This window comes from Oribacterium sp. KHPX15, from assembly GCF_900107835.1.
GTDB lineage: Bacteria > Bacillota > Clostridia > Lachnospirales > Lachnospiraceae > Oribacterium.
This window is the reverse complement of sequence record NZ_FNRG01000028.1, coordinates 1-51,081: the sequence shown is the minus strand read 5'-3', so window position 1 is coordinate 51,081 and position 51,081 is coordinate 1. Positions and strand designations below refer to the sequence as shown.

Here is a 51,081-nt window from a genome sequence, read left to right as displayed (position 1 = left end):
GTTTCTCATTTTCTTTTCCTTTCAAGTGCAGCTGGCTGACCTTTCGGTCCCTGTAGCTTTGCGTCGCCGGATTTCTCCGGGTTTGCTATTTAAGTGATTTGGATAAAAAATTGGCACCGGGTTTTGTACCCTGTGCCAGTTAACCTAGAACCTTCTTGAATTAATTCTGATTCGAGAACTAACCTTCGGAGCTTGTGCTCCATGAAGATTGCAACTGGCTGGCCTTTCGGCCCCTGTAGTTTTGCGTCGCCGGATTTCTCCGGGTTTGCCCAACTAAGATCTAGGTTGGATCTTAGTTTAAAGAGAAGCGAACCTTTTTTTGGGTTCCTTTCTTTTCTCATCTCCTCTTTACAATACTAATTATACTATAAATTATTTAAATTGCAATAGCTTTAGTTAAAAATAATAAATTAATTTTGAATTTTAATTTGTTTATTACGTTCCTGTTTTTAAGTTTTTCCTTTCTAAACGTTTTCTTATATCCTAATCCCATAATTAAGACAATTTCAGTATATTTTTGCCCAAAATATCGTCATCAATTAAATGTTGCCGACAGCTTCAGGGTAATCAATCCTCATAAGGAACCTCTATCTCATCTTCCTTAAATCCCTTCCAATACCAAAGCATTCCCTTACCATGTTGTTTGGAAGGTACCAGGGTACTGTATATGCTGCTATCCCACAAACTTCGTATTCCGTATACCTTTTTGCCAGATGAATTCCCCGGAAGACATGGAAATTGTTTGTCACTATACCTATCCTTAGTGTATCATCGCTTGTAGATTGATCCATTATCTCTTTTGAAAACAATATGTTTTCAACTGTATCCCTGGCTTCTGTTTCTGCGATGATGCGCTCAGGAGCAATGCCTTTTGAAATGAGATATTCCTTTCCCCCGTCTCCTTCACTGACAGTCTCATTCTTCCCTATTCCACCGGATACAATGCAGATAGTATCCGGATTCTTTATGAGATAGTCATATGCAGCATCAAGTCTGAATCTGTAGATCGTACTAGGACTTCCACCTTTCATCTGCGCACCAAGGACAATTATGTAGTCAAGATTCTCTTCACCTTTATCATTGAAGTGACTTGCCATGGCAATAAAGCAGATGGTAAAGAATATTGCCGTTAATCCGATTATAATGTAACCTGCACATCTTATCCCAAATGGGATCTTCATCCACCTACCATTGCCTGAAAGATAGAATAATAGTCCGAAAATAATTGCACTGAATATCCATATCAAAAATGAGAATGTGCCACTTCCTACCATGTAGATACTGACAGAATAGATAAGGCTTAGAAGCGTGAATGCCAGAAACAAATATCTTATATAGTTCATTTCAATTTTTTCCTGTATTCCCCGAGAGTATTTCCCTTTATTGAGCCTGTCCTTCAGCAGCCATCTCTTTATTGATCGTGTCTTCACTTGCGGCCATAGCCTTAAGTGTCATGTCTAGGAGCTTGTCTAGCTCCCAGCCAAGCTGTTCGGCGCCACGTTCGATCACTTCTCTGGAACAGCCGGCAGCAAAGCCCTTGCTCTTATACTTCTTTTTCAGGGACTTTAATTCCATGTCCTTTGTGCTCTTTGATGGTCTCATAATTGCCGCAGCCCAGATAAATCCTGTAAGTTCATCTGCAGCAAACAGAACCTTTTCCATCTCATGTATAGGTTCCACATCTATTGTCACACCACAAGGTACAGTAATCCCATATCCATGTGAGCAGACAGAATGGATGATACCCTCATCTACCCCGCCTTCCCTTAGTAAGGATACCGCTTTAAGGCAGTGTTCCTCCGGGTAAAGTTCAAAATCAATGTCGTGGAGAAGTCCTACGATTCCCCATCGATCTTCTTCATCCTCATATCCAAGCTCCTTCGCATACCACTTCATGACTGCTTCCACAGTCAGTGAATGCTGGATATGGAACGGATCCTTATTGTATTTTTTCAATAGATCAAAAGCTTCTTCTCTCGTTATCATTTTCTATCCCCTTCCTTACAGTTCCAAATGCTGTCTTATTTTTACGTTTTCCTGTTTAAGCTCCGAATCAAGATAATCGAAACTCTTCGGAACTACCTTTATCAGATTCATGGCATCATGCATTTTCCTGATAGCTTCAACCGGAATCTTCTTATACTCAAGAATCTTCAAGTACTCATCTGAAAAAGGCTCTATCATCCAAGCTTTACCCTGTACCTGAAGCCCCTTCAGCTTTCCGAATCCATCATAAGCGTCGAAAATAGCAATGCTGACATTCTTATTATCTTTTAATGCTTTAAACTTAAGCCCGCCTTCCGACAAAAAGTAAAATGCTTCGTCTAAGAAATTATATTCGATCGGAGTACATCTTACGAAACCGTCCGAAGCCGTAGCCAGTGCACAGGTCTTTCTCTCACATATAAAGGATTCTATTCTTTCCTTCAGTTTCTCCCGTTCAAGTTTAGCTGAATCAGCATCCTTTTTTATCCAGTAATTTGCCTGTTTATCATAGTCAAGTTCCCACATTATATTCATCCTTTTTATAAAGAAAGAAGCTATAGAATATTCCCATTCTTTATATTCTTCTGCAAAATTTTATCAGTCACTTCCTCATAAAGCTTCTCTGAACCAAGCTTTGTCTTTTTCTGCCTTCCGTAAACCTTATCAGCTGTAGCCTTATGTTCTCTCCAGTCACCACCATCATTACTTTCATTTAGTAATAGCGGCTGTAGATTATCCATGGCATGAGCAAATCTTGATTCGGGAGTTTCATAAATAAAACCTTTCGTTGCCATGGACGGAAACCCACTTGCTTTAGCAGGTGGCCTTTAGGGAGACAGTACCCTTGCTTACTTTATTCATTTATATATCCCAGTTCGATATACAACTGATAATATTCATCATATAATCCACAGCAAGCATCCATTCCCATATTGGTGGAAAATGCTTTTTGCATAACTATCTCCCAACTACCATATTTCTCAAACATTTCATCAGGAGTAGGACCGTCCTCATGTCCATAAGTATCCATATTACTCTTTTTGAGCTTTTCAAGTCCCTCCGGATCATCTTTGTATGATTCAAGCCTGAGGCGGTTCTTTTCAGCTGAGACAGCTCTTGCCATTTCTTCAGTCGTTGCTCCTTCTTCCTTCATTTTGTATAGGATATCTGTCATTGAATCCAACGACTTATGATATTCTATGCGTTTTTCCCTTGCGTCAGCAACAAACTCAGGATCAGTCCAATCATACTCTGCATATTCTCCGAGACGTTTTGATTCCGGACTTGGTGAAAAACCGTATACTGCATCCGGATTATCAATAATGTCTTCCATTGCCTTTGCATTGTCTCTTGGGTCATGTTCATATTTGAAAGAAGTATTATCTGTTTCGTTCTTCTGTGACGATATAATGTTATCTATTAACGGCTCCGGAATCTCTAGTCCAGTACCGCAGCCACACAACAGGCTAATACTTATTAACGATATCCCAATAAACTTTATTATTCTCTTCATATTTACCGCCTAAAAAATCAACTAAGCAGAACTTTACAACAGTTACCAGTTACACTAATTCCTGAATTCATCCTTATCTTCCAGCTTACATAAAGAGATGCTTTCTACTAATTGAGAGTAAGATCATATCCTTCACTTATAAGGTAACATAAATGACGAGAGGCTGACCGCATATCCTTAACTACACATTCTGAAAAGTTCCTGTCATCCTCAGGTACATATCCTCGTTTTGCATTCATTGATCATCCCCCTGCCAAGGATTTTCTCATAGTTAACCGGATCTGTAGCTCCCTCAGTGTTGATGAGTAAAATAGCTGAGTTTTCGTCTATTTTCCAGAGCTTCCTTAGTTCCGAATCCTCAAGAATCTCCAGAAGTAATCCATATGTCACTGCACCGGATTCACCTGAAACGATGGCGGGATCTCCATTCTCCGGTAAGGCATAGGCCCGCATCCCTCTTTCAGTAATACAATCTTCACAAGCACAGTAGAATGAAACAGCGTCTCTGAGAACAGGCCATGTGATACTGCATGGTGTTCCACAATTAAGGCCGGCCATAATGGTCTCAGGATCACCATCAATTGAATGTGGTTTGTCATCAGCTATTTCCGCTGATAAATAAACACATGCGACGGTACTTGGTTCAGCGACAGTAATAATCGGTGGATCATCTTTATAGACGTCCATGAGATAGGCTGTGATTCCTCCTGCCATCGCGCCTACTCCTGCCTGCAGAAACACATGAGTCGGTTTCCTCCCTCCCATCTGTCCGATGATTTCCTGAGCCATTGTAAGGTATCCTTCAATGATGCAGCGGGGAGTCTCCTCGTATCCTTCCCAAGATGTATCCTGAACCAGAATCCATCCATTTTCTTTAGCAAGCTTCTTTGCAAGGGCAACTGTCTTATCATAATTTAGCTCCGTTATCAAAACGGAGCTCGCCCCTGCATTTTCAATCGCATGTTTTCTTGACTCAGCAGAGCCCTTCGGCATCAGCACATGTGACTTACATCCAAATAGGCTTGCGGCCCATGCAACACCTTTTCCATGATTTCCATCTGTTGCAGTTACGAATACAATATTCTCACATTGTTTTCGGATTATAGAATTATGGAAATCCTCGTAAACTGATGTCTCATGATCCATTCCAAAATAGTCGCACAGTATTCTGAAAATGGCATAGCTTCCACCAAGTCCCTTAAATGCATTAAGTCCGAATCTTGTAGACTCATCTTTTACTAGGATTGCCCCGACACCGTACTTCTCTGCAGTGGATGACAGGGACTTTAGTGGCGTTTCATTGTAACACGGAAGACTCCTATGAAAGCGGATGGCATTTTCAGCTTCATTCCTTGTAAAAAGAGAATCCTTGTACCCGTTGACTGTATATTTATTTTTTAAAATCCGAATATTGTTGTTCATCCTTACTGCATTATCTTGAATCTAAGTGTCTATCCTTATTAATTCTGAGATTGTTTTGTTTCTGTAGACCAGATCTTCTCTAACAGAAAATCCAACTTTCTCCCAGAATGCATTTCCATCTTTGTTTCTGTCAAAGACAACCAGTGCAACTTTGTTTATCCCATTTGCTTTAAGTGCATCCATAGCTGCCTCTACAAGCATCTTAGCGATTCCTTGATTTCTATACTCAGGTTTTACCGCTGTATGATAAATGAATCCGCGCCTTCCGTCGTGTCCTGAAATTATTACACCAATAATCTCATCAGACTTTTCGGCAACAAAGCAAGTATCAGGATTTCTATCGAGGTATTTAGCAATTCCGTCCTTGGAGTCATCAAGGTTATTTAGCCCCATTCCTGAACAAGAAAGCCATAACTGATAAACCTTTTCGTAGTCTTCTATTGTCATTAATCGTATTATCATATCTATTTACCAAACCACTGATTAGCTAATGGTATGTGCATCATAGGCGTATTCAAGCCCGTCTATATCGAAAGGTCGTATAAGTCTGTCTGCGCTGATAACATGCCATTCGATGGAGTCACCAATCTTAAAGGGAGTACCGCAGCATTCCATCTGCCATAGTTCATAGAAAACTTTTGTGTTTATGTTTATTTCTGATATTTAATCTGAAAATTACAGTGTGTGATAGTATGGGCAGATGTTCTCTTATCCATTTTTCATCAAGTTCCATTTAGTTGCCTCACTAAGGTCCCGGCCCACAGTAATCTGCAAACCGTAAACAGTTGTGTGTCTACTCCCATGTATCCGCCATAAACTGTTATTAGCGTTACTTTCCTTTTTTTCCTTTTTTATTATCTATCTTTTTTACGCTATCCTTCATAGCTTCGTTGGCTTCTTCATCCCAGACCGTCCTCTCCGGTCTTAAAGTACCGTACATTGTGTTTTCAAATGAATAGATCATTTTTGCAGTTCTTATCAGTCTTTCATTTTCAATGTCATCATTAAACGAGCCCAACCGTTTATAAATATAATGAGTGATTTCGTAATTGTACTGCTCCCTACCTTCACGACTGGTGTATATTATCTCTGCAAAGTACCGGTTCGTGTCTTTGTCATGGTAAGCAGTCCAGTTATTGCCCTGCTTTTTATTCACGGACTACTCCTTCCTAAAAGAATATGTCCTGATATGATTCTTAGCATCAGCACCTGACTCAAAATACCTTAGAAGTATCTCGGCGCATGCCCGGGAATCACTATCGGCCTGATGGTGATTAAGGCTTATCCCATAGTGATCACACAGGACATTAAGCTTATGACTGATGCCTGGGATCAGCCTTCTTCCCATCTGAACGGTACACATATATCTGACGTATGGTTTCCAGTCTATACCGTATCCCTCAAGGCAGTGCTTTAGGACTCCAAGATCAAACACCGCATTATGAGCCACAAGCATTCCGCTGTTCATAATGGGTTTAATCTTATCCCAAACCATAGGAAAGTTAGGCGCATCCTTGACTGACTGTTCACTAATTCCAGTCAGTTGTACATTAAAATAGTCAAATGACTGCTCGGGGTTCACCAGAGTATAGTATTCTTCAGTAATCCTTCCATCCTCAATAACAGAAATACCTATGGCGCTCATCCTGTTATTCATATGATTCGGTGTTTCAACATCAAAAACCACATATCGTGACATATTCATCAACCTCTAAAACACATTCTGTTCCACTACATCAATTTCATAGTAACCCGGAAAATCCCTTCGAAATGTGATCGGGCCTTCAAGTTCCTTCCAAACATCGTACCAGGCATCAGGAACCGCATCAATTGTCTCAACTTCGTTTCTTAGCTTTAGGTGAAGGCAATTCGTCATACATCACTTCCACCAATTCCCTGAGAAACTCCTTATTATCAACTTCCTCTACAAGTATCATTTCTTTGGCACCTTCATACGGGATTTCCTTAGATGTATCTGGCATCATTTTGACAGAAGATTCTGTCAGTTTCACAAGAAATCGATTATCATATATGCCACCGAACACTTTACCACGATAATAAAGGATGTATTCACCCATCATTGCCCGATAAGAGATTTCATCCAATCCCGAAAGCTGTTCTAATATGAATTCCAAATAATCTTTACTAGATGCCATAAACTTTCCTCTAAATTAATAAAGCTTCAAAATATTTATCACAGGTTCCTCATATGGATGTGCTTTTCTTATAGCTTCCACAGTCCTGTCTACATTTGAATCTTCAACATTAACTTCAACTTTAAATTCAGGCTCTTCGCTCCATTCACCTTGTTGTCCAATCGTAGGATTTGCCCCTTCATCGGAATACCAGACACCTGTGACAAGATAAAGTCACAGGCTGTGTAAATCTCCGCGGACCACAGCTACCTGGATTTAGATAAGTTATTCCGTCTTTCTGCCGGTTCTCATACTTGTGGGAATGACCATATACCACAAAATCAATGCCGGACAGATCTTCTCTTATATGCTTTATGTTGTGGACCATATAGAAGCGATATCCTTCTAGCTCTATCTCCTGCTCAACAGGAATATCTTTTGCCCAGGTCTATCCATCATTCTCCCTCCACAGATTATATGATTCAATCATGCCTCTATTCCAAATTCCTTCATAAGACTGTCAAACCTTGCCTGTTCTTTTTCCTTAATAGGTTTTGATAAGTCATTCACGCAGTGATGGATCACATCAGCATCCTTGAGGACTTCGTCCATGGGACCGTCTACATTCAGCTTGTCATCATGGTGATAGATTGCTGAGCAGATAATTTCAGTTTCCTCAGGAGTTGTAAGTTCAAGCTTTGTAAGAACATTTCTTGCATAATCTGCGCCAAGATGCGCATGATCATCATAAGATTCGGTCTTATAAGCGTGCATGTCGTGAAGCATTGCAGCCATTGCCGCAAGTTCAGGATCAAGACTCCTTTTCTTCGCTATCATTTGAGCTGCCAGTGACACTCCATAAAGATGGGCAATAGCACCGGTTCTTTTATCTTCATCTTCCATCTTGTTAAGCTTCTTATCAATGTATTTTCTTAGTTCTTTTAATCTACTCATGGCATTTCCTTTCCCGTTTATGCTTTCTCCTCCGGAACCATCTTTATAAACTATACTAAAATGCCTTAGCATACCCTATTTCCGTATAAATCATCCCATATTTTCCTTGCTCTGTCTTCACGTGTAAAACTGCCTTTTACTCCGGATTTTTTTAACTCATTCTGCATCTTTAAAAGAGCATACTTCATGTTTTCATTAAAGTTTATTGCAATAAACAGGCGCATCGAGTTTCTCCCCATTGTTGAGAATCAAAGTCATCATACCATTTCGTCTACAAGCTTTGCCGCATAAAAGAAATCCATATCTGTCCTGCCGCTGTCCAAAAATGCTGCCAGAACCTTACAAAATCCCTCTTCATCATATTTACGCCCAAAATCATTAATAGTTTTACCTTCGGTAAATGCTTCTTTTAATTGATAGGTTGTAAAAGCGTAATGCAGAACGTAGATGATATCATCACCCATGCAAATATAAAGGCATGGTTCATATGGATGATAAGATAATCTGTATTAGGTGCGAAAATGATGACAAAAGCCCCGTCAACCAGGCAAGTCCCGGAGCGATAAATGACCTTGTATTGATCCTGTAGTCACTCATATGATTCCCTCCAATATTGAGGCCTGATCAAGATTTATCTCACTCCCACTTCTTCCATACATCCGGCTGATATCCTATAGTAGAAAGCTTTCCGTTTCTCACAATAGGAGTCTTTATCACCTGTTGGTTCTCAAGTATCTTTTCCAGCTTGTCTTCTTCTGCGATGTACTTTATCAAGTCATCATATTTTTGTGACTCCATTAATCTTCTTTAAAAGCCTCATTCCACTCAGACTCCCTGAATCCAACCAAAACCTTATCATCTATGATAAGTAACGGTCTTTTCACAAGCATTCCGTCAGATGCAAGAAGTTTAAACATATCTTCCTCACTCATCTCTGGAAGTTTCTTTGACAACTCCTTCTCGCGATATAGTTGGCCGCTGGTATTGAATAACTTTCTTAACGGAAGACCGCTCTTCTTATGGTATTCCCTCAGCATTTTCTCATCCGGATGATCATCCTTTATGTCGGTCAATGTATAAGCAATTTTATTTTCGTCCATCCACTTCAGGGCCTTTTTACATGTTGAACATTTTTTATAACAATATATCTTAACCATCACAGATCCTTTCTTATAAAGTGATTATTTTACCGGAACACAATGCTTGTCGTTAATCTCACACACCTTTTGTACTCTTCTGCGATATTTTTCTTCCATAAGAGGTTCAGTGGTAAGCCTCCTTTGTCCGTTTTAATATAAAACACTATATGCTCCTTTTCGGTTTTCCTACTGTCGTTCAATAGTCAGTTCTATCGATCCTTCTTCGAGAGAATTATAGACATCATAGTGGATATGATCACCCGGAACACCTTCAGCTAATGCTGTAAGCTGCTTCGCAAGCGATAGCATTCCTTCCCTGTTTGCAGATATTACGATTCCACCGTTTTCAACAGCGGTTTTGATTCCAAAACCATCAACCCATTCAATCTTCATGATTTTTTCCTGATAGACTCTATTCTATACCTTTCTTAAACCTGATAACCTGATTATCAACATCTACTGTTGCATTAACCCCGAACGGAATTATGCACCTTGGTGTTGCGTGGCCAACATTAATGTTTGCAACTATAGGAAGAGCTGGATCATATATAACTTCACGGATTATCTTTTTATATTCTGAAAAATACTTTTCATCCATGGGCTTCCCGCATATGATTCCGGAAACCACATTAAAGATGCCGGTTTTCTTAAGTGTGACCAGCATCTTCCTGTAATGCTCCGGTGTAACCTGTTCCTCACAGGTTTCTAAAAGCAATATCTTTCCTTCCCAGTCACTAAGCTCCGGAAAGAGCTTATACCGTTCACAAAGCACCGGAGAATCCTCATATCTTGTGTTATCGAATATATCAAAAATCGTTTCCAAACATCCGCCAAAGATTTCCCCGCTGAATTGCCCTGATCCCTGCAGCAATTCAAATCCGTTGTTTTTATGCGCTTTTCTTGGCGTGCCTACAGCACCAGAAGACCAGTCAGTTCTTTCCTCATACCAGACATCACTTGGAGTGATTTCTTTGATGGTCCCGGTCTTTATCAGCTCTTCAAAATACTTTGCCGTATATGGAAGCATCTGTTTTTCCATTTCACAGATATCCGACAAAAATGATTGTCCATAAAAGGTATTGAGACCGACCTTATGAAGCATTAAATGATTGATAGTCGTATCTGAAAAACCAAGGAATATCTTTTCCTTAACCGCGTTTTTTAATTCATCATTTCCAAAAAGATAAGGCAGCAATCTATAAGTGTCATCTCCGCCTATGGCACAGAGAATCATATCTATGGAATCATCAGATAAAGCTGCAAGTAAATCTTCTGCTCTTTCCTTTGGGTGATTCTTCACGTAATCTATTCCTTTATCAGCATGAGGCATTATCTTTACTTTAAGTCCATAGTCCCGGAGCCTTTTTATGCCTATTTCAACCTCATGTCTTGCAGAGTCTTCTCCCATGATACCGTATGATAGACTGACAATAGCAACTTTTTTAACCATATACGCACCTCAAACTATTACTCACTCCCACTTCTTCCATACATCCGGCTGATATCCAAGCGTAGAAAGCTTACCGTTTCTCACAATAGGAGTCTTTATCACCTGTTGATTCTCAAGTATCTTTTCCACCTTGTCTTCTTCTGCGATTTTGTGTAATGCATTTCCAACTACCCGGCACATCTTCGGATTCTACATATTTTCAGTCAGACCAAATGCCAATGCCTCTTCCATATATTTTTTAAGTTCCTCAAAGCTACCCCTATGGTACTGGCTGATGTCTTTATTTTCCTTATTTATCATGCAGTCAGTCAGCAAAAACACTTTCATGCCAAGCTCTGCAGCTACCATATCTTCACCAACATCGTTTCCGACCATAAGGCAGTCCTCACCATTCAAGCCAGCCTTCTCCAGCACTTCACGGTAATAATCAAGGTTTGGTTTACAGAAGTTTGAGTTCTCATAGGTTGTAAAGAATTCAAACTCATCAGGCTCCAGTCCTGCCCAACGGATACGGGTTTCTGTTACAACAGAAGGAAACAGCGGATTAGTTGCAAGAGCAATTCGGAATCCTTGATTCTTTATCCATCGTACAGTCTCTGCAGCCTCCGGGTTATAACCGCAGAATCGCTTTGCATCCTTAAATTCATTTGCGTAGAATTCATCAAATAACGGGCGATCCTCTACAGCCTTATCCTCCCCATATATAGAGGCAAAATCTTTCCAGAACGCGTCCTCATTCTTGCAGGATCCGTCGTTCTTCACCATCGCCATTACGCCGTGCCAAATAGTTTTCACCAGAGACTGAAGGTCATAACCACGGGGAGCAGCCTTGGATGCAAGGAGCTTGAAATACCCACCTGTAAACTCTTCCATGTCCATTGGCAGCAATGTACCATCCAGATCAAACAATACCATTTTAATACTTCCCATTTAAACACCTCCGACAATACTTTCATCTATAAGTAATTCATCCCTTAAACTGCAATTATCATGATACATTTCTTTTTCATTACAACATCGCCTTCGCTTTAATTATTCTACCAATAAAATGCATTAAATCCCAGAAGCTGCTTTATTTGTATACGAATAAAACTCTTCTCCTGAATCTAAACATAAAGCAGCAAGTCTTCCGCCAGGGACAAACGCCCCACAATCAATTGCAATATTACCTTTATTCCTGTATATAAATCCGGGTTTGGAATTCCCCTTGATTATCTGAGTAGGTGTATGTCCGGTAACGATATACTTGTTCTGATAATACTGAATATCATAGTTTGTCCTATCCCAAACAAGCTCATTCAGGGAATACTCTTCTAAATCTTTATCAGGTCTGTAATTCCCAAATCCTGCATGAACAAGAAGATAATCTTTCCCGGCAACAGAAACCTCTTCATAAATCAAAAAATCTTTTATGTACTCAATAATATCTATCTGATCTTCTCTGCAGAGCTCCCTGAATTCCTTTATAGTTGTGCTGCATCCGTTCCGCATCCATAAAACCAGGTTGTTGAGTTTTTTTCCATCTAAATCGGCCATGGTTTTTTCTGTGATCTCATTCATGAGAAATTCAAGACATCTCAGCGCCATATACTCATGGTTCCCCAACAGGCAGATTACATTTGGCATCTCCATGAGCTTTCGCATGGTCTTTATAGGATGTGGTCCGCGATCAATGATATCACCGAGGATATAAAGTGTATCTTTATCACTAAACGAAATCTTATACAGCAGATCCATTAACATATCATATTGTCCGTGAATATCCGATATTACGTACGTTGCCATTTACCACGCTCCCCTGGTCTACCAAATTCCGGCCTTTGCTAATGAGTGCTCCCGGTAATACCATAGCTAATAAAGCAAGATGACGGATCCATGCTCTATATATCCCTACAGTTCCAATGAGTCCCAGGATAAATACTAAAAATCCATTTCCAATAAGCGTTTCCCCGATACCCATATTGATTACGTACTGAATTCTAAGCTCCTCTGTCGGATCCTGATATGGAATGCCGGCCTTTATGATAAGGTAGTACAAACCGATCATGAAAATAATAATTCCTGATATGATAACCCCATTCAGTATGCTTTTTATAATATTGAACACTTTGTTCATTAACTTAGGTTTCTCCAAACAGTTTTCATCAATTATTCTATGATTCATCATACCATATCTTCTACACTATAATTAAACAACCACACAAAAAAGACCTAGAGCAATAATTGCTCCAGGCCGTCGCTGAATATTCATGGTAAATATATGTTACCTATAGCTTTCATCTAACGTGAAAAAAAGGTCATAATACTTCCCCCACTTTTATTATGATTAATAATTTTTCTAATGTGATAACCTGTTACGGGATGTGAAGATGATGGTACTTATTGCGCTATATCTATAGCGGAAACGCCACCGCTTCCCTGTATAGTTTCTTTAGGATATCAATAAATTCCATCAGCCCTTCCCTCGAATCATTCTTATGCGTACACAGAACGCAAGAAAAGCTTTCCTTGCAGTCGAACGGTGTCCAGGCAAACTGACCGCTGTGATCATTAAGGAATCCCGGAGCCAGGCAGATTCCTCTTCCAGCTGCCACATTCGTAAGCGTAGTGTCGTGATCCGCGCTATTAAAATAGTCAACCCTCCCTGATGCGAACAGCCTATGCTGTACCGCTTTAAGAGCAGGCGGAGATCCACCACCGACCATCAGTGTCCTTCCATACAGATCTTCTTCGGTCAGCAGATTCTTCACAGCAAGCTCATCATCTCTCTGAGAGATCAGATATATCTTGCTCTCAAAAAGATCGTGTACGGTTATCCCCGGTATCTGTTTTGTCGTCTCCTTCAATGTAAAAAGGATATCCGCTTCCTCCTTCAAAAAACTCTCCACACCATTTTCATATTGGAACTTCGGCGTGATCTGTATATCCGGCTCCTTATCCGCAAAGATCTTTATCGCTTCAGGAAGGAAATATACAGCCTGTCTCACCATCATGGTGATTGTGATATTGTCCTTATACTTTGCGCTGAAATTCTGTCCCTGTTCAATGGCACGTTTCATTTCTTCCCGCATATTCGCAAGATATGTGACAAACTGTGAACCCGCAGGAGTAAGTGCCGCGCCTTTTCCGCTTCTTTCAAATATAGCAAAGCCCACCTCATCCTCCAGCAGCTTTATCTGATATGTCAATGTAGGCTGGCTTACAAACATATTATCTGCGGCACGACTGAAATTCAGCGTATGTGCAAGCTCGATACAATAGTCAATCTGCTTCGTGTTCATAGATTTACCACCTTGTTATTTAATAATTAAATCAATTATATAGTATTTCGATTGGATTTTTCCAGTGCTATATGTGACAATATGCTCAGAAAGAACAAAGGTACAAGACCCAAAATGAAATGGAGGACATATAAATGGCAAAGACATTGATCGCATTCTTTTCAAGAGCAGATGAGAACTACTTCGGCGGAGCAATGAGATATGTGAAGGTCGGCAACACGGAGATTGTTGTTGATGGCATGAAGGAAATGATCGAGGCGGATACCTTTAAAATTGAAATGAAGAATCCTTACTCTCCCGTCTACATGACCTGCATCGAAGAGGCGAAGAAAGATCTCCGGGCAGATGCAAGACCCGAACTTACAAACTACTTGAACAGCATTGATGATTATAACACTATCATCCTCGCATATCCGAATTACTGGGGCACGATGCCGATGGCGGTTTACACTTTCCTTGACAGATATGATTTCACCGGCAAGACGATCCTTCCTCTCTGCACCAACGAAGGAAGTGGCATGGGATCTTCGGAAGGCAATATCAGGAAACTTGCTCCCGGGGCAAATGTCAAAAGAGGTTTGTCCATCATCGGAAGCAATGCTGCAAACTCTACCGGTGCGGTAAAGAACTGGCTTTTAGAAAACGGATTGATCTAAGTAGGTAATCGAGATGGAATACGCAAAAGGATATGTATATGAACTGATGGATAATGGCGGCCCCACAAATATCATGGAACCCTATTTCGTAGAAGCAGTCGATGAGATGATGCGTGCAAGAACGCTTTCCTGAATCATTCAGCCATCCTGTCCGCATCCGGCGGTGTTCCAGCAAAGGTAATCAAATATCTTGACCCATCAGAGCAGAAGGAATAACCATGAACGACATTGAAATCATTGAAGACATCTACAAGCAGTACTGGAAATGCATGATCAACAAAGATGCAGCGGGTCTCCGAAGCCTGATGTCAGAAGATTACTATCTCATGCATATTACCGGCACACTTCAGTCCGTAGACGAATTCATCCGATGTCTGCTTGACGGCACTTTCAATTACTACTCCGCAGATCACGATGATATTCATGTTACCATAAACGGAGAAACCGCAACTATGATTGGAAAAAGTAAAGTTATGGCCGCCGTATACGGCAGTGGAAAGAACAGGTGGAGACTTCGAGGAGACTTCACCCTGAGAAAAGAACAAGGAAACTGGAAGCTTACAAGCTCCAAAGCATCAACCTATTGAAGGAGGAACAGATCATGAAATATGTAATACTTAACAACGGAGTAAAATGCCCTGTTGTCGGAATCGGAACCTTTATGCTATCCCCCACTGATGCAGAAAACAGCGTAAAAGAAGCTCTTAAAATGGGATACTCTCTTGTGGATACTGCAAATGCCTATGTTAATGAACGTGCGTGTGGCAGAGGGATCAAGGATAGCGGAATGAAACGTGAGGATGTATTTCTCTCCACAAAGCTCTGGCCAAGTGAATATGAGAACGACAATGCTGTTGGCGAAACACTTGAAAGACTTGGCGTATAGTATGTGGATCTTCTCTACATCCATCAGCCTGCAGGAAACTGGCTTGCCGGATACAGACAGCTTGAAAAGGCATACAAGGAAGGCAAAATAAAATCAATCGGTATCTCCAATTTTGAAGGGAAATATATCGAAGAACTTAAGACCAAATGGGAGATCGTTCCCCAGTTTATTCAAGTGGAGGCACATCCCTACTTCACGCAGACGGAACTGCGTCAGACCCTGGATAAATATAACATTAAGCTCATGAGCTGGTATCCCCTGGGACACGGCGATAAGGCTCTGATCAATGAACCAATATTTGCAGAACTCGGAAATAAATATGGCAAGTCCAGTGCCCAGATCATCCTTCGCTGGCACACCCAGATGGGATTTGTTGTAATACCCGGCAGCAAGAATGTCGATCACATCCGGGACAATCTGGATATCCTCGATTTTGAACTGACAGCTAATGAGATGGCAGAGATTACAAAGCTGGACAAGAACACAAGGTATTATAACCGCACGGATTCTCAGCTTGCACAGTTTGCTGTATGGAAACCGGATTTTGAGAAGAAGTAATGAATTGAGCTGGTCGATTATATTATCTCAATATTACGATCAGATAAAAATATGTTTCTAGATAATGGAAAGTAAAAGTCTTTAGGTGTAGTAATGATCCCTGAAAAAAGTTCAGGTTTATCTACGAAACCCTCATCACAAAAGCTTCACGACAGATATTACCGGTCATGAAGCTTTTGTATTTGTCCAATTCCTTAGCTAGGACTCATATTTGTTCTCTTTATCACGAGCCAGCCAATCCCTAAGCACTAAAGCATTATTATGTTCTTCATCTTTTGCGGAATAGAGCAAGGTTATGTTCGTAGATCTAAAATGCTCGTTCACAAATCCAAGAAACCTTTCAGCATCCTCTGAAACATCAAGCTCCTCCATGTATTTCCTACGGAATTCAGGATATTTCTCCGGATCATGGTTAAACCATTTCCGAAGCTCCGCCGATGGAGCAATTCCCTTTTCCCATGCATTAATTGCCGCTGATTCTTTCTTTATCCCTCTTGGCCAGAGCCGGTCAACAAGTATCCTTATACCATCATTCACCTCTGGTGCTTTGTAAATTCTTTTAGTTTTGATACTGCCCATACATTGTCGCCTCAATTTATTTAGAAATTTAGCCTTATCTCCATCTCATGCCATTTTTCACCGCCCCAATTGGATGCAGACTCTCCAAGGTCATCAAGTCCAAATTGTTTCAGATTATCTCTTACAAGAACAGCTACTACTTCATTATCTGCTTCATTCATTTCTCTGTATTTAAACATTTTGAAATCCTTTACTACATGTAAACTGAACTTAAAAATCTATTGTCCCCTCATCTTGAAAACAAAATTTGTCATTCAGTATATTTGCTGAAATCAGAAAATAATTGATTGATAAAGCTTCTCAAAATAGTCTGATCAATTTCGTTTTCAAATTTTATTTCCTGTGTATATCCAAAAGCGTTTTTATTGTTCAAGCATCCTGTGACTTTGATATGACCGTTCGGTTCAGCGATAAATACAATATAATTGTGAACACTATATTGTTCTTCCAGTCTTGACTCTCCTGACAGTGTTTCATAGAGATTCTTCAGCTGAACAGCAAATTCAGCTATATCCTGAACACCGACGTCCATAAATGTTTCAGCTGAATAGCCATAACTTGAAACCTTCACGCCTAGCGTTACATTTACAGGATATGCAAAGTCCCGTAAATGAATCTCCGGAGAAAATTCTAATATAAATGTGTCTGTCTCAATTCTATACATTTTTTCTCTCAAACTCTGATTTATCATTCTAACAGCTGATTAATCATCTGCTCATAATCATCTGAAATTAACGTTACCTCTTCACTGGCACAGTGAAATTGTTACGCCAACATATAAATTTTAACATGTATGAAAGGAGATTGCTGATAAGTTCCTGAAGCTTTCGGAGTATCTTGAGAGAACCTAAGAGGGTTCTGTTATCCAGGCATACAAGGAGGATTCCATCGAGGCTCTTGGAGTAGGCGCTTACATGGGCTTTATTTCAGGTGAGAATGCTGCTAAATATGCTGCACAGTAATTAAAAGTTTATAATAAACAGGACTTTCGCTTTGAATGAATCACCCAGGCGAAAGCCCCGTTTTTTTGTTTGTATTCTATAACAACTTATGGCAGGTGTAGTTCCTGTCAGTTCCCACCTGTTATTTCTTCAAGCTGCCTAGTCCCCTCTTTACTGAGGTAAGGCCTGAATAATCTTAAACTCAAAGAAATAAATGCGTTTTCATCCATATTTAACAATATTATTCTTGCAGTATTTCAAGCATATCAAGCAGGCTTTTAAATGTATCCTGACCATCAAGACAAGTATCCATAAGCCAGCCTTTCTCATTACGCCATTCAGAAAGACCTCTGTAATAATAGTTCTTCTTTGCATCCTCAATAATGAAAGGAATGACATTGTAACGAAGACACTCTTTTAATGCGACGAGCCTTCCGACACGGCCATTTCCGTCCTGAAATGGATGGATATACTCGAATTCAGCATGGAATGCTATGATATCTTCAATGGTAACATTATCCTTGGCGTTATATCCATCTATCAGGGCTTTCATATGCTTATGCACCTCAGACGGTTTTGAAGTTTCTCTTCCTCCAACAATATTAGCACGCTTTTTATAATCTCCTACTGCAAACCACCCAAGAGTCGAATCCTTGGTATCATGCTTGAGAATATAATGAAGATGCTTGATCATATCTTCTGTAAGCTGATCCTCAGCAACGTCTATTACATAATCAATCGCTCTGAAATGATGAACTGTTTCCAGAATATCATCTACCGGAATCCCGTCGCCTACATCAATTGTATTTGTTTCAAAGATCAATCTTGTCTGATCTTCTGAAAGTTTACTTCCTTCGATATGATTGGAGTTATAAGTCATTCTTACCTGAAGCTCATGATAAAGACCTCCCGGCATCCTAATAGCCTTCTCATCACGTAGTACCTGAAGAATCCTGTTATCGGAAATCTCCCTCATGATCACATCGGGTGATTCACATAGATAATCGGCAATCTTCTGTATGCTCCGTTTGGAAAGCTTCTCTCCTTTTTTTATCTTTGCAATCGTTCGAGTGGACAGTCCAAGTTCCGTGGATAGTACTGTCTTTCCTATGCCCTTTTCCTTTAATGCTTTTTCAAGACCCTCATACGAGATCATAGTGAGCTCACCTCCATATATTCTTTACTTATTTTATCGTGTTGCGCTAATAAAGTAAAGATATGTAGCCTTGTCAAAGTTCTTTGTGGGAATACTTTTGACACCCACATCATTATATAATATGGAACGGAATTTATGCCGATAAATAATTATACTATTGAACAATAACAGCATATTTGATGATACAGGTTTATAGGGAACGGTGCAAAGTTAATAAGGAGCCAATTAGATCTGCATCTGTATGTCAGAGATAAATGGCGAAAAACATGCATTTATAGAGGAGAAAAGAAATGGGTTTTAGTCAGGCTCGAAAAAAACAGCTAATTACATTTTTGATGTCCACATGTATCCTCATGGTTTCAATGTTCACCCTCAGTGCTGCTGCGGAAGAGTCCGCCGGTTTCAGCAGTCTCTCTGACTTTAAAGGCAAACAGATCTCAATGCTTACAGGAACATCCTTCGATGTTTATATGGAAAAAAATGAGATACTAAAAGGGGATGTGGATATCCTTATGCAAAACAGTACTGTGGACTCGATTTCCTCAGTAATCTCAGGAAAGAGCGACGCCGTCATCATGGATCTGCCCATAGCTGAAATAGCGGTGGCAGAGCACGAAGAACTTGCCATCTTTCCGGAGTGCATTCAGGATGATGCTTATGGATTTGCATTCCCAAAAGGAAGTCCACTGGTTTCGCCTTTTAATAAAGCACTGAAAAAGCTCATGGACGATGGTCTCGAAAAAAAGATGGCTGAGAAGTGGATGGGTAATGATGAAGCACTTAAGGTTATCAACCCTCCGGATTGGGAAGGTTCAAAGGGGACTCTCAGATACTGGGCAAATACCGGTGCTCCACCCATGTGCTACCTGGGTTCCGACGGCACACCTGTAGGTTATGCAGTTGATATCGTAATGCAGGTTGCACGGGAGATGGACTATAAGGTTGAAATAACAGAATGCGCATTCAGCGGACTTATCCCATCGGTTCTGAGCGGAAAGGCAGACCTTGCGGGAGCAAGTATGTCCATAACAGAAGAGCGCCGTGAAAAGGTGGATTTCTCGGATCCTTTTTACAGGGGTGGATCCTTTTTGGTTGTAAGAAAAGACAGACTTGCTTTATCCGATAAAGCCGGAACAGCGGAAACTAATGAAGAAACCGGCAATCTCATTGCTTCAATAAGAAACAGTTTTTACAAAACCTTCATTCAGGAAAACAGAGGAAATGTATTCCTAAAAGGGTTTCTGAATACCATGATCATTACCATAGCGTCAATGTTTTTGGGCTGTGTGTTTGGATTTTCATTATTCTTCCTCTGCCGAAAAACCGGGAAAACAGTGTTCAGTATAGTACAGACAGTGACCGGTGTCATAGTCGGAATTCCTGCTGTAGTACTTCTGATGGTGCTGTTCTATGTCATTTTCGGTAAACATGATATCTCGGGAATCATTGTTTCCATCATGGCATTCACCCTTACCTTTGGGACTTCGGTGTTCAGTATGCTTCAGGTAGGAACCGGAGCGATAGACATTGGCCAGACTGAAGGCTCTTATGCTTTGGGATTTTCAGATAATGAGACCCTCTTCAGAGTCATTCTACCCCAGGCGCTTATGCATATTCTTCCTATCTTTAAAGGTGAAGCGGTATCCCTTCTGAAGTCAACCGCCATTGTCGGTTACATCGCTGTTCAGGATCTGACAAGGGCCGGTGATATGATAAGAAGCCGTACTTTTGACGCCTTCTTTTCACTCATATCTGTTGCAGTCATATATTACGTGGTCGGCAGACTTATGGGAATGCTTATCGGTAAGTTACAGAAAAGCCTGGACCCGAAAAGGAGAAATATCGACAGAATTCTTATGGGAGTGAAAAGAGTTTGACCCCGATAAAGACCTGTGAAGATACCGTTTATACTTTACAGGCCTTTTTTCAATCTTCTTTTAAGCTGTCAGATATTTGTTTTTCATTATCCTTATTTCTTCATCAGACAGGGCCAGCCCATCAAGTATATATCTGCTTATGTCCCCATGATTCATAATACCACATCATTTCAAACAAACGACCATATCCGACAGAGCATAAGGCAATATCTCTGTCGGATCAGATGTCGGACTGATCCATGCTTCTATCTTATCTTTGGGAAGCATTACCGGCATACGGTCATGTATCCGTGATAACTCTGCGGTTGGTTCCTTTGTAAGGATTACAAATACCGGATATCCATCTTCGATTCGATACAGCCCGCAAAGCCAGGTTACGGTACAACCTTTTGGCTGGATGGCATATTGATCTCCGGTTTTTTCTTTTCCGTCAGGACTTTTGAAATGCTGCCACTCAACGTAATAGGAAGCCGGAATGATGCATCGGTGTGATTTCCAGGCCTCTCTGAAGGTAGGCTTTATACCTGCAGTTTCAACCCTTGCATTAAACAGTGTTCTTTTATTGTCTCTCGCCAAAAATCCCCATTGCATGGGGAATACTGTTTTCATCCCTTTTGCATTCGGGGCGATGACCGGAACGATATCGGTAGGTCGCACCACCCCGTCGGTAATGATCGGACGGGCATGAGTATCTATGAACTTACTCGCGAGAACAGATCTTGATACCGCATAGGTTATTTCTTTTAATTCCGGTAGTTCCTTTTCCAGTGCATATCTTGTACACATATTTTTCCTCTATATTTTTTATCTTTTATTTCTACGGTGTTTCCTCTAAAGGCGAAGTTTCGTCAGTGAATAACTCCGAAACTTTAGTTTCTGTCTTGAATAACTCCTCATTAAAGCCTTTCAAAGCGTCAAAAGGGCTGAAAATTTTAGCTCTTCTTGAAAGATCCATGGCCGGATGCCTGATTGAAAAGCTGTCATATTTGTCATGTACAGGCTTGCCTTTCTCCAAAACACTTTTGTATTTAAATGAAGGAGGGAAATTTGAATCGCCGGTAATACTCATATCTGGTCTCCCTTCCGCCGTCGTGTTGTGGCACAAATGGTGATGAAAAATATTTTTTAAACTTGTTCATCAAGTCTGAAAACAGACCAAAGTTCACTTATGCTCTGTGGCCTCCGATCTGTTCGTTCCTCATCTTTGTGGTTGCACCTTCCAAAAAATTAATTCCTTTCAACATGGCATTAGCTCCATATCTGTTTCGCACCTCCAGAAGCGCTGCGTGAAGTTGTCTATCTCTATTCAGAGCATCGTAGTCTGTAAAGAGATCCATTTGATAAACTCCGTTATCAGATTTCACATCACAGGCGCATATTCCAAGCTTCCTTAAAAGTACCCTGTGGTCACTTTTTTTATCTACATCCTTCATAATCCCTTCGATAACGATATTTGCGGTATTGGTGGCTGATTTAAATCTTACGGTACCGGTTGAATGGGCGGGATGAAGTCTCCCGTACCAGTCTATGGCAAGTCTTCCGTCATAGCCCGGGAAATATTCAAGACTCTTATAATCATAACTGATCCACCACGTAAATCTTGAAGATACAAGTTTTTTCTTATACATATCACAGCATAAGATATCTATCATTTCCTTGAAAACTATACAGGCTTCATCATATTTGTAGGGTCTCGGAAGAACCTGACCATTGGAAAGAGAATGATTGTCACTTTTATAGTGTTTAATATCATACATGGTCACCGGTTCCACGCCCCAGGCATGGTCTATGAGTATCTCAGCATCTATTCCGAAAACCTTATAAAACCACTCTTCATCACACTGTGAACGCTCGGCAATGTCTCCCATGGTGTACATGTGATTTTTTTCGAGCCTTGCTGCTTTACCACGACCGATCTGCCAGAAATCCGTCAATGGCTTGTGTTCCCAGAGGAGATACCTATAGCTTTCCTCCGTAAGTCCTGCGATACGGACTCCGTCCTTATCTGCAGGGGCTTTCTTTGCCACGATATCCATAGCTATTTTGGCAAGATATAAATTTGTACCTATTCCCACTGTGGCTGTGATTCCGGTATTCTTAAGAACATCCCTTATCATAGTCATAGCCATAACATGTGCCGGGTGTTGTCCGGACTTTGTGGCATTCATTTCGTAGAAGTGAAGATATGGCGTACAATCGATGAAGCATTCATCGATACTGTAAATGTGAATATCCTCAGAAGATGCATACTTTAGGAATATCCCATAGATTTTTGCTGAGGTTTTTTCGTACTCGGCCATACGTGGTGTTGCAGTAATATAAAGTACCTTTGTATGATAAGTCTGCTCATATTTTCTGATGGCCCGCTTTGCCTCAAAAAGCCTCGGTCTGCTCGGAACACCTATAGCTTTCAGGGCAGGAGATACTGCAAGACAAATAGTCTGATCCGATCTTGTGGCATCCGCCACCAACAGCTTTGCTTTCAGAGGATCCAGTCCTCTGGCGACACATTCCACTGATGCATAAAAGCTTTTCATATCTATAGCGATATAAATTCTGGAGGCTAAAGAAACGCCTTCAAAATTCTTTTCGCCGTTTACAGTTGATTTTTCGTTCGGGATACTCATCACTCCGCAAGCTTTCCGAAAATCCTGAAGGTACTGAATTCATCTATCTTTATGGGTTTATACTTTGCATTTAGAGATACAAGGAATGTCCCAAGCTTATTGGACACGTACTTTTTTATGTAGGTCATATCATCGAAAAAGAAAAGACCTATATCACCGGATTCGAGATTTTCCCTCTGCTCGATCCAGACAAGCTCTCCGTCATGAAACCTGGGTTCCATACTGTCACCGGCGATATAAACGCCAAAATCAGCTTTATCAGGAACCGGTTCCCTTATCTCCATCACTTCAAAATTTTCTTCATCAAGGAAGTTTCCGGTACCGGCAGATGCACGTGTAAGCGCAACCTTCATATACCGGACAGGCATAGGGATAACTCCCTCCGGCAGTTTTTTATAATCACCGGACTTTTCCAAAAGATTGATATAATCAAGAACCTTCTGTATGCCTTCCTCATTAAGCTCTATAAAGGGATCCAAAGGATTCTCCCCGATGAATTCCGTATAGATATCGTATATTTCCAGAATCTTACACAATGCCAAAAGTGCCTCTGCATTGGGTGTACTGTTTCCTTTTTCCCATGCACTGATACCGGCATTCTTAATGGCGATATCATATTCGCCAAGAAGTTTAGCCAGCTCCTTCTGGGACAGTTTCTTTCTTCTTCGGTTACGTGCTATTACCTCACCTATATTTCTCATGTATAACCTCTTTCAGCGTGCGAAGCCCCGGGATACTCATCAATGTATATGCATTGTACCATACGTATGTTCTTAATTCAACGCTTTATTGATTTTTAACAACAAAAAAGAGTATTTTCTATGCTGCATAGATTTTACCTGATTGTTGATCAACCGGTATTTTTTGCCAAAAAAAAGGGTCAGACCCAAAATGTCTGACCCTGACGGCTAAAGTAATCTTATCTTATATTCACTATACTTGCTCCAAACGGGCAAAGGCTCAGCCTTGCTATCTTAAAGAACTGAAGACCAAATGGGATTCCAATGATGGTGACGCACAGAAAACAGCCAATCAGAAAATTTCCCAAAGCAAGTTCAATGCCTGATAAAAAGAACCAAAGAACATTTAGAAGAAACGAACCTGCTCCTCCACCATTTACTATTTCTTTACCAAAAGGACAAAGTGATAATGTTGAAAGCTTGAAGCATTGCATCCCCACCGGTATTCCTATGATAGTAATACACCAAAGAAGTCCTGCCAACCACCAGCCGATGGCGCTCAAAAGGCCTCCACATATAAGCCATATAAGATTTCCAAGAAAAGTCATGATGATATCCTCCCGTACAACATTGAGTTTTTAAACCTGATACCATGAATCTCTGATTCTCTGTGCACTGAGATGACTGTAGCAACGGATCTTTAATTCATTCCCATTATTACATATCCCTCATCATTTCTCTATTACCATTTTTTGCGTCATGACGCAATTTAGGGTTATCTCCTTCCCTGAACCTTGCCACGTTTCCTGAAATCTACATTGATTTCTTCATGCCAGTCACTTTCATCGAGACATTCACCTGCCTTTGCAGCACTGGGGGCCATCATTACCGAGCATACAGCCTTGGAAATACCGGAAAAGACATTAGCGGTACCAAGTTCATCACATACGTAGTTAACTGCCCGCTCCTTACGGATACCAAACTTTTGCGCTTCCGCATAGGCGTCTATATTGGCACCGATGAAAATGAATTCCCAACCATACTTCTCCTGCTGATGTTTCACCATTTTTTCAACTTCCTCCCTTGAGTACCGGGAGCTTGCATTCTCCATTCCGTCAGTGGTGATAACAACGATAGTATTATCAGGTCTGTCTTCAGGTCTTATATATTTGTGAACATTACCGATATGGTGGATCGCACCGCCTACTGCATCAAGAAGAGCCGTGCATCCTCTGACATAATACTGCTTGTCTGTCATCTTCTCTATCTTTTCAATCGGAACTCTGTCATGTATCACTTCACTCAGGTCATCGAAAAGAACTGTGGAGACCAATGCCTTCTCCCCTGTCTTCTTCTGCTTTTCCATCATGGCATTGAACCCGCCGATTGTATCTGCCTCAAGACCTCCCATAGATCCGCTTCTGTCCAAAATGTAAACTATCTCTGTATAACCTTTACTCATTCTGCTACCTCCTGCATATCTCTGTATATTATTTCTGCCCCTCTGCAGCGAGGCATTTCTTATCTGTTGTCTTAATGATACATTTTTGCAAATAAAAAAAGGTAAACTCGCGGTTTACCTTTAAAAAAAACGGCTGGATCAATTTCAGCTTCTGTGCATCCGATCTGTTGAGCAGCGTGCTCTACAGTATCTATTGTCTCCGGGTGTTCCGTAAGTCTGTCGCCAAATCCCTTTATTTCAAGAAATTCCTTTACTTTTGAATTTATCATCGGTATTTCCTCCAATATTTTTCTATCAATATTGTAACAGACAAAAACAGAAAAGCCGTAATCCTTTATAAAAAAAGCAAAAACTAAAAGAAAAGGAATCATTGATTTCTCAATGATTCCTTAACTAAGTAACGAGCGCGAGACGGGGATCGAACCCGCGATCTTCGCCTTGGCAAGGCGACGTAGTACCACTCTACTACTCGCGCATTATTAATGTCCGTTCAACTTTCATTTCTGTGAAGAACGAAACACTATACAAAAGATGATCAGTTTCAGTGTGAATGTTATCGCTGTCTTTATCATCTTGGATGCCCAGAACCGGAATCGAACCAGTGACACGAGGATTTTCAGTCCTCTGCTCTACCAACTGAGCTATCTGGGCAGCTAAGCGGGTGATGGGAATCGAACCCACATGTTCAGCTTGGAAGGCTGACATTCTACCATTGAACTACACCCGCAATTGCTTTTCGCAATCACCTTATCGGTGACGCGAGTGTTATGATACAAAACTTAAGCGGCATTGTCAACAAAAAGTTGCTTTTTATTTTTAGAATATTTTAAAATTATTTTTCATTTGTTTTAACCGGTCAAACCGTCTTATATTCATCGGATTTCAAGTATCCGGACTACTTTATTTTCCGGTTTTCTCCCGTGCTGTAATCGATTTCTATTCCGGGCTGAACATTGTAGCAGTACACACAAAAGCATATGCCCTTCCCGCCGTCTTCTACGGATAATGCCTCCATCAGCACTCCGTCAGCAAGCAGATTGTCTCCCGTGAACATGGGTGTAACTCTATAGAGAACATGATTATCGGTCTCGTCAATATATTCCACAACCATCTCTTCAAAGGGACGCATACCATCATAGTTCATGTATCTTGTGCCGGTAATGAGATTTCTCTCATTGTCATTCTCCGCAGTCAGTGAATAAGCAATCAAATGACTTCTGTTATAAAGATATGGCGGATCCGAATCCACTATCCCCGGATATTTCCTCTGTACCCATCCTGTAGGCTTTATATGGGATATATCGCCGCGCTTCTTTCTGGGCATCAGCTCACGGCAGGCATTGGCATAGGCCACACCGCAACGCCCCAGGGAATCAAAATCACTGTAGATTTCAAAAGCCTCTGTGGTCATATCATCCGCTGTAAAAAAGGGAACATTATCATTTATGACCGCATAGGTTTCTCCGGAATATTCCGGTATCGCATAGACAGATTCAGTCTTAACTGTTTCCGGTTTAACTGTCTCGGGCTTAACATTTCCCGGATGGGATTGCAAAAATGTGGTATATATAACCGCAATGGCTATCACCAGCCAGGTGATAAAACTTGTCTTCCCTGATTTTTTTATGTATTTATCGTTTCTGTATTTATTCTTTCTATTGTCGTTATACGCCATAACACCACATCTGATTTAAACAAATCCTAAGGCAAGTCCCAGAAGCCTGACTATGAAAGCCACCACCCATGCAACGAAGCATTGGAAAAAAACTGTAATAATTGCTGCTCTTCCTCCGGACTCCTGTTTTACAGACGCAATAGCCGCAACACATGGAGTATAAAGAAGACAAAAAACAAGAAATACAAAGGCTGTCAGGCCACTTAATTCCGCCCTTAGTCCGGAAGTTCCACCATAAAGCACAGTAAGCATGGAGACCACACTCTCCTTCGCAAGGAAGCCTGAGATGAGGGATGTCACTATCTTCCAGTTTCCGAACCCGAGAGGCGCGAATAATGGCGCGATGCCTCCGGCAAGTACCGCAAGTATGCTCTTTTCGGAATCCGTTACAAGGTTAAATCCGAGATCAAAATTCTTTAAAAACCATACAGCGATGGTTCCGAGAAAGATAACCGTAAAGGCTCTCTGAAGGAAATCCTTTGCCTTATCCCACATAAGCATTACAACATTTTTAAGTCCCGGAAGTCTATAGTTGGGAAGCTCCATAACAAAAGGAACCGCTTCTCCGGAAAACAATGTTTTCTTTCCGATCAGAGCCACAACTATAGACATGACTATACCGATAAGATAAAGAGCTATAGTCACGACAGCCGCATATTTCGGAAAAAATGCCGCCGCAAAGAAAGCATAGATTGGCATCTTTGCACTGCAGCTCATAAAAGGTATCAGAAGTCTCGTCATCTTTCGGTCTCTGTCGGAGGGCAGGGTTCTCGCAGCCATGATGGCAGGAACACTGCAGCCGAAGCCTATCAGCATCGGGACGATACTTCTGCCGGATAGTCCCAGTTTTCGCAAAAGCTTATCCATAAAGAACGCGACTCTCGCCATATAGCCGCTGTCTTCAAGCATAGACAAAAAGAAGTAAAGCACCACAATGATAGGAAGAAAGCTAAGCACCGAGCCTACACCCTCAAATATAGCGTCAATAACAAGCGAATGAATAGGGGCGGAGACATTGGCAGAAGTCAGAGCTGAATCCACTATCTCTGTAAGGTTTCCTATAAGCACCTCCAGAATTCCCTGGAAGAAGGCTCCTATCACGTTAAAAGTCAGGAAAAAGACCAGACCCATTATAATTATGAATGCCGGTATGGCAGTCCACCTTCCGGTAAAAAATTCATCCAGCTTCCGGCTTCTGGTGTGTTCCTTACTTTCATGAGGTTTGACCACCGTCTGCCTGCAGATTCTGTAAATGAAGGTGAAACGCATGTCTGCAATGGCTGCTGCCCTGTCGAGACCACGTTCCTCTTCCATCTGTGAAACGATATTTTCAAGCGCTGCTGCATCATGTTCATGCAGCCCCAGAGCATCCTTAACCAGCTTGTCTCCCTCTATCATCTTGCTTGCAGCAAAACGGATCGGTATCTCTGCTTTTTCCGAATGATCCTCTATCATGCTCATAACGGCATGAATGGCACGATGCACGGCACCGCCATGATCATCCTTCCCGCAGAAGTCCTTCCTGCCGGGTTTTTCATTATATCTCGCTATATGTACAGAATGCTCTATGAGCTCTTTAATGCCCTGATTTTTCGCTGCGGAAATGGGAATGACCGGCACCTGCATAAGCTGCTCCAGAAGGTTGACATTAACCGTACCTCCGTTACCCGCCACCTCATCCATCATATTGAGGGCGATGACCATAGGTATATCCAGTTCCATAAGCTGCATGGTCAGGTACATGTTCCGCTCAATGTTTGTGGCATCAACGATATTGATGATGGCTGAAGGCTTTTCCTCCAGAACAAACTGCCTGGAGACCACTTCCTCACTTGTATAGGGCGAAAGAGAATATATTCCGGGAAGGTCCACGACTTCCGTGTCGGGATACCCCTTTATGGGGCCGCTCTTTCTGTCTACTGTAACTCCGGGAAAATTGCCCACGTGCTGATTTGCTCCCGTGAGCTGGTTAAACAATGTCGTCTTTCCGCAGTTCTGATTACCTACAAGTGCAAATGTAAGCTTTCCGGTTCTTGCCTCTTTCTTCTTATGTTCAACATAGTATTCAGGTTTATCAGCTTCTTCGCCGAGAGACGGGTGCGGGATATCCTTATATGAATCCGGCTTCCCATCCGGTTCCGGACTTCCTCCGCTTCTCACATCTCTGATTTCTATCTTATCCGCGTCCGAAAGTCTTATTGTCAGTTCATAGCCGGCTATCCTAAGCTCCATGGGATCTCCCATGGGTGCAAACTTTATAAGTGTCACATCCACTCCCGGTATAAGTCCCATGTCAAGAAAATGCTGACGTAAGGCACCTTCTCCACCTATACTTTCGATAGTGGCTGTTTTTCCTTTTTCCAATTCTTTTAAAGTCAAGCTGAATTCCTCCTGAAAATCGATAAGCATATTATTGCACTAAACACGTATGAAAGTCGAGATGGTATTACGGAGATTCTCTAAAAGCAAAAAAGGGATCCGCCGGTTAAGCGTTTCCCTTTGCAGGTTAATCGGATATTTTCTTTTCTATCTCCCTGAGATCCAGGTTTCCAAACAACTTACTGCAGAGTTCATCATATTCTTTCCAGGCGTCGCTGTCTGAAAAGTCCTTTGCCAGAATATCCCTCAGGGTCTGGTAGTACCACCCCTGAAATACCGGATCAGACTGATTAAAACGATCCCAGAAAGAGTCACGGTCACTTTCATAATCCCTGACGGAGGCACGTATATTGGAAAGCTTGTCTCCGAGACAAATAAGCTTCGTCTCATATTCCGCCTGTTCGATGTGATCGATGGTTTCCTTCTTCCTTATGACCCAGGTACTCTCACGGGGCTGATCATTTCTTTTGTTCTCAGTTTCATTTTGAACCAGGTCCGCAACTCTATTCCCGTAACGGATTTTTATATCCTCATAGCCATAATCCGTATCCTCTATTACATCATGAAGCAGTGCCGCTATGATAACATCCTCATCCTCTGTGATAGAAGCTACGATCATAGAACACTCGATTGGGTGAATGATATAAGGCACATCCGAACCTTTCCGCATTTGTTTTCTGTGAGCATGGGATGCAAACTGTAATGCATCCTGATATCGTTTTCCGGAAAAGATATGATCCATAATGATTTCTCCTACATGGCTACCCGGCCACACTCAAGCTTTCTGCTTCACTAAGCGTCTCTTCATTACTTTTATCGTCATTATAACCGAATCTGACTTCAGCGGTTTGATCATCCTTTAGTTCTCCGGGATCGTAGATGATCGCTCTGACCCTGTGAAGATTTGATGCATCCCCTGTACGATCTATTTCAATGACATTGCCTCTGTGTTCCACTTCATCGGCAGTCACAGTCACCTGTTCCCCGAGAAAAATATCAAAAATCATGTGCTCCTTCACCGAGAACTCTATATATTTTATATCGGTTTCAGTAATCTCGCAAAGCATTGATCCAGCGGAAATATCTTCTTTTTGTTTAAGATTAAGATTGACGATGACCCCATCAGCCGGAGCTGTAATAAAACTGTTAACTACAGATATATCATATTTTATCTTTGCCGTATCTGAATTCTTTATAATCTCCGAAAGTTCCTCCGTCCGGAGATTCAATTCTTCCGCCTGTTCCTTATAAGCTTCCGGTTCCACTTCTCCCTTATTGTACAAAGGAGTGATCCTCTTAAGTTCATCCGCTGCCTCAAGGGCTTTTTCTTTAGCCGGTTCGATCAGTCCGACAGCTTCATCCCAGGCTTTCTTTAACTTCTTGGCCTCATCTCTGTTATCGATAAGGAGTATGGGCTCACCTCTTTTTACTTCATCTCCCGACTTTACATAAAGTCCATAAACCCGGCCGTTAACCCGGGATATGAAGTCAAAACTATCCATAGTTCCGATGATTCCGTTATAGGTATCCACCTGAACCTCTGCCGCTGCCTCTGTTTCGATATCTTCAGCAAACCTGCTGTGGGCAGCAATGGCTATTTCTTTGGCATTTAAACCTTTTTTATACACAATATATGAACAAAGGCATATCACTATCAAAATGATCCAAAGCCCTTTTATGACCTTGTCTTTCATCTTCATAATGTGAACCCCTCCTGCCAAAAATTAACTTACATCATTTCTTTACCTATAAGGATACAATATATCTCCTCTCAATTCAAAATGAATGGTTCAAACGAAGACTTTTCCTGTCTCAATGAAGCTGCACACTGCTGTCCTGCGAAACGGAGGTGATGTGATTCTCCGATTTAAGCATTGCCATCAGGAAATCCATCTGATCCTGATTGGAGGCACTGTCACAGGAAAATGCATACATATCAAAGTTCTGATAATCATAGATCAGCCTGAGATCGTATTTTGAGGACAGACCTCCAAGCTCGGCGGGATCCAGTTTTTCATCCACCGAAACGATGACCACATTCGTAAATGTATCCGTACCGGTGTTTGCATATGTATTGGTAAAGGTATCGGTATAAGTATCTCCGACGGTTGGACCAAATTCAGTTGCAGTAGTCTCTGAATAATCACCAAGTGTCGGATAATTCACCGTAGGCTCTGTCTCATCCTCATAGGTTTCTTCTTCGTAGGTCTCTTCTTCATGCGTCTCTTCAACTGTTTCTGTCACTACTACAACGGGATTGTTTACGTTTGTATTCCTGGTGTCTCTTTGTTTTTCGGACTTTCCGGTTATTTTGTCTTCATCGGCTCCGGTAGTGATGGCTTCACTGCTTTCATCAGTCTTCCTCAAAATAACATTACCATCGGCGTCAGTCTCCGTCGGTAGAACATTGCCATCAGCATCAGTTTCCGGGGAAGTATTGCTGCCATCGGAGGCTGTACTCTCATCTGTTTTACTGCTTTCTTCTGTTTCAGGCACAGCTTCCGGCAATACACCGGTTATTCCCTGACGTACTATCGCCCACTTATCCTTCATTTGGTCATCATAGGAAATCTCTTTCCCGATTTCCAGATCGCCGGCATCCTCAAGCATTCCGCTTATTGAGAAAAAATCGTTGAGAATGGTATCTGTATAGTAATCGATTCCTCCCCAGGTCTTCAAAAAATCTTTCTGGTCATCCGCACTTAATGAATCATAAAACTCTTGTACAACAGGAGTAACGATGTTCAATGAATAATCACCGTCTCTTGTTAATTTAAGAAGCTGAACCGATTGGTGTAAAGTTTTAAGAGAAGCTCCCGAAGCACCTTCTATACCGAGACATCGTTCAAGTCTCTTTCTGAGAGCATTTTTAAGCGCCTCTTCCCCTATCAGCGCTTCATTTTCTTCTTCATCTGCAGCCTCAGTCTCGACTTTTGCAATGACTTCCTTCTGCTTTTTTGATGAGGTTTTAGTTTTTTTGTTCGAGCCGCAGGCGCTGAGCAAAATCATAGAAAATATGAGAACTATGAATACTGATTTTTTAATCTTCATAATGCATCCCCCGGAAAAACTTTTCGATGTCTGAAACATGATCAGGCAGTCGACCGGACATAAATCCGTATATCACTTACTTCGGCTAAAAAAACAGCATTAATAAATAAAATCAAGCGTGGCAGGCGGAATTCTTTCCACCTGCCACGCAGTAAAGTTGTTTAAAATGTTTAAACCGGAAATCTTTTGTTACTTTATCGCTTGAAAATGCTCTTTGGTGAGAGAAATAACCTTTGGAGACATTATCAGAATCGCAATAAGGTTTGGTACCGCCATAAGTCCGTTGGTGGTGTCTGCAATCTCCCATACAAGGCTAAGCTGAACTGTGGAGCCCACAACTATGAATATAACATAAATTGCCTGGTATACGATGATGGCCTTTGTACCGAATAAGAACTCAAGGCATCTTGAACCGTAAAGGCTCCAGGAGAGTAAGGTTGAAAATGCAAAAAGAGTGATGCAGGAGGCAATAATGATAGATGCCCATTTATCACCAAATGTTGTACTGAAGGCCATGATGGTCAGATCTGTACCGGCGGACTTACCGTAAAAGTTGTCTGCACATCCGGAGATAAGGATGGCAACCGCTGTAAGTGTACAGATAACAATGGTGTCCATGAATACTTCAAATATACCGTAAATAGCCTGATGAACCGGATGGTCAACGTCGGAAGCCGCATGTGCTATAGCCGCTGTACCGAGACCTGCCTCGTTGGAGAAAATGCCTCGTCCGAAGCCTGCCTTTGCTGCCTGCTGGATAGTAACCCCCAGGAGACCTCCGCTTATAGCTGATGGAGAAAATGCGCCTGTAACTATCTTTGAAAAAACTTCACCCAGACTTCCGATATGAGTGATAACAACGATTACGGAAACGATGATGTAAACCAAAGCCATGATGGGAACAAGCTTTTCAGTAACATTACCTATTCTCTTCATACCACCGAAGAGAACCAGAACTGTAAGGATCGCTCCGGTTATTCCGATGATCATGTAGATCCTCTGCAGGTTATCACCTGAGATTTCAGGATCAAAGGACTTGAATACAGATCCTATGGAAGTTGCGATGGTATTGATCTGAGTCATATTACCGATTCCCAGGGAAGCTATGGCTCCGAAAGCGGAGAACAGGATGCCTAACCACTTCCACTTTTCTCCGAGACCGTTCTTTATATAATACATAGGACCGCCTACATAATCTCCTGCTTCGTTCTTCTCACGATAATGAACAGAAAGAACTATCTCGGCATATTTTGTACACATTCCGAAAATCGCTGCTACCCACATCCAGAATATAGCTCCGGGACCGCCCATGGCTATGGCGCCCGCAACACCTGCGATATTTCCGGTACCCACCGTTCCCGCAAGAGCCGTTGTCAGAGCCTGGATGGGAGTAAGTGTACCACTCTCACTGGACCTCTTTTCAAAAAGTCTTCCGAGAGTGTTTTTCATTACATATCCAAATTTTGTAAACTGAATGAATCCCAGTCTGACCGTGAAATATATTCCGGTACCTACCAAAAGGATAAGGGTTGGCACTCCCCAGACTATACTATTTAGCTCACTTGAAATTTTACTTATAAGTTCCACTTTCACACACCTCTGCTTTAAAGTACTAAGGCATAAGTTTACCATAATTTGAGGCATAAACCTAGTGTCTGTACAAATCTTATTAAATAACGGATTTTTAGCTATATTTAGTTCGAATTTTTGGTATAATAAGAATATATTTTTTATTAGTGTATGTTTAGTGGAATATTCTGCCGAACAACGATCGTGATATGTGAGAATTTTTCAAAAAGGAGGTTACTGATGAAGTTAAAAAAGACATTGATGACACTTGGGCTGACAGGATTACTCGTGATCATGTTCAGTCTGACTTCTTTAGCCCGCTCCGGAGATTGGATACAGGGTGATTACGGATGGTGGTACGGATTTTCGGACGGATCCTATCTGGCAAACGGAATGTATGAAATTGACGATGAGTTGTACGCATTTGACAGTCATGGATGGATGAAATCCAATGAATGGTACAATAACGGTTGGAACTGGTATTACCTCACAAACAGCGGTGCCGCAGCTAAAAATCAATGGGTAGGAGACTACTACCTTGGTTCCGACGGCACAATGCTCACCAGCACCTGGACACCGGATGGATATTATGTTGATGAAAATGGAGAATACGATCCTTCTAAGGGTAAGCAGGGCAATTACAATGATTCCGGCGAGTATTATACCATCGACGGAAACTGGGATAACCGGGATCAGTCAGGTTACAGCAAAGATAAAAGAGTAGATCTTTGGGTTGAAGTTGATCCGGGTGATGCTTATATCGGTTCCATGGATTTTGGTCTGTACATGAGTTCCGGAACACCATACAGTCTCTATGATTCAGCTAATCCTAACGGTGATTCACTTAAGATCGGTTCCGCCGACGGTTATAAGTGGGGCTGCAGAAGTACCATCTCCGATAAATGGTATGATATGACCTATAACGGAAAGGATACTATAACGCTTGAATGGAGAACCTCAGGTTGGACTTCCTCAGGAAAGCTCATATTTAAGAGACGCTCCGGCGGAAGACTCCTTTACACAGGTAATGGCACCGGAGCTGTAGGCTGATGGGTAGAAACATACCTGAATTATAATCTGCGCATTTTACAGCAATACATGAGACTTCCAAATCCGCCGGGAACGGTTCCGTCCCCGGCGGATTTTCGTTAAAACTATGAAAGGCATCTAATCTGATTTTAGATTAGATGCCTCTTTTTTCACATTTTTCAGGAATCGTATGAAGTCGATCCCACTACTATATTTATTTTGTGGTTTCCCTTTTCACCAGTTCCACTCCCAGGATACAGGCCTCATCATAGGGCTCTCCTTCCGCGTAATTACAGATTATATCTACTGCCAGCTCTCCCATTTTTCCAATGGGCTGCCTTATGGTGGTAAGCTCCGGTGTCATCAGGGAACTGAACCTGATATCATCAAAGCCCACAAGCTTCACATCCTTAGGAACCTTGATCTTATGGTTCTTCAGAACTTTATAGGTAGATATAGCCACTATATCATTGGCGGCGAATATTCCGTCTGCCTCAGGATACTTTTCCATCAGGAGCTCTGCTGATTTCAAACCCGCTTCGAAGGTATAAGCCGTATCGATATACATCTCCTCCAGCCCATACTTTCTGCAGACATCCTGATAACCTTTAAATCTTAGCCTGCCACTGGCATATTCCTGCGGTCCCCGGAGACACACAATCTTACGGCAGCCACATTCATATAAATGCTCCGTTGCCAGAACACCACCGGTATAATGATCGGATTCAATGTAGGCGATTTCGCCTCCATCTGTCATATGACGATCCACAACCACCACCGGAAGATCTGTTTCTTTTATCATCTTTCCGGTATGCTCTCCGTTTGTGATAAGGATGATGCCATCCGCTTTCATGCGACTCAGCATCCTGATATTGCTTAGCTCTTTGTCGCTGTTGTTACCTGAGCTGCAAAGCACAATTTGATAACCGCGTTTAAATGCTTCTTCCTCTATCTTTCGGGCAAGCTCACTGAAGAAAGGGTTATCGATGTTGGGAACTATAAGTCCCACAAGCCGTGAGGAATTCTTGAACAGGGCCCTGGCCAGCTGGTTTGGCTGAAAACCTGTTTTTTCAATAGCTTCCAGAACCCGGTTCTTTTTATCATCATCAACATTTGCAGTTCCATTCATTACCCTGGAAACTGTGGCAGGAGAAACTCCTGCCAGCTTTGCAACCTCACGTATCGTAGCCATCTTGTCCTTCTCCGTTTGTCTTCATGTGCGTGTCAAAAGCTGACACCGAATCATTTTGTGCTACTCTCTCCACGATTCTATCACATTTTTATGCGTTTTCCTTAGTAACAAGCATAACTTCTACAGGCATTGACTTCTCAACTGTCTCACCGTTCATAAGCTTCTGAGCTGTCTCAACAGCTGTTGCACCCATAAGGTCAGGCTTCTGAGCAACTGTGCAAGCCATTGTTCCTTCCTTAACTGCTGCGATAGCATCATCTGTAGCATCGAAACCTGCAATTACGATATCCTTGCCGCTGACAGCCTCAACTGCACCGAGAGCCATCTCGTCATTGTGAGCGAATACAGCCTGAACATCAGCATTAGCCTGAAGGATATTCTCCATAACTGACATACCCTCAGCTCTGTTGAAGTTTGCTGTCTGGCTTGCTACAACGTCAAGCTTCTCATCAGCTACCTTGTGGAAACCCTCACCTCTGTCGATAGTAGCAGAAGCACCGTTTACACCCTGAAGCTCAGCAACCTTTGCGCCTTCACCAACGAGCTCTACGATATAGTCAGCTGCCATCTGAGCACCTGCTACGTTATCTGATGCGATAGAACAATCAACGTCAACGCCATTTACCATTCTGTCTACTGCAACAACCTTGATATCCTTTGCGATAGCATCCTCAACTGAAGGTGCAACTGCATCAGAATCAACAGGGTTAACGATAAGAACTGAAATATTCTTTGAGATGAGATCTTCGATATCACTTGCCTGCTTAGCAGAATCATCACCTGCATCAACAACGATAAGCTCCATTCCAAGCTCGTCAGCCTTAGCCTGAGCACCTTCCTGTAAGGTTACGAAGAAAGGATTGTTAAGGGTTGAAAGTGATAAACCTATTGTGCCAGAACCTTCTGCTGTTGCCTCTGCCTTTGCAGCTTCTGTCTCTGCCTTTGCGGCCTCAGTTCCGGCCTCTGCCTTTGCAGCTTCTGTTGCTGCAGGCTCTGCCTTCTTCTCTCCGTCAACTGATACTGCTGAACCACAGCCTACAACTGACATAGCCATAATACCCGCTACTGCTACTGTGAATAAATTTTTAAGCTTCATTTTTTCTCCTCCGTTATTGCTTAAATGTTTATTTTATTCTCAATTCCCATCAACGCTTTCTGTCTGAAAGTACCGCAATGAGAATGACAATTCCCTTTACAACTGACTGATAATATGAAGAAACTCCCATGATATTGAGACCATTGTTAAGTACCGCAATGATGAGTACACCTACGAAGGTTCCCCAGATTCTTCCACGTCCACCGTTCATACTTGTTCCGCCGAGGGCAACCGATGCGATGGCGTCAAGCTCGTAACCGTTACCAAGTGTAGGCTGTGCAGATGCAAGTCTTGATAAAAGAATGAGACCTGAAAGTGCTGCCATACCGCCTGAGATTGCATAGGTGATAAGCTTTGTCTTGTTAATGTTTACGCCGGAAAGCTTTGCTGACTCAGCATTACTACCTGTGGCATATACTCTTCTTCCGAATACTGTCTTCTGAAGCACAAAGAAGAAAAGCAGAAATACAAGTACGAATAAGATAACCGGGAATGGGATTCCGAAAAGACTTCCCTTACCAACGAACTTAAGAAGGAAACTGCTTCCAAGTCCTGAGATCGGCTTTCCGTCCATGAAGATCATAGTGATACCTCTGTACACTGTCATGGTGATAAGTGTAGCGATGAAGGGCTGTAATCTTCCCTTTGTAACCAGTGTTCCGCTGACAAGTCCGCAGCCTACACCGATAAGCAGTGCAAGTATCATGGCTATTCCAACCGGCATTCCGCCCTTGATAAAGGAAGCGCAAAATGCTGTTGCCAGAGCAAGAGTTGAACCTACCGAAAGATCGATTCCGCCGGTAAGGATAACACATGTCATACCGAAGGCTATGAATCCGTTAATGGATGACTGACGAACAAGAGATAAGAAGTTATCTATAGTTCTGAACTGAGGGCTTATGATACTGATGACCAGCACCAGCGCTATAAGTGCTATAAGTGCTCCCAGATCCTGAATTTTATTCATTAATTTATTACTTTCCATCGTTTTGGCCTCCTGTGGCGAGAATCATGACATTTTCCTGGTTGGCATCCTGCCTGTCTATAAATCCGCCGATTTTTCCTTCTGTAATAACCATTATCCTGTCGGACATTCCCAGAACTTCAGGAAGCTCTGAGGAAACCATAATGATCGCCACTCCCTGTGCGGCAAGGTTATTAATTATAGAGTAGATTTCCTTTTTTGCACCTATATCCACGCCTCTTGTGGGCTCGTCCAGTATAAGTACCTTTGGATCTGTGAATATCCATTTCGCAAATACAACCTTCTGCTGATTACCACCGCTCAGCTTATTGCAATAGTGCTCCGGTCCTGTGCACTTGATATGAAGCTCTTCAATGCCAGCCTTAACCATATCCATTTCGCTCTTCTTATTCAGAACTCCGTTTTTTGAAATCCTGCCGAGATTGGTTATGGCTATATTTTTCATAATGCTTTCTTCAAGCATCAGACCTTCTGTCTTTCTGTCCTCAGTGATGAAACCGATGCCGTTCTTCATAGCCTGCTCCGGATTCTTATTGTGGACCTCTTTTCCTTCCACAAAAATCTGTCCCGTAACATTTGGCATATTTCCGAATATTGACTGCATGATCTCTGTACGTCCGGCACCCATGAGACCCGCAACGCCGAGAACCTCTCCGGCTCTGACCTGAAAACTTATATCAGAGAAAACTCCGGGACAGTTAAGATTTTTAACTTCGAAAGCAATGTCTCCGATCTTCACATCTCTTTCCGGATATCTCTCACCGATTTCACGACCGATCATCATCTTGACAACTTCAGTCATATCGGTCTTGCTGATCTCTCTGGTGCCGATGTACTGACCGTCACGAAGGATGGTGATCCTGTCGCAAAGCTCGAAAATCTCTTCCATTCTGTGAGAGATATAAACGATGGATACGCCCTTTTCCCTAAGGCTTCTCACAACCCCAAAGAGAACCTCTGTCTCCTTCTGTGTAAGTGCTGCCGTAGGCTCATCCATGATGATGACCTTTGCATCCACCATAAGGGCTTTTGCGATTTCGATCATCTGCTGCTGTCCTATGGAAAGTGTATCCATGCTTGCTGCAGGGCTGATATTAACTCCGAGAGTATCAAGTATTTTCTTTACTTCAGCCCTCATTGCCTGCCTGTCGCAAACACCGAACTTCTTAGTGATCTCTTTACCGAGGAACATGTTTTCCTCAACCGTCATATCGAAGAGAACATTCAGCTCCTGATGTATGAAGACGATCCCGGCCTTTTCTGCTTCCTGAGGATTCTTGTAGCAGACTTCCTGACCGTCTACATATATTTCTCCGGCGTCCTTAGTGTAAACACCGGTTAAAATCTTCATTAATGTTGATTTTCCGGCACCGTTTTCGCCCATAAGTGCGTGAATCTCTCCATCGCTCAGCTCGAATCCCGCATCCCTTAAGACCGGATTTCCGCCGAAGGCTTTATTGATGCCACTCATTTTTATATTCATTATCTGCTCCTGTTATCAACCAAATATACAGCCTGACTGAAGGATGATGTTTGCGTAAGGAGTTGTCTCTCCGGTACGAATCACTGCTTTACTGTTATTTGTAAGCTCTTTTAATTTTGTATGGGGAACATATTCGATCTCGATTTTGAAACCCGTTTCATTTTTCTCCAAAAAATTAAGCACTTCCTTGTGCACTTCAGGGTTCATGGTTTTGATCTCTTCTGCAAGGATGACCTTTTCGATCTTCATGTCAGCACCAACCTCATTAAGCACCTCCATAAATCTCGGCATCCCGAACTTTACTGAAAGATCGATCCTCTCAACGCCGTCAGGAATCGGAAGACCGCAGTCTCCGATGCAGATCTGATCTGTATGTCCCATATATGAAAGAACCCGGGATATATCACTGTTTAGTATTCCATTCTTTTTCATCTTAAACCTCCAATTCAGCTTCTACTTCCTTTGCTGTAGGCATCCCACCCTGGGCGCCCATCTTCTCGATGGAAAGACCTGCTGCGGTGTTTGCATAGGTTAATGCTTCCTTCATTGAAGCTTTATCTGCAATCCTTACAGCGAAAGCGCCGTTTAAGGTATCGCCCGCGCCGGTGGTATCAACCACCTTGCTCTTTCTGCAGGGAACACTGAGAATTTCACCTGACTTAAGGCAGGTCACAACGCCCTTGCTCCCCTTTGTAATGATAAGCTTCTCAGGATACTCCTTCAAAAGCTCCTCTTCTGATTTTTCATTCCCAAAGATCAGTACCGCTTCATGTTCGTTAGGGGTAAGGTAGGTTACCTTATCTACTATTTCCTTGGGAACCTCTGCTGCAGGAGCAGGATTAAGTACTGTAGGAATATTCTCTTTTGCACAGATATCTACAACATAATGAACAGCTTCAAGCGGGATCTCATGCTGGAGAACCACCATATCAAATTTCACAAGCTCTTCTCTTATGGAATCAACATAGGCCTTGTCTGCACAGGCGTTTGCCCCGGCCACAACAACTATGGTGTTGTCATTGTCCCCCAACGTGATAAGAGCTATTCCTGTAGGAACTCCTTCAACTGTTTTTATGTTATCTGTATTTACTCCGTTAGACTTGAGGTTTTCGATCAGTTGTCTTCCGTTATCGTCATTACCCACACAGCCAAACATGGAAACCTCTGCGCCAAGTCTTGCCATGGCTACCGCCTGATTGGCACCCTTTCCGCCCGGGATGTAATGAAGCTCCGAACCCTTGAGGGTCTCTCCCTTCAGCGGGATGCGCTCAGCGATAACTGTCTGATCCATGTTAATGCTTCCGACTACAGCTATTTTCAAAACAACACTTCCTTTCTACTTCACTTCGGGAACAGGCAACCGGAAGGTCTTCTTACCTGACCCGGGAGTGCCTGACGGTGTTTTCGTCAGGCAACTCTTTCATAAAAAAATCTTCTCTGAAACGGGTTTCTGAAACGCGTTTCATGTAATAACAATATGCTACCAAGCTATCACTGCCATGTCAATAATATATTGTTGAATTTTATAGTTTTAACATAATAGAGGCGATAGTTTTGTGGATATTTCACAAAACTATCGTCTCTTTATCTCTCATCTATAAACGCATGTTTTTTGCCGTTTATCTTTCTTTAACTGAACGTGTAAATGCTCCGATGATCATCAAAAGCGCCCCTATGATAAAGGCTGCGATTGAAACAACTGTCACATAAAACACTTGCCAGCCTACAGTATTTACCGAGTCGTAGCTAAAGAGTCCGGCGATCAGAAGGATCCTCTCAGAGAGAACCTGTCCGAAAGCTGCTGTAAACAGCGCGATGGAAACACAAACCGCAATAGTACTGCAGATATCGTGGTTTCCGAAGATATTGGGAAGTACTACGGCTGCACAGGCAAGGACTATTCCCAAAACACCCTGCACGATGATAATTCCCAGGTTTCCAAGGGCATAAGTCACAGTCATACTGCTGCATACGCAGGCAGCAATGATACCAACTATTCCAAGGATGGCAGCAATTACATTGAAGTATGCTCCCACGCTCTGTTTTTTCATAAAATCTGACATCTTCAAGCCTCCTTTTCTTTTCTCTTAGAGAGTACGAACAGGATCGCAAATACTGCCGTTAAAAGACCTGTTACAGCGATCGCAGAATGATAAGCTGTTCTCCACCATGTGTTCAGCTTAACAACATGAGTTGTCTCATTATATCTGTTCATAAGGTTACTTGCTGCGATCGCATACAGTACGTTATGTGCTGACTCTTTAACAGCCTGCTGAGCATTGGCATCGCCTGCAAAGACTGCTGCACTGATAGCTGAGCCATCTGCCTGGTTAGCAAATCTTGGGCTGGTAAGAGTTGTATCTGCGTAGAATCCCGACATACCTCTTGTGTCATAGCAGGTTGTTCCCGATGTAAGAACTGATCCGTAAAGATCAAAGTCATCATAGATATCTGTTACTGCATAACCCTTGAATCCCCATTCGTTCTTAAGGATTTCTGTCATCAGACCTTTACTTACAGTACACTCAACCGGACCGATCTTGGAGAAGGAGATCATAAGACCTCTCATTCCGGCATCATTATCCTCTGTATCATACTTGGTTGCTTCAAAAGCGATCTGGTATGCTCTGAGTTCTACTTCTCTTGCACGCTGCTCTGTCATAAACGGAGCAACACCTGCTCTGTTTGTCTCCTGATCATTAAATGCATAATGCTTAGGTGCAGCGATCAGACCATATTCAAGAGCTCCGATAGCAAATTCCATTGCTGTGTATCCTGAAAGGATCGGATCTTCTGAATAGTACTCACCGTTACGTCCGTTGTAAGCATGACGATGTGTATTAAGTCCCGGTCCCCAGAGGATAGGAATACCTGTAAAGAGTGACTCTATACCTATAAACTCACCAAGCTTCTTAGCAAGGTCCGGATTGAAGGAAGCTGCTGTAAGAGGGCTGCTGCCGAATACTTCAGGATGCCAGTTTCCGTTTGGATCTTCCGGACTGATGTTCCATGGGGCTTCTGTATCCTTGGAAGCATTAAGGTTAACCGCGATACCGTTACCAGCATTCTCAGTCATATAAGTTTCTACAGTTCCGATAGATTCGGCACCCGGAATACTTGGGCCGCCAAAGGTTGCAAGGTATTGAGCCTCCTCAAGAGTCATCTCGGAAAGGAGTTCATCCCATTTTGCGTCATCAAAGTCAAGGCCTGCCATCTCATAAAACATGAGATCACTCTTCTTGCCCCATTCGATTCCGGAAGTATCATCATCAATAGCAATTGTATAGTACTTACCATTGAGATAATCGATCATCTCCTGACTTGTAAGAGTCATATCTGAGTATGTCTTGGGATAAGTTCCATTCCAGTCTGCACGGCTTAAGTAAGTAACTTCACCCTCCTGGAAATGATTCCAGTCTGCATAGTCAAGCTGATCAGAAATCTTTGTGCCCGTTTTACTGTAAGCAAAGGCTGTTCTTGAAAGTGTATCCTCTGTTATCTCTGTGCTGAATGCATAGTCAGCATTAGCCTCTCCAACAAGGTTCTCTGCTGCTACGCCCTGTGAAGCCATGATGTTGTTGAGTGCGTCATGAGCACCGTTACCAAATGCAAAGTAATATGTTCCGGGATCCACGATATATGATCCGTAAGTTCCGTCTCCGTTGTCGTAAGAGCTGTCATATGTAGCAATGTACTGAAGATCAACATCTACAGATACAACCTCAGACTCTCCCGGCTGAAGAAGTCCGGTCTTGCCATAGTTAAGAAGAACGATGGCACTCTTTTCGATTCCGCCCCGCTCATAAGGAGCCTGACCATAGATCTGTACGCTCTTTTTACCCGGTACATTTCCTGTATTGGTGACTTTCACATTGAAGGTAGCTGTTGCTGTAGTTACATCATCTTTCTTTGAAACATTAAATACAGGCTCTCCCTCAAATTCCATATCAAAGGTAGTATATGAAAGTCCATATCCAAATCCATAGGCTACTTCTGCATCATAATCCCAGCCTGATCCAGAAGCATAAGTTCCTGCTGTTCCTGTTGCATTTCCCTGTCCAAAAACTGCATCATAGTATCTTGTCTCATAGTAGCGATATCCGACATAGATGCCCTCAGCCTCTATGATGTAATTGCTGCTGTTCTCTCGTGTGATAACATCTGCTGCGTTCTTATATGAGAAGTTACCCATATTCTGCATTGCAGGAGCAGACATGTTGTAGGTAGGGAAGATATCTGCAAGTCCGCCTGAAGGTGATACCTTTCCGCAAAGGATATCCGCTACTCCCAGAAGGCCATAGCTTCCCGGTGCTCCTATCCAGAGGATCGCATCAATTTCAGGATCGTTCTTAAGCTCACCGATCTCTACAGCAGATGCACTGTTCACAAGGATGATGACCTTATCACTGCACTCTTTTGCGAGAGCGATGGCATCCTTCTCGTTGGTTGTAAGAGCAAGAGGCTCTTCTGCACCAAGACCGGCAACTATTCCGCCCGGAAGATAGTCTTCACTCTCGGCGCTTGGTCTTCCGATAACAACGATCGAAGCATCTCCGTATTGAGCAAAACTGTTTTTGAAGTCTGCATTAACGCCTTCAATCTCTTTTACGGAAGGCTCACCCGGATCGTACTCTTCGGAAGGTCCGGCATTTTCTGTGTGAAGATATGTCTCATTGAGCTTTGTGTAGATGGAAGTCATGGTAGGATTAACCTTGTATCCTGCTCCATCAAACTCAAACTCATCTCCGCTCCAGTCTCCTGTTGTGTATCCTCTCTCAACCTGTCCCGTTGCCCAGTTCTGAGAAAGAGATGTTGTGATGTGATGCGCAAAATCTGTTACATTGTTCTGAAGCGCCTCATCAAGATTTATAAATCCGCCAAATGCCTTGACACCAAAGCTTGAACCAAGGATAGGAACCTGGGATCTGATTCCGAACAATGTTACGTTTGCACCTGATGCAAGTGGGAGTACTCCGTTATTCTTAAGAAGTACTGTTCCTTCTGCTGCCTGCTCTCTGTTTAGATCCATCGCAGCCTGGATAAGTGCATGTGAATTACCAGTTCCATCCTCATTTAAAAGTTCAGCAGGTGGTGTGAACTTGTCGTACACTGCATCTTTGTCATCTGTAACCATCATCTCACTCTGGGTACCGAGAGCCGTATCGATAGTTGTTGAAAAAGATTCCAGTGTGTTACCCACTATTACTGAGATTGACAGTAAAAATGACATTAGAGCTGCCAGTCCTCTGAAAATACCTGTCTTTTTCAATTTCTTTCTCCTTATCAATTTATAGTTTTCATAGCCTCTTCCATGCTCATACCATTTGCGATAGCTTCCTTACGCTTCAGGTTGACTTCCTGGATCTGCCGCATCTTTTCCCCCGTAAGAGCGTACCCCTTCATTGCGATCAAGGTTGCTGCCCAAGCCAGCATTGGAACTATGCAAAAAAGTAAGATAACAACCGCATTCATGCCTGATGAATAAGGCGTTTCTGCAGTTGGAAGATTCTGTATTCCGATAATGCTTACAGCTATTCCTACGACTGTCGCGGAAAGTGATGAAACAAGCTTATCTACCAGTGAAAAAAGCGTTCCCATGATTCCCGGGATGTACTTTCCCGATCTGTAAGTTTCATAATCCGAACAGTCTGCCACCATCGGGATCGGCATATCAGCCGTTGAGTAATAAGCTCCATAGCCGATGCCAAAAAGAATGATGAATAAAACGGTATAAAGATTTACCGAAACGCTGCCATCAGATAAAAGTGAAAGATTCCTTGACGGCACGCCCTCTTTCCATAAAAGGAGGAGGACCAATACTCCTACGTAGCACATAAGTGCCACCGATACATACCTTAGAAGTGATGCTTTCTGCCCCTTTTTCTGGCTGGTTCTTACTGTCAAAATAAAGAACGGTACCGAGAACACGTAGCCAACTATCATCATCGGAAGATAGAGACCATCGTAATTCCCCATCATGCAGCCATAGAGCATGCACAAAACAGTGGTGTTGGTTGCTATGGACAAAGCCAGCTTACATCCGGCGCCGGCTATCATAAGTCTCTTCATAGGATCATTGTTCTTAAGGATCTCGACGTATTCCGAAAGTCTGACCTTCTCCTGTTTTGCTCCGCCGATCCCAAAGTATTTTGGCTGATCCTTTTCCCAGATCCCGATGATGGCAAGTGCTGTGAGCACCATCGATACTGTGATCCCGATGGGTGTCAGCACCCTGTAAAAGCTTGCACTTGAATAGTCTGCAACATTGGCTCTTATGATCGGTGCGAGGAACTGCATAACCCCCATTCCTGCGAGAGATCCGACTGTATTAAAGATTGTAAAAAGCGGTCTTTGTGAGGGGTCGGAAGTCAGAACCGTCTGCCCTGCTCTGGTGCAGGAAGTCTGAAATGTATATCCGATAACCCATATGGCATAAAGGGCCACGAAAGCTATATATCTGAACGCCATCATGCTTTCAGGGATATTTGGCGTTATCATATACATCGTTATGATGCTGAGTGCCATTATGATATTTCCGATAACCATAAATGGTCTGAACTTACCGAATTTCCCGTTGGTCCTGTCCATCAGCGCACCGATGATCGGGTCTGTGAAAGCATCAAACACTCTCATTCCCGTAACCATGATCGATGCGAACAAGATCCCAAGGTTCAGAACATTAGAGCCAAAGGTCGCAATGTAGGACAAAACCAGGACATAGTAGACATTGGTAGCTCCATTATTAAGAGGAAAAAGCACCAGCTGATAGGCCTTTGCTTTATTGCCCCTTTCCTGTGTAACAGTATTTCCCATTTTCATACTCCTATTTTCACATTTGTATTCCGGATCAGGTCCAGTTTGCCCCTTTATCTCCCTGATCCTTAAGGCTGTACTCCGGATTCGGAGAAGCAACTCTCACAAATTTTGTGCTGTCTTTGAAGGCTCCGCTTACGGCAGTGATCTCAGTTTCTTTTCCGATCTCACCGAGACTTACTTCAAACTCAAACACATGCTTTCCATGCTTTGTCTCAAGCTTTTTCCCATCTGCAAAAAGAGTTATCTCATTCTGATTGGAATAAACCTTGAGCCTTATCCTGCTCTTTGTTCTTTGTACAAATCTCTTTGAAGCTATATGCACGAAAGGCTCCTCGCTCCACCATGCTTTGTAGAGATAGAAGCTGTCCTTTTTTGTCTTTCTGTCAAAAGTAACCAGCCCCTTATGGTTCATTCCGGGCTCACCGCCCTGATTTCTGGCATCTGCCGCAAAATCAAACATGTTCCAGACATGTGTCGCCCACATAAATGGATTTCTTTCAAAGCACTTCAGCATGTACTCATGGTAGACAGCCTGATATTCCTCAGTGTGGTCACCTCTGTGAGGCTTTTCAGAATGAAGATTCGGCATTCCCTCGCATCCGTATTCTGAGTAGCCAAGGCATCTGTTCGGATAAACCAGATGGAAGAATCTCATCCATAGATCATTTAAGAACAGTCCCGGAACATACCAGCCGAGATACAGATTCCAGCTGACTGTATCTGTGATATGTGCCACCTTATTGAAGGGTCCGCACGCTGCATAGCAGGCAAGTGTTGTAAATCTTGTATCATCCATTTCATGGCACAGATCATTAAGTATTCTGTGGTTTTCCATCATGTCTTTTTTATTTTTTGTTGAGATCGTGATCTCATTGGATATTCCCCAGCAGACGATAGATGGATGATTGTAGTTCTGTATGATAAGTTCCTTCATCTGACTGATGGTGTTATCCCTTCCATCAGGCATGTGCTCGGAGATGTAAGGAATCTCAGCCCAGACTATCATTCCTCTCTCATCACAAAGATCATAGAAATACTGACTGTGCTGATAGTGAGCAAGTCTTATGGTATTGGCACCCATCTCGCAGATAAGGTCCATATCCTCTTTGTGCATTTCATTTGTTATGGCATTTCCAAGGCCTTTTCTGTCCTGATGTCTTGATACACCGTGAAGTGCATAGCTTTTTCCATTCAGGTAGAAACCTGTCTTTGGATGATAATGAAAATCTCTTACGCCAAATTTAGTTTCTATCTCATCTACCGCTTCACCGTCTTTGATCAGGGTGGCCTTCAGATGATAAAGATATGGGTTCTTTATACCTTCCCAGAGATGAACATCATCCATGGTAAATTCATGTTCGAAACAAAAACTGCCATCACCGGAACTCTTGTCCTGCTGACTTCTTCTGTCTTCATGGCGGATCTTAGCTTCATGGATCACATTATCATCAGCATCAAGAACCTCGATATTCACATCAGCATTCTCACTGTTTGCGTACAAAAAAGCCTCAACTATAGCTTTTTTGTAGCCTTCAACAGGCTTTGCCTTGATCCGGATTCCTCTTGTTCCATAATGATCAAGATCAAAATGGCTCTTGCTTACCACCAGCAGATTTACGTCCCTGTAAATTCCTCCATAGAATGTAAAGTCTGCTTTCTGCGGATAGACCCTTGTATTTGGCCTGTTATCCACCAAAACTTTAAGATAATTATCTTTGTCTTTCAGATGATCTGTTATGTCCTTTCTGAAGGTTGAGTATCCCCCTTCGTGGCGGATCACCTCTTCTCCATTCAGGTAAACGGTACTTTCTGAATTAACTCCATCAAACTGTATATGAACACGCTCTTTGTCCTTATCAAAAACAGGCGCGTCAAAGGTCTTTTCATAGGTCGCCAATGCTCTCAGATAATCATTTCCGCCATCCTGACCATCAACTGCATTCCAGGTATGAGGAACGTCAACCTTTTCGTCGTATTTACCTTCTATCTGAAAATGCCAGTCCTTATTAAGGGAAAAAAATCTTCGCATGAAATATCTCCTTATCGTTTTCTGCAGTTTCCTGTCAGCGTCCACATCATAACAATTTCACAACAACCCATTCAACCGAGATGGAATAATCGACACTTTTCACAACATAATTTACATGCCTATGAACTTATTTATGTACAAAAGAAAAAGATGCACAAATATGCATCTTTCTCAAAGGTCTGGTATTAAGTTATATAGGTGTTTTATGTGAGTGGAAGTATGATATTCAGATGAAATACATCGCCTTCTACCTGTGTTTTAAAGGCTCCTCCGAATTTATCGACTATCACTTTTATACTCTTTATCCCAAATCCATGTCCGTTTTCAAGATCCTTACTGACGGGAAGCTTATCTTCAAAAGTGATATCCCCTTCAAAATAATTCCAGACGTGTATGATAACCGAATCGCCAAACTGTTTCAGGCTGACGTCCACAAGTCTTTTCTCCTTGTCTGATACAGTGGCAGCTCCGGCCCTTGCATTGTCTATAGCATTACCAAACAGAAAATACAGGGACATACTGTCAAACTTATCAAGCTTATCAGTAAAGCTTACGCAGTTAAGCCTGACCCCCTGCTGTCTGCAAAGAGCTCCCATATTGCGAAGGAGTACGTCGATCACATCATTGCCGGTTCTTACGATAGGCGCAAAACTTTCTATAGACTCCCTTATAGGTGAAAGATCCGGGATATCAGTCTTTTCTTTACCAGCGAAATGCTCTATATGATTAAGCATGTGCTTAAGATCATGCATCTGGATATTGTTGAACTCAACCATCTCTTTCCACTGCTCGTACTGTTTCTCAGACGCCGACAGAAGTCCCTTTATGACCATCGATTCAGCCTTTTCCTGCTGCCATTTATGCAGATAGAACTGAATAGAAAGAGCAAAGCTGCAGCACAGGATCGCATAAATGCTGCTGGCCACAATGACTTCATTGCTTAAGTCCTTCGCATCGGCCACCAGTCTGTTGACCCCGATACATATGAGTACAACAATGACGGATAAAACATTGAGCCTCATGCTCCCCCTATCCGGAACCTGGGCTCTTGCAGCCATAAAATATACTATGGTATAGACCACCGCCATGGTCAGTACCTCCACTATTATCCTGTAGATCACACTGATCCCCAAAAGAGCACTCATGGAAGGGATCAGACTTATGATCGTCATCAGTTTGAAGGCTATGTGCTGCGTTGCAACTCCGGCTATACAGGAAGATACAATGGAAAAAGAGTTACCTTTGTAGCAAAACAGCATCACCCCTACCGTCAAAGCTATTAAGAAAAAGAAAAACATAAACCTGTATATGGCGATACTTGCCGCAGGGTAAGTAATACTTGAAGCTATGATCCCGGCGATAACGGCAGCTGCCGGAAACCTGACCCAGAAGAGATTTCTCTTTTTATAAGCATGCAAAAATAGAAGTTCCGCGATCAGAACTTCTATGATGTATCCTATTGCTTCGAATTTACTTAGCATTTCCGCATTTAACATGACAGTCTCCATTCCTAAGGCCGGCCACGGCACCGATAGTGATGTAAAGTAATTTCACACATGTTTCTCCGGATGCCGTAACAGATATCATCCAAGATAGGTATTAAGCTGCTCCATAAATGCTTTCTTTTTCGACCTTCCTATCTTGATCCTGTCGGTACCAACTTCTATCTCATCGCCGTACAGCCCTCTTATGTATGAGAGATTGACGAGAGCTGAGGCGCTGCATCTGGCGAAATTTGCACCTGAAAGCTCTTTTTCCCTCTCTCCAAGGCCTCCATAAGAGGTTATGACCTCGCTTGCAGTATGGAACATAAGGTCGTGCCCCATGACTTCAATGTACATGATATCACCTGATGACACGATCCTCGTCCCATTCTTGTCCCTTATCCTGACAGGAATCCCGTCTCTCTGAGACAGCACCCTCATTGCTTTGTCCAGCTTTACGCTGAGATCATTATAATTTATGGGTTTAAGACAGTAATCAAGCGCATCCACGCTGTAGCCTTCAGGAGCGTACTGAGGCATGTTGGTGACAAAGATCAGGAGCACGGTAGGATCCAGTACCCGAAGCTTTTTGGCTGCTTCCATTCCGTTCAGAAAGCCTTCTCCAAGTTCCACGTCCATGAACACAATATCACAGGCTTTCTTGTAATCCTCAAGAAAACTCTCTGCTTTGCTGTATGACCTGATGGAAAAAGCGATTTCTTTTTCCGCACCATATTTATCAAGGCACCGGGCAAGGAACTGCGCATATTCCAGGTCATCTTCTACGATTTCCACTCTGTACTGTTTCATAAATAAAATCCTTTCGGTGAAATCTCCTTGCAAACAATTGACTTTCACTAATAATTATTATATCATATATTTAGTGAAATAACAACGAGGTACATTATGGAACAGATGACAGTCACGGCTAAAATTCAGATATCCGTTAGTGCAGACAATAAGGTTCTACTTGATAAAACCATGTCTGTCT

Annotated in this window: 57 protein-coding genes, 3 tRNA genes, 2 pseudogenes and 2 riboswitches; of the genes and pseudogenes, 5 read left to right on the top strand and 57 right to left on the bottom strand. The window is 42.3% G+C overall.

All coding sequences use genetic code 11. From position 1 onward, the window contains the following. Positions 1–23 precede the first annotated feature (23 nt). Positions 24–97, bottom strand: a riboswitch (cyclic di-GMP riboswitch). Positions 98–206: 109 nt separating this feature from the next. Then, positions 207–280, bottom strand: a riboswitch (cyclic di-GMP riboswitch). A gap of 307 nt (positions 281–587) precedes the next feature. The 25 genes and pseudogenes from BLV86_RS14240 to BLV86_RS14130 form a co-directional block, all read right to left on the bottom strand. Continuing rightward, positions 588–1,343, bottom strand: coding sequence for a YdcF family protein (locus BLV86_RS14240; protein WP_090818799.1), 756 nt, complete (start codon positions 1,341–1,343; stop codon positions 588–590). Between the two features lie 37 nt (positions 1,344–1,380). Beyond that, positions 1,381–1,986, bottom strand: a complete 606-nt coding sequence (locus BLV86_RS14235) for an HD domain-containing protein (RefSeq protein ID WP_090818796.1) — start codon at positions 1,984–1,986, stop codon at positions 1,381–1,383. A 15-nt stretch (positions 1,987–2,001) separates the two neighbouring features. Beyond that, on the bottom strand, positions 2,002–2,511 hold the full coding sequence (locus BLV86_RS14230) for a pyridoxamine 5'-phosphate oxidase family protein (RefSeq protein ID WP_090818793.1): 510 nt from the start codon (positions 2,509–2,511) through the stop codon (positions 2,002–2,004). Positions 2,512–2,540: 29 nt separating this feature from the next. Further along, positions 2,541–2,780 carry an HD domain-containing protein gene (locus tag BLV86_RS14225; RefSeq protein WP_090818790.1) on the bottom strand — a complete coding sequence of 80 codons (240 nt, stop codon included), beginning with the start codon at positions 2,778–2,780 and terminating at the stop codon, positions 2,541–2,543. Between the two features lie 59 nt (positions 2,781–2,839). Continuing rightward, positions 2,840–3,499 (bottom strand): hypothetical protein, encoded by a 660-nt coding sequence (locus BLV86_RS18130; protein ID WP_207647477.1) that lies wholly within the window; start codon positions 3,497–3,499, stop codon positions 2,840–2,842. 210 nt (positions 3,500–3,709) lie between these two features. Next, positions 3,710–4,921, bottom strand: a complete 1,212-nt coding sequence (locus tag BLV86_RS14215; protein WP_090818787.1) for a diaminopropionate ammonia-lyase — start codon at positions 4,919–4,921, stop codon at positions 3,710–3,712. A gap of 21 nt (positions 4,922–4,942) precedes the next feature. Continuing rightward, a complete protein-coding gene (locus BLV86_RS14210; protein ID WP_175456570.1) occupies positions 4,943–5,383 on the bottom strand; it encodes a GNAT family N-acetyltransferase in 441 nt (146 codons plus the stop codon). A gap of 21 nt (positions 5,384–5,404) precedes the next feature. Beyond that, the gene (locus BLV86_RS18815) at positions 5,405–5,569 is read right to left on the bottom strand and encodes a DUF6578 domain-containing protein (RefSeq protein ID WP_330373143.1); all 165 of its coding nucleotides are present in this window, start codon (positions 5,567–5,569) and stop codon (positions 5,405–5,407) included. 181 nt (positions 5,570–5,750) lie between these two features. Beyond that, on the bottom strand, positions 5,751–6,077 hold the full coding sequence (locus tag BLV86_RS14205) for a hypothetical protein (RefSeq protein ID WP_090818783.1): 327 nt from the start codon (positions 6,075–6,077) through the stop codon (positions 5,751–5,753). 3 nt (positions 6,078–6,080) lie between these two features. Beyond that, complete coding sequence (locus BLV86_RS14200) at positions 6,081–6,620, bottom strand: 3'-5' exonuclease (protein ID WP_090818779.1); 540 nt, start codon at positions 6,618–6,620, stop codon at positions 6,081–6,083. 136 nt (positions 6,621–6,756) lie between these two features. Next, entirely contained in the window at positions 6,757–7,077 is a 321-nt protein-coding gene (locus BLV86_RS14195) for a TfoX/Sxy family protein (RefSeq protein ID WP_031554971.1), read from the bottom strand. 15 nt (positions 7,078–7,092) lie between these two features. After that, positions 7,093–7,239 carry a divalent cation tolerance protein CutA gene (gene cutA, locus BLV86_RS18700; protein ID WP_139297932.1) on the bottom strand — a complete coding sequence of 49 codons (147 nt, stop codon included), beginning with the start codon at positions 7,237–7,239 and terminating at the stop codon, positions 7,093–7,095. A gap of 16 nt (positions 7,240–7,255) precedes the next feature. Next, positions 7,256–7,489, bottom strand: coding sequence for a metallophosphoesterase family protein (locus BLV86_RS18810; RefSeq protein ID WP_090818777.1), 234 nt, complete (start codon positions 7,487–7,489; stop codon positions 7,256–7,258). A 53-nt stretch (positions 7,490–7,542) separates the two neighbouring features. Next, the gene (locus BLV86_RS14180) at positions 7,543–8,010 is read right to left on the bottom strand and encodes an HD domain-containing protein (RefSeq protein WP_090818802.1); all 468 of its coding nucleotides are present in this window, start codon (positions 8,008–8,010) and stop codon (positions 7,543–7,545) included. Between the two features lie 65 nt (positions 8,011–8,075). After that, positions 8,076–8,234: a hypothetical protein gene (locus BLV86_RS17945; RefSeq protein WP_155991515.1), complete on the bottom strand. Its 159-nt coding sequence runs from the start codon at positions 8,232–8,234 to the stop codon at positions 8,076–8,078. Positions 8,235–8,267: 33 nt separating this feature from the next. After that, positions 8,268–8,474 (bottom strand): hypothetical protein, encoded by a 207-nt coding sequence (locus BLV86_RS14175; RefSeq protein WP_090818772.1) that lies wholly within the window; start codon positions 8,472–8,474, stop codon positions 8,268–8,270. Positions 8,475–8,646: 172 nt separating this feature from the next. Beyond that, positions 8,647–8,784 (bottom strand): annotated as a pseudogene (locus BLV86_RS14170) (arsenate reductase family protein); the annotation flags it as partial. A gap of 23 nt (positions 8,785–8,807) precedes the next feature. Further along, entirely contained in the window at positions 8,808–9,167 is a 360-nt protein-coding gene (locus tag BLV86_RS14165) for an arsenate reductase family protein (protein WP_031554968.1), read from the bottom strand. Positions 9,168–9,335: 168 nt separating this feature from the next. Then, entirely contained in the window at positions 9,336–9,542 is a 207-nt protein-coding gene (locus tag BLV86_RS14160) for an Imm32 family immunity protein (protein ID WP_044917257.1), read from the bottom strand. Positions 9,543–9,561: 19 nt separating this feature from the next. Then, positions 9,562–10,599 carry a S66 family peptidase gene (locus BLV86_RS14155; RefSeq protein ID WP_090818770.1) on the bottom strand — a complete coding sequence of 346 codons (1,038 nt, stop codon included), beginning with the start codon at positions 10,597–10,599 and terminating at the stop codon, positions 9,562–9,564. 21 nt (positions 10,600–10,620) lie between these two features. Then, a complete protein-coding gene (locus tag BLV86_RS14150) occupies positions 10,621–10,779 on the bottom strand; it encodes an arsenate reductase family protein (RefSeq protein WP_081828232.1) in 159 nt (52 codons plus the stop codon). 9 nt (positions 10,780–10,788) lie between these two features. Beyond that, on the bottom strand, positions 10,789–11,529 hold the full coding sequence (locus tag BLV86_RS14145; RefSeq protein ID WP_090818767.1) for an HAD family hydrolase: 741 nt from the start codon (positions 11,527–11,529) through the stop codon (positions 10,789–10,791). Positions 11,530–11,652: 123 nt separating this feature from the next. Beyond that, complete coding sequence (locus tag BLV86_RS14140; protein WP_090818764.1) at positions 11,653–12,384, bottom strand: metallophosphoesterase family protein; 732 nt, start codon at positions 12,382–12,384, stop codon at positions 11,653–11,655. Next, positions 12,344–12,766 (bottom strand): hypothetical protein, encoded by a 423-nt coding sequence (locus tag BLV86_RS14135; RefSeq protein ID WP_090818761.1) that lies wholly within the window; start codon positions 12,764–12,766, stop codon positions 12,344–12,346. Before BLV86_RS14135 ends, BLV86_RS14140 begins: the two co-directional genes overlap by 41 nt. Positions 12,767–12,992: 226 nt before the next feature. After that, on the bottom strand, positions 12,993–13,880 hold the full coding sequence (locus tag BLV86_RS14130) for a LysR family transcriptional regulator (protein WP_090818758.1): 888 nt from the start codon (positions 13,878–13,880) through the stop codon (positions 12,993–12,995). Between the two features lie 134 nt (positions 13,881–14,014). On the opposite strand from BLV86_RS14130, the gene BLV86_RS14125 reads away from it, so the two are divergent. From BLV86_RS14125 to BLV86_RS14110, 3 genes and pseudogenes are all read left to right on the top strand, one after another. Continuing rightward, positions 14,015–14,536 (top strand): flavodoxin, encoded by a 522-nt coding sequence (locus tag BLV86_RS14125; protein ID WP_031554956.1) that lies wholly within the window; start codon positions 14,015–14,017, stop codon positions 14,534–14,536. Between the two features lie 218 nt (positions 14,537–14,754). Beyond that, positions 14,755–15,123 (top strand): nuclear transport factor 2 family protein, encoded by a 369-nt coding sequence (locus BLV86_RS14115; RefSeq protein ID WP_090818755.1) that lies wholly within the window; start codon positions 14,755–14,757, stop codon positions 15,121–15,123. Positions 15,124–15,137: 14 nt separating this feature from the next. Beyond that, a pseudogene (locus BLV86_RS14110) lies at positions 15,138–15,980 on the top strand (aldo/keto reductase). A 198-nt stretch (positions 15,981–16,178) separates the two neighbouring features. Here BLV86_RS14110 and BLV86_RS14105 read toward each other — a convergent pair. The 4 genes from BLV86_RS14105 to BLV86_RS14095 form a co-directional block, all read right to left on the bottom strand. Continuing rightward, positions 16,179–16,559: a DUF488 domain-containing protein gene (locus tag BLV86_RS14105; protein WP_090818753.1), complete on the bottom strand. Its 381-nt coding sequence runs from the start codon at positions 16,557–16,559 to the stop codon at positions 16,179–16,181. Between the two features lie 20 nt (positions 16,560–16,579). Beyond that, complete coding sequence (locus BLV86_RS17940) at positions 16,580–16,738, bottom strand: hypothetical protein (protein ID WP_175456569.1); 159 nt, start codon at positions 16,736–16,738, stop codon at positions 16,580–16,582. 71 nt (positions 16,739–16,809) lie between these two features. After that, positions 16,810–17,223, bottom strand: coding sequence for a WapI family immunity protein (locus BLV86_RS14100; RefSeq protein ID WP_090818749.1), 414 nt, complete (start codon positions 17,221–17,223; stop codon positions 16,810–16,812). 518 nt (positions 17,224–17,741) lie between these two features. After that, positions 17,742–18,656, bottom strand: coding sequence for a Fic family protein (locus BLV86_RS14095; protein ID WP_090818743.1), 915 nt, complete (start codon positions 18,654–18,656; stop codon positions 17,742–17,744). 290 nt (positions 18,657–18,946) lie between these two features. Here BLV86_RS14095 and BLV86_RS14090 point away from each other — a divergent pair, with 290 nt between their 5' ends. Continuing rightward, positions 18,947–20,533 (top strand): transporter substrate-binding domain-containing protein, encoded by a 1,587-nt coding sequence (locus BLV86_RS14090; RefSeq protein WP_090818740.1) that lies wholly within the window; start codon positions 18,947–18,949, stop codon positions 20,531–20,533. 165 nt (positions 20,534–20,698) lie between these two features. On the opposite strand, the gene BLV86_RS14085 is transcribed toward BLV86_RS14090, so the two are convergent. From BLV86_RS14085 to BLV86_RS14010, 16 genes are all read right to left on the bottom strand, one after another. Further along, positions 20,699–21,319, bottom strand: a complete 621-nt coding sequence (locus tag BLV86_RS14085) for an SOS response-associated peptidase (RefSeq protein WP_090818737.1) — start codon at positions 21,317–21,319, stop codon at positions 20,699–20,701. Between the two features lie 31 nt (positions 21,320–21,350). Continuing rightward, on the bottom strand, positions 21,351–21,602 hold the full coding sequence (locus BLV86_RS14080; RefSeq protein WP_090818733.1) for a hypothetical protein: 252 nt from the start codon (positions 21,600–21,602) through the stop codon (positions 21,351–21,353). A 97-nt stretch (positions 21,603–21,699) separates the two neighbouring features. Then, the gene (locus BLV86_RS14075; RefSeq protein WP_090818730.1) at positions 21,700–23,160 is read right to left on the bottom strand and encodes a Y-family DNA polymerase; all 1,461 of its coding nucleotides are present in this window, start codon (positions 23,158–23,160) and stop codon (positions 21,700–21,702) included. Continuing rightward, positions 23,160–23,861 carry an XRE family transcriptional regulator gene (locus BLV86_RS14070; protein WP_090818727.1) on the bottom strand — a complete coding sequence of 234 codons (702 nt, stop codon included), beginning with the start codon at positions 23,859–23,861 and terminating at the stop codon, positions 23,160–23,162. Before BLV86_RS14070 ends, BLV86_RS14075 begins: the two co-directional genes overlap by 1 nt. A gap of 218 nt (positions 23,862–24,079) precedes the next feature. Continuing rightward, positions 24,080–24,448 (bottom strand): YccF domain-containing protein, encoded by a 369-nt coding sequence (locus tag BLV86_RS14065; protein ID WP_090818724.1) that lies wholly within the window; start codon positions 24,446–24,448, stop codon positions 24,080–24,082. Between the two features lie 167 nt (positions 24,449–24,615). Further along, positions 24,616–25,302: a vWA domain-containing protein gene (locus BLV86_RS14060; protein WP_031554118.1), complete on the bottom strand. Its 687-nt coding sequence runs from the start codon at positions 25,300–25,302 to the stop codon at positions 24,616–24,618. Between the two features lie 71 nt (positions 25,303–25,373). After that, the gene (locus tag BLV86_RS14055; RefSeq protein WP_031554120.1) at positions 25,374–25,571 is read right to left on the bottom strand and encodes a YbaK/EbsC family protein; all 198 of its coding nucleotides are present in this window, start codon (positions 25,569–25,571) and stop codon (positions 25,374–25,376) included. Positions 25,572–25,705: 134 nt separating this feature from the next. After that, a tRNA-Gly gene (locus BLV86_RS14050) sits at positions 25,706–25,777 on the bottom strand. Positions 25,778–25,880: 103 nt separating this feature from the next. After that, positions 25,881–25,953, bottom strand: a tRNA-Phe gene (locus BLV86_RS14045). Between the two features lie 5 nt (positions 25,954–25,958). Continuing rightward, positions 25,959–26,029 (bottom strand) — tRNA-Gly (locus BLV86_RS14040). 168 nt (positions 26,030–26,197) lie between these two features. Further along, positions 26,198–26,977, bottom strand: coding sequence for a DNA/RNA non-specific endonuclease (locus BLV86_RS14035; protein WP_090818721.1), 780 nt, complete (start codon positions 26,975–26,977; stop codon positions 26,198–26,200). A gap of 15 nt (positions 26,978–26,992) precedes the next feature. Beyond that, positions 26,993–29,356, bottom strand: a complete 2,364-nt coding sequence (gene feoB, locus BLV86_RS14030) for a ferrous iron transport protein B (RefSeq protein ID WP_090818718.1) — start codon at positions 29,354–29,356, stop codon at positions 26,993–26,995. Positions 29,357–29,483: 127 nt separating this feature from the next. Then, entirely contained in the window at positions 29,484–30,098 is a 615-nt protein-coding gene (locus BLV86_RS14025) for an HD domain-containing protein (protein WP_090818716.1), read from the bottom strand. A 19-nt stretch (positions 30,099–30,117) separates the two neighbouring features. Continuing rightward, entirely contained in the window at positions 30,118–31,056 is a 939-nt protein-coding gene (locus BLV86_RS14020) for an efflux RND transporter periplasmic adaptor subunit (RefSeq protein WP_090818712.1), read from the bottom strand. A gap of 112 nt (positions 31,057–31,168) precedes the next feature. Then, positions 31,169–32,407, bottom strand: coding sequence for a hypothetical protein (locus BLV86_RS14015; RefSeq protein WP_090818709.1), 1,239 nt, complete (start codon positions 32,405–32,407; stop codon positions 31,169–31,171). Positions 32,408–32,596: 189 nt separating this feature from the next. Beyond that, positions 32,597–34,039, bottom strand: coding sequence for an alanine/glycine:cation symporter family protein (locus tag BLV86_RS14010; RefSeq protein WP_044917080.1), 1,443 nt, complete (start codon positions 34,037–34,039; stop codon positions 32,597–32,599). A gap of 177 nt (positions 34,040–34,216) precedes the next feature. Here BLV86_RS14010 and BLV86_RS14005 point away from each other — a divergent pair, with 177 nt between their 5' ends. After that, on the top strand, positions 34,217–35,026 hold the full coding sequence (locus BLV86_RS14005; RefSeq protein WP_090818706.1) for a PspC-like choline-binding domain-containing protein: 810 nt from the start codon (positions 34,217–34,219) through the stop codon (positions 35,024–35,026). Positions 35,027–35,219: 193 nt separating this feature from the next. Here BLV86_RS14005 and BLV86_RS14000 read toward each other — a convergent pair whose 3' ends face one another. The 12 genes from BLV86_RS14000 to BLV86_RS13945 all read right to left on the bottom strand — a co-directional run bounded on the left by BLV86_RS14000 (position 35,220) and on the right by BLV86_RS13945 (position 50,900). Continuing rightward, a complete protein-coding gene (locus BLV86_RS14000) occupies positions 35,220–36,197 on the bottom strand; it encodes a LacI family DNA-binding transcriptional regulator (protein ID WP_090818703.1) in 978 nt (325 codons plus the stop codon). Positions 36,198–36,285: 88 nt separating this feature from the next. After that, positions 36,286–37,293 carry a D-ribose ABC transporter substrate-binding protein gene (locus BLV86_RS13995; RefSeq protein ID WP_090818701.1) on the bottom strand — a complete coding sequence of 336 codons (1,008 nt, stop codon included), beginning with the start codon at positions 37,291–37,293 and terminating at the stop codon, positions 36,286–36,288. Positions 37,294–37,342: 49 nt separating this feature from the next. Next, on the bottom strand, positions 37,343–38,278 hold the full coding sequence (locus BLV86_RS13990; RefSeq protein WP_031554147.1) for an ABC transporter permease: 936 nt from the start codon (positions 38,276–38,278) through the stop codon (positions 37,343–37,345). Beyond that, positions 38,268–39,761, bottom strand: coding sequence for a sugar ABC transporter ATP-binding protein (locus BLV86_RS13985; protein WP_090818698.1), 1,494 nt, complete (start codon positions 39,759–39,761; stop codon positions 38,268–38,270). Before BLV86_RS13985 ends, BLV86_RS13990 begins: the two co-directional genes overlap by 11 nt. A gap of 15 nt (positions 39,762–39,776) precedes the next feature. Further along, the gene (gene rbsD / locus BLV86_RS13980; protein ID WP_090818694.1) at positions 39,777–40,193 is read right to left on the bottom strand and encodes a D-ribose pyranase; all 417 of its coding nucleotides are present in this window, start codon (positions 40,191–40,193) and stop codon (positions 39,777–39,779) included. A gap of 1 nt (position 40,194) precedes the next feature. Next, the gene (gene rbsK, locus BLV86_RS13975; protein WP_090818691.1) at positions 40,195–41,082 is read right to left on the bottom strand and encodes a ribokinase; all 888 of its coding nucleotides are present in this window, start codon (positions 41,080–41,082) and stop codon (positions 40,195–40,197) included. A gap of 298 nt (positions 41,083–41,380) precedes the next feature. Then, the gene (locus BLV86_RS13970) at positions 41,381–41,824 is read right to left on the bottom strand and encodes a hypothetical protein (protein ID WP_031554157.1); all 444 of its coding nucleotides are present in this window, start codon (positions 41,822–41,824) and stop codon (positions 41,381–41,383) included. A 2-nt stretch (positions 41,825–41,826) separates the two neighbouring features. Then, a complete protein-coding gene (locus tag BLV86_RS13965; protein WP_090818688.1) occupies positions 41,827–45,030 on the bottom strand; it encodes a glycoside hydrolase family 3 C-terminal domain-containing protein in 3,204 nt (1,067 codons plus the stop codon). A 14-nt stretch (positions 45,031–45,044) separates the two neighbouring features. Further along, positions 45,045–46,574, bottom strand: coding sequence for an MFS transporter (locus BLV86_RS13960; RefSeq protein ID WP_090818685.1), 1,530 nt, complete (start codon positions 46,572–46,574; stop codon positions 45,045–45,047). A 34-nt stretch (positions 46,575–46,608) separates the two neighbouring features. Beyond that, a complete protein-coding gene (locus BLV86_RS13955) occupies positions 46,609–48,606 on the bottom strand; it encodes a glycoside hydrolase family 2 protein (RefSeq protein ID WP_090818682.1) in 1,998 nt (665 codons plus the stop codon). Between the two features lie 203 nt (positions 48,607–48,809). Next, positions 48,810–50,102 (bottom strand): ATP-binding protein, encoded by a 1,293-nt coding sequence (locus BLV86_RS13950; RefSeq protein WP_175456568.1) that lies wholly within the window; start codon positions 50,100–50,102, stop codon positions 48,810–48,812. 87 nt (positions 50,103–50,189) lie between these two features. Beyond that, complete coding sequence (locus BLV86_RS13945) at positions 50,190–50,900, bottom strand: LytR/AlgR family response regulator transcription factor (protein ID WP_090818676.1); 711 nt, start codon at positions 50,898–50,900, stop codon at positions 50,190–50,192. Positions 50,901–51,081: the final 181 nt, after the last annotated feature.

Excerpts from the sequence above, each read along its gene's own strand:
- BLV86_RS14140 (WP_090818764.1), bottom strand. The coding sequence starts at position 12,384 with ATGGCAACGTACGTAATATCGGATATTCACGGACAATATGATATGTTA.
- BLV86_RS14100 (WP_090818749.1), bottom strand. The coding sequence starts at position 17,223 with ATGTATAGAATTGAGACAGACACATTTATATTAGAATTTTCTCCGGAG.
- BLV86_RS14150 (WP_081828232.1), bottom strand. The coding sequence starts at position 10,779 with ATGTGCCGGGTAGTTGGAAATGCATTACACAAAATCGCAGAAGAAGAC.
- BLV86_RS13950 (WP_175456568.1), bottom strand. The coding sequence starts at position 50,102 with ATGTTAAATGCGGAAATGCTAAGTAAATTCGAAGCAATAGGATACATC.
- BLV86_RS14210 (WP_175456570.1), bottom strand. The coding sequence starts at position 5,383 with ATGATAATACGATTAATGACAATAGAAGACTACGAAAAGGTTTATCAG.
- BLV86_RS14155 (WP_090818770.1), bottom strand. The coding sequence starts at position 10,599 with ATGGTTAAAAAAGTTGCTATTGTCAGTCTATCATACGGTATCATGGGA.
- BLV86_RS18130 (WP_207647477.1), bottom strand. The coding sequence starts at position 3,499 with ATGAAGAGAATAATAAAGTTTATTGGGATATCGTTAATAAGTATTAGC.
- BLV86_RS14060 (WP_031554118.1), bottom strand. The coding sequence starts at position 25,302 with ATGAGTAAAGGTTATACAGAGATAGTTTACATTTTGGACAGAAGCGGA.
- BLV86_RS14225 (WP_090818790.1), bottom strand. The coding sequence starts at position 2,780 with ATGGCAACGAAAGGTTTTATTTATGAAACTCCCGAATCAAGATTTGCT.
- BLV86_RS14135 (WP_090818761.1), bottom strand. The coding sequence starts at position 12,766 with ATGATGAATCATAGAATAATTGATGAAAACTGTTTGGAGAAACCTAAG.
- BLV86_RS14230 (WP_090818793.1), bottom strand. The coding sequence starts at position 2,511 with ATGTGGGAACTTGACTATGATAAACAGGCAAATTACTGGATAAAAAAG.
- BLV86_RS14160 (WP_044917257.1), bottom strand. The coding sequence starts at position 9,542 with ATGAAGATTGAATGGGTTGATGGTTTTGGAATCAAAACCGCTGTTGAA.
- BLV86_RS14180 (WP_090818802.1), bottom strand. The coding sequence starts at position 8,010 with ATGAGTAGATTAAAAGAACTAAGAAAATACATTGATAAGAAGCTTAAC.
- BLV86_RS14070 (WP_090818727.1), bottom strand. The coding sequence starts at position 23,861 with ATGAGAAATATAGGTGAGGTAATAGCACGTAACCGAAGAAGAAAGAAA.
- BLV86_RS14075 (WP_090818730.1), bottom strand. The coding sequence starts at position 23,160 with ATGAGTATCCCGAACGAAAAATCAACTGTAAACGGCGAAAAGAATTTT.
- rbsD (WP_090818694.1), bottom strand. The coding sequence starts at position 40,193 with ATGAAAAAGAATGGAATACTAAACAGTGATATATCCCGGGTTCTTTCA.
- BLV86_RS17945 (WP_155991515.1), bottom strand. The coding sequence starts at position 8,234 with ATGCGCCTGTTTATTGCAATAAACTTTAATGAAAACATGAAGTATGCT.
- BLV86_RS14010 (WP_044917080.1), bottom strand. The coding sequence starts at position 34,039 with ATGGTAAACTTATGCCTTAGTACTTTAAAGCAGAGGTGTGTGAAAGTG.
- BLV86_RS14025 (WP_090818716.1), bottom strand. The coding sequence starts at position 30,098 with ATGGATCATATCTTTTCCGGAAAACGATATCAGGATGCATTACAGTTT.
- BLV86_RS14080 (WP_090818733.1), bottom strand. The coding sequence starts at position 21,602 with ATGAGTATTACCGGCGATTCAAATTTCCCTCCTTCATTTAAATACAAA.
- BLV86_RS14055 (WP_031554120.1), bottom strand. The coding sequence starts at position 25,571 with ATGATAAATTCAAAAGTAAAGGAATTTCTTGAAATAAAGGGATTTGGC.
- BLV86_RS13995 (WP_090818701.1), bottom strand. The coding sequence starts at position 37,293 with ATGAAGCTTAAAAATTTATTCACAGTAGCAGTAGCGGGTATTATGGCT.
- BLV86_RS14115 (WP_090818755.1), top strand. The coding sequence starts at position 14,755 with ATGAACGACATTGAAATCATTGAAGACATCTACAAGCAGTACTGGAAA.
- BLV86_RS13990 (WP_031554147.1), bottom strand. The coding sequence starts at position 38,278 with ATGGAAAGTAATAAATTAATGAATAAAATTCAGGATCTGGGAGCACTT.
- BLV86_RS14020 (WP_090818712.1), bottom strand. The coding sequence starts at position 31,056 with ATGAAGATGAAAGACAAGGTCATAAAAGGGCTTTGGATCATTTTGATA.
- BLV86_RS17940 (WP_175456569.1), bottom strand. The coding sequence starts at position 16,738 with ATGTTTAAATACAGAGAAATGAATGAAGCAGATAATGAAGTAGTAGCT.
- BLV86_RS14085 (WP_090818737.1), bottom strand. The coding sequence starts at position 21,319 with ATGTGTACAAGATATGCACTGGAAAAGGAACTACCGGAATTAAAAGAA.
- BLV86_RS14005 (WP_090818706.1), top strand. The coding sequence starts at position 34,217 with ATGAAGTTAAAAAAGACATTGATGACACTTGGGCTGACAGGATTACTC.
- BLV86_RS14145 (WP_090818767.1), bottom strand. The coding sequence starts at position 11,529 with ATGGGAAGTATTAAAATGGTATTGTTTGATCTGGATGGTACATTGCTG.
- BLV86_RS14200 (WP_090818779.1), bottom strand. The coding sequence starts at position 6,620 with ATGTCACGATATGTGGTTTTTGATGTTGAAACACCGAATCATATGAAT.
- BLV86_RS14215 (WP_090818787.1), bottom strand. The coding sequence starts at position 4,921 with ATGAACAACAATATTCGGATTTTAAAAAATAAATATACAGTCAACGGG.
- BLV86_RS14130 (WP_090818758.1), bottom strand. The coding sequence starts at position 13,880 with ATGAACACGAAGCAGATTGACTATTGTATCGAGCTTGCACATACGCTG.
- BLV86_RS14015 (WP_090818709.1), bottom strand. The coding sequence starts at position 32,407 with ATGAAGATTAAAAAATCAGTATTCATAGTTCTCATATTTTCTATGATT.
- BLV86_RS14240 (WP_090818799.1), bottom strand. The coding sequence starts at position 1,343 with ATGAACTATATAAGATATTTGTTTCTGGCATTCACGCTTCTAAGCCTT.
- BLV86_RS14090 (WP_090818740.1), top strand. The coding sequence starts at position 18,947 with ATGGGTTTTAGTCAGGCTCGAAAAAAACAGCTAATTACATTTTTGATG.
- BLV86_RS14235 (WP_090818796.1), bottom strand. The coding sequence starts at position 1,986 with ATGATAACGAGAGAAGAAGCTTTTGATCTATTGAAAAAATACAATAAG.
- BLV86_RS14095 (WP_090818743.1), bottom strand. The coding sequence starts at position 18,656 with ATGATCTCGTATGAGGGTCTTGAAAAAGCATTAAAGGAAAAGGGCATA.
- BLV86_RS13955 (WP_090818682.1), bottom strand. The coding sequence starts at position 48,606 with ATGCGAAGATTTTTTTCCCTTAATAAGGACTGGCATTTTCAGATAGAA.
- BLV86_RS14035 (WP_090818721.1), bottom strand. The coding sequence starts at position 26,977 with ATGGCGTATAACGACAATAGAAAGAATAAATACAGAAACGATAAATAC.
- BLV86_RS14125 (WP_031554956.1), top strand. The coding sequence starts at position 14,015 with ATGGCAAAGACATTGATCGCATTCTTTTCAAGAGCAGATGAGAACTAC.
- BLV86_RS14000 (WP_090818703.1), bottom strand. The coding sequence starts at position 36,197 with ATGGCTACGATACGTGAGGTTGCAAAGCTGGCAGGAGTTTCTCCTGCC.
- BLV86_RS14175 (WP_090818772.1), bottom strand. The coding sequence starts at position 8,474 with ATGGGTGATGATATCATCTACGTTCTGCATTACGCTTTTACAACCTAT.
- BLV86_RS14195 (WP_031554971.1), bottom strand. The coding sequence starts at position 7,077 with ATGGCATCTAGTAAAGATTATTTGGAATTCATATTAGAACAGCTTTCG.
- BLV86_RS13960 (WP_090818685.1), bottom strand. The coding sequence starts at position 46,574 with ATGGGAAATACTGTTACACAGGAAAGGGGCAATAAAGCAAAGGCCTAT.
- BLV86_RS13945 (WP_090818676.1), bottom strand. The coding sequence starts at position 50,900 with ATGAAACAGTACAGAGTGGAAATCGTAGAAGATGACCTGGAATATGCG.
- BLV86_RS14065 (WP_090818724.1), bottom strand. The coding sequence starts at position 24,448 with ATGACTTTTCTTGGAAATCTTATATGGCTTATATGTGGAGGCCTTTTG.
- BLV86_RS14105 (WP_090818753.1), bottom strand. The coding sequence starts at position 16,559 with ATGGGCAGTATCAAAACTAAAAGAATTTACAAAGCACCAGAGGTGAAT.
- BLV86_RS13970 (WP_031554157.1), bottom strand. The coding sequence starts at position 41,824 with ATGTCAGATTTTATGAAAAAACAGAGCGTGGGAGCATACTTCAATGTA.
- BLV86_RS13985 (WP_090818698.1), bottom strand. The coding sequence starts at position 39,761 with ATGAATATAAAAATGAGTGGCATCAATAAAGCCTTCGGCGGAAATCCG.
- BLV86_RS14165 (WP_031554968.1), bottom strand. The coding sequence starts at position 9,167 with ATGGTTAAGATATATTGTTATAAAAAATGTTCAACATGTAAAAAGGCC.